The organism is Paenibacillus sp. FSL K6-1330, from assembly GCF_037976825.1.
In the GTDB taxonomy this organism is placed as follows: domain Bacteria; phylum Bacillota; class Bacilli; order Paenibacillales; family Paenibacillaceae; genus Paenibacillus_AQ.
Map to the genome: position 1 here is coordinate 2,228,187 of NZ_CP150269.1, position 57,671 is coordinate 2,285,857.

The 57,671-nt window shown below is 50.8% G+C and carries 55 protein-coding genes and 1 other annotated feature (1 of these 56 only partly in view); of the genes, 50 read left to right on the forward strand and 5 right to left on the reverse strand.

Going from position 1 to position 57,671, the window contains the following annotated elements; genetic code table 11:
* Positions 1–735 carry the 5' portion of a sugar phosphate isomerase/epimerase family protein gene (locus tag NYE54_RS09980; protein WP_339271883.1) on the reverse strand. The gene continues 102 nt to the left of window position 1, outside the view, so 735 of the gene's 837 nt are visible here — the first part of the coding sequence; it begins with the start codon at positions 733–735; its stop codon lies off the left edge, out of view.
* 300 nt (positions 736–1,035) lie between these two features.
* On the opposite strand from NYE54_RS09980, the gene NYE54_RS09985 reads away from it, so the two are divergent.
* From NYE54_RS09985 to NYE54_RS10000, 4 genes are all read left to right on the forward strand, one after another.
* On the forward strand, positions 1,036–2,001 hold the full coding sequence (locus tag NYE54_RS09985; protein ID WP_339271884.1) for an alpha/beta fold hydrolase: 966 nt from the start codon (positions 1,036–1,038) through the stop codon (positions 1,999–2,001).
* A gap of 291 nt (positions 2,002–2,292) precedes the next feature.
* Positions 2,293–2,736, forward strand: a complete 444-nt coding sequence (locus NYE54_RS09990) for a DUF2294 domain-containing protein (protein WP_339271885.1) — start codon at positions 2,293–2,295, stop codon at positions 2,734–2,736.
* A 403-nt stretch (positions 2,737–3,139) separates the two neighbouring features.
* Positions 3,140–3,391: an isochorismatase family protein gene (locus NYE54_RS09995; protein WP_339271886.1), complete on the forward strand. Its 252-nt coding sequence runs from the start codon at positions 3,140–3,142 to the stop codon at positions 3,389–3,391.
* Positions 3,392–3,489: 98 nt separating this feature from the next.
* Positions 3,490–4,893, forward strand: a complete 1,404-nt coding sequence (locus NYE54_RS10000; RefSeq protein ID WP_339271887.1) for an MFS transporter — start codon at positions 3,490–3,492, stop codon at positions 4,891–4,893.
* Between the two features lie 72 nt (positions 4,894–4,965).
* On the opposite strand, the gene NYE54_RS10005 is transcribed toward NYE54_RS10000, so the two are convergent.
* Entirely contained in the window at positions 4,966–6,039 is a 1,074-nt protein-coding gene (locus NYE54_RS10005) for a M42 family metallopeptidase (protein ID WP_339271888.1), read from the reverse strand.
* A gap of 151 nt (positions 6,040–6,190) precedes the next feature.
* On the opposite strand from NYE54_RS10005, the gene NYE54_RS10010 reads away from it, so the two are divergent.
* The 21 genes from NYE54_RS10010 (at position 6,191) to leuS (ending at position 26,841) form a co-directional block, all read left to right on the forward strand.
* On the forward strand, positions 6,191–6,352 hold the full coding sequence (locus tag NYE54_RS10010; protein WP_339271889.1) for a hypothetical protein: 162 nt from the start codon (positions 6,191–6,193) through the stop codon (positions 6,350–6,352).
* Between the two features lie 243 nt (positions 6,353–6,595).
* Positions 6,596–7,084, forward strand: a complete 489-nt coding sequence (spoVAC, locus tag NYE54_RS10015) for a stage V sporulation protein AC (RefSeq protein ID WP_076320540.1) — start codon at positions 6,596–6,598, stop codon at positions 7,082–7,084.
* Positions 7,085–7,090: 6 nt separating this feature from the next.
* The gene (spoVAD, locus tag NYE54_RS10020; RefSeq protein ID WP_339271890.1) at positions 7,091–8,104 is read left to right on the forward strand and encodes a stage V sporulation protein AD; all 1,014 of its coding nucleotides are present in this window, start codon (positions 7,091–7,093) and stop codon (positions 8,102–8,104) included.
* 4 nt (positions 8,105–8,108) lie between these two features.
* Positions 8,109–8,459: a stage V sporulation protein AE gene (gene spoVAE / locus NYE54_RS10025; protein ID WP_015734153.1), complete on the forward strand. Its 351-nt coding sequence runs from the start codon at positions 8,109–8,111 to the stop codon at positions 8,457–8,459.
* Positions 8,460–8,632: 173 nt separating this feature from the next.
* Positions 8,633–9,589, forward strand: coding sequence for a MoxR family ATPase (locus NYE54_RS10030; protein WP_076320542.1), 957 nt, complete (start codon positions 8,633–8,635; stop codon positions 9,587–9,589).
* Between the two features lie 2 nt (positions 9,590–9,591).
* Entirely contained in the window at positions 9,592–10,839 is a 1,248-nt protein-coding gene (locus tag NYE54_RS10035; RefSeq protein ID WP_339271891.1) for a DUF58 domain-containing protein, read from the forward strand.
* Positions 10,836–13,076, forward strand: a complete 2,241-nt coding sequence (locus tag NYE54_RS10040) for a transglutaminase domain-containing protein (RefSeq protein ID WP_339271892.1) — start codon at positions 10,836–10,838, stop codon at positions 13,074–13,076. Before NYE54_RS10035 ends, NYE54_RS10040 begins: the two co-directional genes overlap by 4 nt.
* 240 nt (positions 13,077–13,316) lie before the next feature.
* Positions 13,317–13,847: a YqeG family HAD IIIA-type phosphatase gene (locus tag NYE54_RS10045; RefSeq protein WP_098742677.1), complete on the forward strand. Its 531-nt coding sequence runs from the start codon at positions 13,317–13,319 to the stop codon at positions 13,845–13,847.
* Positions 13,844–14,971, forward strand: coding sequence for a ribosome biogenesis GTPase YqeH (gene yqeH / locus NYE54_RS10050; RefSeq protein ID WP_339271893.1), 1,128 nt, complete (start codon positions 13,844–13,846; stop codon positions 14,969–14,971). Before NYE54_RS10045 ends, yqeH begins: the two co-directional genes overlap by 4 nt.
* A 55-nt stretch (positions 14,972–15,026) precedes the next feature.
* Complete coding sequence (locus NYE54_RS10055) at positions 15,027–15,881, forward strand: shikimate dehydrogenase (RefSeq protein WP_076320547.1); 855 nt, start codon at positions 15,027–15,029, stop codon at positions 15,879–15,881.
* 111 nt (positions 15,882–15,992) lie between these two features.
* Positions 15,993–16,283 carry a ribosome assembly RNA-binding protein YhbY gene (gene yhbY / locus NYE54_RS10060; protein ID WP_076320548.1) on the forward strand — a complete coding sequence of 97 codons (291 nt, stop codon included), beginning with the start codon at positions 15,993–15,995 and terminating at the stop codon, positions 16,281–16,283.
* 67 nt (positions 16,284–16,350) lie between these two features.
* On the forward strand, positions 16,351–16,941 hold the full coding sequence (locus tag NYE54_RS10065) for a nicotinate-nucleotide adenylyltransferase (protein ID WP_339271894.1): 591 nt from the start codon (positions 16,351–16,353) through the stop codon (positions 16,939–16,941).
* A complete protein-coding gene (gene yqeK, locus NYE54_RS10070) occupies positions 16,925–17,503 on the forward strand; it encodes a bis(5'-nucleosyl)-tetraphosphatase (symmetrical) YqeK (protein ID WP_076320550.1) in 579 nt (192 codons plus the stop codon). Before NYE54_RS10065 ends, yqeK begins: the two co-directional genes overlap by 17 nt.
* Positions 17,500–17,847 (forward strand): ribosome silencing factor, encoded by a 348-nt coding sequence (rsfS, locus tag NYE54_RS10075; protein WP_071222884.1) that lies wholly within the window; start codon positions 17,500–17,502, stop codon positions 17,845–17,847. Before yqeK ends, rsfS begins: the two co-directional genes overlap by 4 nt.
* A complete protein-coding gene (locus tag NYE54_RS10080) occupies positions 17,844–18,746 on the forward strand; it encodes a S1-like domain-containing RNA-binding protein (RefSeq protein WP_339271895.1) in 903 nt (300 codons plus the stop codon). The genes rsfS and NYE54_RS10080 overlap by 4 nt, the downstream gene beginning before the upstream one ends.
* A gap of 42 nt (positions 18,747–18,788) precedes the next feature.
* Positions 18,789–19,559, forward strand: coding sequence for a class I SAM-dependent methyltransferase (locus NYE54_RS10085; protein ID WP_339271896.1), 771 nt, complete (start codon positions 18,789–18,791; stop codon positions 19,557–19,559).
* Between the two features lie 325 nt (positions 19,560–19,884).
* Positions 19,885–20,751: a sugar phosphate isomerase/epimerase gene (locus tag NYE54_RS10090; RefSeq protein WP_339271897.1), complete on the forward strand. Its 867-nt coding sequence runs from the start codon at positions 19,885–19,887 to the stop codon at positions 20,749–20,751.
* Between the two features lie 25 nt (positions 20,752–20,776).
* The gene (locus tag NYE54_RS10095) at positions 20,777–21,946 is read left to right on the forward strand and encodes a Gfo/Idh/MocA family oxidoreductase (protein WP_339271898.1); all 1,170 of its coding nucleotides are present in this window, start codon (positions 20,777–20,779) and stop codon (positions 21,944–21,946) included.
* A 23-nt stretch (positions 21,947–21,969) separates the two neighbouring features.
* Complete coding sequence (locus NYE54_RS10100; protein ID WP_339271899.1) at positions 21,970–23,043, forward strand: Gfo/Idh/MocA family oxidoreductase; 1,074 nt, start codon at positions 21,970–21,972, stop codon at positions 23,041–23,043.
* 84 nt (positions 23,044–23,127) lie between these two features.
* Entirely contained in the window at positions 23,128–24,009 is an 882-nt protein-coding gene (locus NYE54_RS10105) for an AraC family transcriptional regulator (RefSeq protein WP_339271900.1), read from the forward strand.
* Between the two features lie 40 nt (positions 24,010–24,049).
* Positions 24,050–24,310, forward strand: a binding site (T-box leader).
* An 89-nt stretch (positions 24,311–24,399) separates the two neighbouring features.
* Positions 24,400–26,841: a leucine--tRNA ligase gene (gene leuS / locus NYE54_RS10110; RefSeq protein ID WP_339271901.1), complete on the forward strand. Its 2,442-nt coding sequence runs from the start codon at positions 24,400–24,402 to the stop codon at positions 26,839–26,841.
* Here leuS and comER read toward each other — a convergent pair.
* Positions 26,822–27,664: a late competence protein ComER gene (gene comER / locus NYE54_RS10115; protein WP_339271902.1), complete on the reverse strand. Its 843-nt coding sequence runs from the start codon at positions 27,662–27,664 to the stop codon at positions 26,822–26,824. The two genes, leuS and comER, sit on opposite strands and share 20 nt — an antisense overlap.
* Positions 27,665–27,835: 171 nt before the next feature.
* On the opposite strand from comER, the gene NYE54_RS10120 reads away from it, so the two are divergent.
* From NYE54_RS10120 to holA, 6 genes are all read left to right on the forward strand, one after another.
* Complete coding sequence (locus tag NYE54_RS10120) at positions 27,836–28,504, forward strand: ComEA family DNA-binding protein (RefSeq protein WP_339271903.1); 669 nt, start codon at positions 27,836–27,838, stop codon at positions 28,502–28,504.
* Between the two features lie 48 nt (positions 28,505–28,552).
* Positions 28,553–29,071, forward strand: a complete 519-nt coding sequence (locus tag NYE54_RS10125; protein ID WP_076320559.1) for a dCMP deaminase family protein — start codon at positions 28,553–28,555, stop codon at positions 29,069–29,071.
* Between the two features lie 140 nt (positions 29,072–29,211).
* Positions 29,212–31,914: a ComEC/Rec2 family competence protein gene (locus tag NYE54_RS10130; protein WP_339271904.1), complete on the forward strand. Its 2,703-nt coding sequence runs from the start codon at positions 29,212–29,214 to the stop codon at positions 31,912–31,914.
* A gap of 187 nt (positions 31,915–32,101) precedes the next feature.
* Complete coding sequence (locus NYE54_RS10135) at positions 32,102–32,650, forward strand: sigma-70 family RNA polymerase sigma factor (RefSeq protein WP_036644490.1); 549 nt, start codon at positions 32,102–32,104, stop codon at positions 32,648–32,650.
* The gene (locus tag NYE54_RS10140; RefSeq protein WP_339271905.1) at positions 32,647–33,915 is read left to right on the forward strand and encodes a zf-HC2 domain-containing protein; all 1,269 of its coding nucleotides are present in this window, start codon (positions 32,647–32,649) and stop codon (positions 33,913–33,915) included. Before NYE54_RS10135 ends, NYE54_RS10140 begins: the two co-directional genes overlap by 4 nt.
* Before the next feature lie 286 nt (positions 33,916–34,201).
* Positions 34,202–35,221 (forward strand): DNA polymerase III subunit delta, encoded by a 1,020-nt coding sequence (gene holA, locus NYE54_RS10145; protein WP_076320562.1) that lies wholly within the window; start codon positions 34,202–34,204, stop codon positions 35,219–35,221.
* Between the two features lie 231 nt (positions 35,222–35,452).
* Here holA and rpsT read toward each other — a convergent pair whose 3' ends face one another.
* Positions 35,453–35,725, reverse strand: coding sequence for a 30S ribosomal protein S20 (gene rpsT, locus NYE54_RS10150; protein ID WP_009590780.1), 273 nt, complete (start codon positions 35,723–35,725; stop codon positions 35,453–35,455).
* 162 nt (positions 35,726–35,887) lie between these two features.
* Between rpsT and gpr the strand changes: the two genes are divergently transcribed.
* The 18 genes from gpr (at position 35,888) to NYE54_RS10240 (ending at position 54,766) form a co-directional block, all read left to right on the forward strand.
* Complete coding sequence (gene gpr, locus NYE54_RS10155; protein ID WP_339271906.1) at positions 35,888–36,889, forward strand: GPR endopeptidase; 1,002 nt, start codon at positions 35,888–35,890, stop codon at positions 36,887–36,889.
* A gap of 165 nt (positions 36,890–37,054) precedes the next feature.
* Positions 37,055–38,431, forward strand: coding sequence for a stage II sporulation protein P (locus tag NYE54_RS10160; RefSeq protein ID WP_339271907.1), 1,377 nt, complete (start codon positions 37,055–37,057; stop codon positions 38,429–38,431).
* A gap of 58 nt (positions 38,432–38,489) precedes the next feature.
* A complete protein-coding gene (locus NYE54_RS10165; protein WP_339271908.1) occupies positions 38,490–38,897 on the forward strand; it encodes a hypothetical protein in 408 nt (135 codons plus the stop codon).
* 88 nt (positions 38,898–38,985) lie between these two features.
* Complete coding sequence (lepA, locus tag NYE54_RS10170; RefSeq protein WP_076320566.1) at positions 38,986–40,803, forward strand: translation elongation factor 4; 1,818 nt, start codon at positions 38,986–38,988, stop codon at positions 40,801–40,803.
* Positions 40,804–41,004: 201 nt separating this feature from the next.
* Positions 41,005–42,171 carry a radical SAM family heme chaperone HemW gene (hemW, locus tag NYE54_RS10175; RefSeq protein WP_339271909.1) on the forward strand — a complete coding sequence of 389 codons (1,167 nt, stop codon included), beginning with the start codon at positions 41,005–41,007 and terminating at the stop codon, positions 42,169–42,171.
* A 76-nt stretch (positions 42,172–42,247) separates the two neighbouring features.
* Positions 42,248–42,709, forward strand: coding sequence for an N-acetyltransferase (locus NYE54_RS10180; protein WP_076320568.1), 462 nt, complete (start codon positions 42,248–42,250; stop codon positions 42,707–42,709).
* A gap of 108 nt (positions 42,710–42,817) precedes the next feature.
* Positions 42,818–43,852 (forward strand): heat-inducible transcriptional repressor HrcA, encoded by a 1,035-nt coding sequence (gene hrcA / locus NYE54_RS10185; protein WP_076320569.1) that lies wholly within the window; start codon positions 42,818–42,820, stop codon positions 43,850–43,852.
* Positions 43,853–43,865: 13 nt separating this feature from the next.
* Positions 43,866–45,407: a TCP-1/cpn60 chaperonin family protein gene (locus tag NYE54_RS10190; RefSeq protein WP_076320570.1), complete on the forward strand. Its 1,542-nt coding sequence runs from the start codon at positions 43,866–43,868 to the stop codon at positions 45,405–45,407.
* A gap of 62 nt (positions 45,408–45,469) precedes the next feature.
* Positions 45,470–46,081, forward strand: coding sequence for a nucleotide exchange factor GrpE (grpE, locus tag NYE54_RS10195; protein ID WP_076320571.1), 612 nt, complete (start codon positions 45,470–45,472; stop codon positions 46,079–46,081).
* A gap of 85 nt (positions 46,082–46,166) precedes the next feature.
* Positions 46,167–48,005 carry a molecular chaperone DnaK gene (dnaK, locus tag NYE54_RS10200; protein WP_076320572.1) on the forward strand — a complete coding sequence of 613 codons (1,839 nt, stop codon included), beginning with the start codon at positions 46,167–46,169 and terminating at the stop codon, positions 48,003–48,005.
* A gap of 93 nt (positions 48,006–48,098) precedes the next feature.
* Positions 48,099–49,217: a molecular chaperone DnaJ gene (gene dnaJ / locus NYE54_RS10205; RefSeq protein WP_076320573.1), complete on the forward strand. Its 1,119-nt coding sequence runs from the start codon at positions 48,099–48,101 to the stop codon at positions 49,215–49,217.
* A gap of 225 nt (positions 49,218–49,442) precedes the next feature.
* Entirely contained in the window at positions 49,443–49,814 is a 372-nt protein-coding gene (locus NYE54_RS10210) for a hypothetical protein (protein WP_098742701.1), read from the forward strand.
* Positions 49,815–49,863: 49 nt separating this feature from the next.
* Positions 49,864–50,064, forward strand: a complete 201-nt coding sequence (locus NYE54_RS10215) for a YfhD family protein (protein WP_009590798.1) — start codon at positions 49,864–49,866, stop codon at positions 50,062–50,064.
* 299 nt (positions 50,065–50,363) lie between these two features.
* Positions 50,364–51,341 (forward strand): 50S ribosomal protein L11 methyltransferase, encoded by a 978-nt coding sequence (gene prmA / locus NYE54_RS10220; protein WP_076320575.1) that lies wholly within the window; start codon positions 50,364–50,366, stop codon positions 51,339–51,341.
* Positions 51,342–51,343: 2 nt separating this feature from the next.
* Positions 51,344–52,027: a site-2 protease family protein gene (locus NYE54_RS10225; RefSeq protein WP_339271910.1), complete on the forward strand. Its 684-nt coding sequence runs from the start codon at positions 51,344–51,346 to the stop codon at positions 52,025–52,027.
* 80 nt (positions 52,028–52,107) lie between these two features.
* Positions 52,108–52,878: a 16S rRNA (uracil(1498)-N(3))-methyltransferase gene (locus NYE54_RS10230; RefSeq protein ID WP_076320577.1), complete on the forward strand. Its 771-nt coding sequence runs from the start codon at positions 52,108–52,110 to the stop codon at positions 52,876–52,878.
* 2 nt (positions 52,879–52,880) lie between these two features.
* A complete protein-coding gene (gene mtaB / locus NYE54_RS10235) occupies positions 52,881–54,224 on the forward strand; it encodes a tRNA (N(6)-L-threonylcarbamoyladenosine(37)-C(2))-methylthiotransferase MtaB (protein WP_076320578.1) in 1,344 nt (447 codons plus the stop codon).
* 86 nt (positions 54,225–54,310) lie between these two features.
* Positions 54,311–54,766 (forward strand): NUDIX domain-containing protein, encoded by a 456-nt coding sequence (locus NYE54_RS10240; protein ID WP_076320579.1) that lies wholly within the window; start codon positions 54,311–54,313, stop codon positions 54,764–54,766.
* On the opposite strand, the gene NYE54_RS10245 is transcribed toward NYE54_RS10240, so the two are convergent.
* On the reverse strand, positions 54,763–55,734 hold the full coding sequence (locus NYE54_RS10245) for a Na/Pi symporter (RefSeq protein ID WP_339271911.1): 972 nt from the start codon (positions 55,732–55,734) through the stop codon (positions 54,763–54,765). The genes NYE54_RS10240 and NYE54_RS10245 overlap by 4 nt on opposite strands.
* Positions 55,735–56,010: 276 nt before the next feature.
* Here NYE54_RS10245 and NYE54_RS10250 point away from each other — a divergent pair, with 276 nt between their 5' ends.
* On the forward strand, positions 56,011–57,384 hold the full coding sequence (locus tag NYE54_RS10250) for a class I SAM-dependent rRNA methyltransferase (protein ID WP_339271912.1): 1,374 nt from the start codon (positions 56,011–56,013) through the stop codon (positions 57,382–57,384).
* The last annotated feature ends 287 nt before the right edge of the window (positions 57,385–57,671 follow it).

Genomic DNA, 57,671 nt, shown 5'->3' on the forward strand with positions numbered 1-57,671 from the left:
TGTAACTGGGCCTGCATAGCCGATATCGTTCAGAGCCTGAAGGAACCCCGGAAGATTAATTACGCCTTCACCCGGATAAAGCCGATCATTATCGAGAACATCCCTCACGGGTATGTCCTTGGCATCGTTAATGTGGACATGAACGATTTGTTCAGCCCGCAGCTGCCGGATATCCGAAACCGTCATCTCATTGGTGTACCAGTGATAGGCATCATATAGCAGCCCGACATTCGGTTCCCCGATGGCATCGATCCAATCCAATGTTTCTTGTACTGTCCAGATAAACGGGTTCTTCCATTGGGTGCGCAGATGATGTGGTCCTACAAACTCCAGGGCCAATCGAATTCCATATGCCCCCAAAATGTTGGCGCAAGCCCGCAGCCTTGTGGTGGCCAGCGTCATGAAATGAGCTGCGGGTGCATCAGTGGAAGGAAGAATGTATGTACAGCAGCGAGTGCAGCCGAAGGCCTTGGCAGCTGCCGCTGCAGCAGGCAGTTTCTCGAGTCCGCTTAGGAACTGCTCGTCCGATCCTCTCCATTCCACGGGAAGACCGATTGCCCCAACTTCCAGTTGGCGGGATTGCAGCATATCGGCTGCCGCTCCCACGCCTAGGCGATCTACAAGACCTTTGGCATCGATATCGACGCATTGGAAATCATATTTGGCCGCGAGTTCGATAAACTGTAAATCGCTTTCAAGTTTTCCGAGTCCTGCGCTTGTTAAACCTTGCAGCATATTCATCGTCTCCATTCACTATAATGTCGTATTGCTAGAGGCGGGCGCTTCGTTTATATCAACCCTTTGGTTTTTCATAGTTTCTATTATGATATGTTCAACTCTATAAATCTATGATCGCTTATTATTTTTTTTAGAGAAAGATAACGATTGGAGCTGCGGCCAATCGTTAATATGAAAGGGATTTGTAATAAAGCGGCATGAATTCCTACTCTTTCGCAGGGGATTACGGACGTTATGCCGAAATTACCATGTTACACGAACGTTCATATTACTCGCGAAAAGGAGATATAACTCAGAATGAATACCATTGAGCTGCGCAAAAAAGAGCTTGGCAACTTGTATCCGGAACCCACAATCAACGAGGAGGTTTTGAATCAATTTTGGGAGGAAGTGTTGAAGGCGTATAACGAAAAGCCGCTTCACATTGTTAGTCTACTGGAAGCGACGCCATATCCTTATATGGAAGTATCCAAGGTCACCTATCATGGTTATGATGATACGCCCATCCATGCTTGGTATATAGCTCCAGCTAAACATTCTTCGGACGAAAAAAAACGACCGTGTATCGTAACCTTTCCGGGTTATTCCGGAGACCGTGGATTTCCAGAGCGGTATGCTCACTGGCTGATGCTGGGTTATACGGTGCTTGCCGTGGATGTCAGGGGACAGGGCGGAGAGACGGGGAATCTCCTTCCATTGGACAGCGGCGTGGTTAAGGGCTGGGTGACGCAGGGGATTACGGATATTCGTCGCTCCTATTACATGGCAGTCGTTATGGATGCTGTTCGAGCGGTGGATGCTGCATCGCAGCAGCCAGGAGTGGATCCGAAAAAAATTGCCGTGGTTGGCGGCAGTCAGGGTGGCGGACTGTCTCTGCTTGCAGGGGCCTTGAATCCGAAGGTTGCGGCCATTGTGGCCGACATTCCCAACATGTGCAGGATGGATTACGGGATTCTGCATTCGGTCAGCTCGCTGAACGAAATCGCCCAATATATCAAGCGCTACCCGGAGCAATTGGATCAAATCCTGGAGCATCTCTCGTATTTTGACATGCTGAATCTGGCGCCGCGAATCCAGGTGCCGGTCATGGTATCCGTCGGCTGGAAGGATACGGTCTGCATGCCTGAAACCATATATGCAGCATACAACCGAATGAAATCGGCAAAAGAAATAAGAGACTATCCGTTCTCCGGCCATGAGGTCAATGAGCACCAGAAGCGGGAGGGCGTCTTGTTCCTGGAACGGATTTTTAACGGGGAATAGAACAAGGTGATAGATTTAGGGCGTGGGCACGGGGCCCGACGCTCGATTAGGATTACTCTTTATTTAGGAAGAGGGCAGAAGTAAAGTAAACGGAATCACACTCAAAAAAATGTTATGTTAATGTTATATAAACTAACACAAATTAAGAGTTTGTTATCTTTTTTGACGTAAATGTATTGACAACTACCCAAAATCGCCTATAATTATACCCAAGGACAGAAAAAACTCGATAAACACCCTATACCTACCCCGGTCAATGTAATATTAATTTACATAAAGGGATGTTGAACCATGATGACAGCAGGCGAACTCAAACAGGATCTTTTGAGGGTTTACAACGCGATAAATAAGAAAATATTTAACGTGGGTGTAAAGCAGCAAAAAGTCGATTTCGTTGGCAACAAAATCATCATTGGATCGAGAAATAGTAGAGTCCCCGTCCTCAAACTGCTGGATGAGAATTACCCCCTCTCTACCCGGCAGTTGGACCACCTTTTATTCCAGGTGTTCAAGCAGGAGATTAAAGCTTCCCTGGAACAGCAGTTTCAATTTAAAATCATCTCCATTCTTAAAGACTATGATGCAGAGACCGAGTTTTCCGGTACCATCGTGTTTTTGGAGAAGGATGTAGAAGCATATCTGAACGACATGCCCTCTTGTAGTGCGGGTTCAAAAAGTCAGGTATTCAGCACCGAAGCTTATGCTTCCGATGTGCGTTTTTTCAAAACGCTTTAGTTGGATGAAGCTAGGGACGTCAGGAGCGGAGCGTAGGCAAAACCTACGTGAGCACCGGAAGGCCCGGCTGAATTCAATATTCGATGTCGATTAAGCTTCATGTGCTGCTACGTGATCAAAAGATGACTTTTTGAACAACCTCGAGTAGAGAGCGGGCCGATCGTCAGTTTGGTACCAAGGCACATACATGTGTGCGACTTGGGGCTGGACTGGCGATTTTTTGTTACATCCGCTTTTGAAAATACATGTTTGATGTATCATGAAATCAAAAAAGAGGAGGAAGGGGTATGAGTCACAAAATTGAAATTTCGGGCGTCAGCAAGTGGTTTCGCAGAAACGGGGTAGAGATTGCGGCCATGAGGGAGACAAGCTTGGCGATCGAGGAGGGATCGAGACCCTGATCATGACGGGAGTCAGCACCAATGTATGCGTGGAATCAACGGCCCGCGACGGGTTTATGCTGGATTATCATATCGTGCTTGTAGCGGATGCTTGCGCATCGTATTCGCAAGCAGCTCATGACAAGACGCTTGAGAATATTGAAGGCTATTTCGGGAAAGTTAGTGAAATGGCGCAGATTATCGATATTTGGATGGATCAAATGCCTGAGGAACGGCTGCGGTCGATGTCGACCGCTCAGCCGGCTATCGGCTAGCTTGTCAGAACGTGGTTCAACCAGGGGAAGCTCTCCGCATGCGGGGGCTTTTTCTATGAACGGCACAGAAATTAATGAATAAAGCGGGTGAGTCCTGCATGAATAACAAATCAAGGATGATCGTCCAATATACCATTTGTTTAGGGGCATTTCTGTCCAATCTGTCGGCCGGCATGTTCAACATTGCGCTTGTTGATATAGCCAGAACATTCGATTCCACCATCCCTACGGCACAGTGGATTGTCACCGCCTATTTGCTCGTCATCTCCATACTACTTCCGGTCATGGGAAAGCTGGGGGATATGTTGGGCAGGCGGAAAATCCACAATATCGGCTATTTTGTGTTTATGGGAGGGGCGCTCTGCTGCGCCTTGTCACCTTCATTAAACGGACTGATATCTTCGCGAATTCTGCAAGGCGTAGGAGCGGCCATGTATCAAGCCACCAATATGGCGCTGATCGTCTCGGTATTTCCGAAGGAGCAGCGAGGTAAAGCGCTTGGGCTCATCAGCACGTTTGTTGCTGCAGGCTCGATGGTCGGACCGAGTCTTGGCGGAATACTGATTCAGTGGTTTTCGTGGCGGAGCAATTTCTGGCTGCTGACGGCCATTTCTCTTATTGCATGGTTGTTCGCTCAGCGATTCATTCCGAAGGACGAACCGGAAAAAGGCGTAAGCCGATTGGATGTGCCGGGGGCTGCCTTGTTTGCGATATCCCTAACCGGACTGGTTACGGCCGTGAATATGGGGGCTCAGTGGGGTTGGGGTTCCTGGCAAGTTACGCTGTTGTTCATCGTATTCGGAGCGGGAGCTGCTGCATTCATCGGGTGGTGTCTATCTTCGCGGTGGGAACGAGGAGGGAAGGGGAAACTCCCGTTTATGAAGCTGGATCTGTTTCGGGATGCAGGCGTTAGCGTGGGAATCATCATCACCATCATTACCTATATGGCGGCTTTCTCCGCTCAGCTTGTGCTGCCCGTGTTTTTGCTGAGCGAGCTGGGCGTTGAACCTGCCACGGCAGGGCTGATCATGATGGGATATCCGTTGTCGCTGATCATATTCTCGCCACTGAGCGGGAGCCTGTCGGACAAGTTGGGGACATTTCCGTTATTGTCAGCCGGGCTGCTGCTCATGACAGCAGCGTTAATTGTGCTTGGTTTTGTATCGCCGGCATATCCGATCTTCTTCCTGATTCTGCTTATTGTCCTGCTCGGCGGTTCCATGGGCATCATTACGCCGCCGAACAATTCCCTCGTGATGGGCAGGACATCTACAACGGACCTCGGCCTGATCAGCAGCATTTTGGCACTGTCACGAAATCTGGGGATGATGTTTGGTACGGCGGCGGGTGGTGCCATGCTGGCGCTCCCGAGCCAATTGGCAGGGGGGCTTTTAGGATTTCGCATGATATTTGTGCTGAATACGGTTCTGGTTGTTATTGTCTATTTAACGATGATCCTATCCTTTCGGTTCGCACGACATAAGGAGACATTATCTTCATAGGAATTAGCCGAAAAAAAGGGTATCCTACGGTCTTATTGAGACCTGCAGGGTACCCTTTTCTTTCCTATTAGCTTACGCCCGGTCCAGAATCGTCTGGAGTGTCGTGCGATCCAAACCTTTTACGAGCTTGATCAGAAGTTCTTTAGCAGCTTCATAGTCGTCCGTGTGGATGATGGACGAAGATGTGTGAATATAGCGGGAGCAAATCCCGATGATGGTGGACGGAACGCCGATGCCGCTAAGATGCACTTGGCCTGCGTCCGTGCCGCCCGGTGAGACAAAGTATTGGTATTTGATTTTGTTGGTCTCCGCCGTATCTTGAACGTATTCTACCATTCCGCGGTGAGTCAGCATCGTCGGATCGAAGATGCGAAGCAGTGCGCCTTGACCCAATTGGCCGAACTGGCTCTTGTCCCCCATCATGTCGTTCGCCGCGCTGGCATCCAATCCGAAGAAAATATCCGGTTGAATCAGGTTGGCCGAAGTACGTGCTCCACGCAGTCCGAGCTCTTCCTGGACGGTTGCACCGGCGTAAACGGTGTTAGGCAGCTTCTCGCCATGGAGCGCCTGGACTAGCTCGATCGCCAGGCCGACGCCATAGCGGTTATCCCATGCTTTGGCCATGATTTTTTTCGGATTGGCGAGCGGCGTAAATTCACAGATCGGAACCACCTGCAATCCGGGACGAATGCCGAACGCTTCGGCTTCCGCCTTGTTGTCGGCACCGATATCGATATACATGGTCTTGATGTCGACCGGCTTGCTGCGCTGCGCTTCATCCAGCAGGTGTGTAGGAATGGAGCCGACAACCCCGACGACAGGACCGTTGTCTGTAATAATTTGCAGGCGCTGAGCAAGCACGGCCTGACTCCACCAGCCGCCGAGCGGCTGAAAACGGACCATACCCGCTTCGGTAATGCCGGTTACCATGAATCCGACTTCATCCATGTGACCGGCCACCATGACTTTTGGACCTTCATCGTTACCGCGAAGAACGGCGAACAGACTGCCCAGCCGATCCTGCACGAACTCATCTGTATATGGAGAGAGGGTATTCTTCAACCAGGAACGAAGTTCCCTCTCAAAGCCCGGTGCAGCCGGGAATTCCGTCAAAGTACGAAATAATTCCAGTGTTGATTCATTCATTACGAAATCGCTCCTTTAGAAAAGGTATGTAAGAGTTTTTCCTTTTCTAGTATGCCCCTATATATCTGAAAAGTCTACAAACCCGTGCCGCTAAGGCTACGTGATTTAAAAGCAAATGGAACAAGCACCCTGCATCCGGGAAAGGAATACGATGTTGAAACGAAGTGGAATTTTTGTTGTCCAGGGGAAGGAGCAGAGTATGAAGCACCATGGGATTGAGGTAAACGTCTATCATGCCGAAGTCAGAGAACTTCTGCTCATTATGGTTCTGTTCATCCTCCTCGTCATTTTGCTGAAATACATTCTTATATAATGACCAGCTCCAGCAATGATGGCAGGCGAATCTTATTTCAGCTTTCAGGGATACTCCTGGAGGCTGATTTTCGTGTGGGGAAATCTTGACGTTAGGACAAGCAGTGATTGCCAAGTAAGAAGGATGATTTTCCAAACATAAAGGGAGTTCAATCAAAGCATAATGATATCGAGTGATATCCATAGTGGCTCTTTAGCGTTTATAGAGGATTCCATACTTAAATAAAAGCGGAGGTGTATTGAAATGTCAGGCTCTAACCAAAAGCCTAAGTCTGATATCACCACAATGAGCTCAGGGGAATATCAGGCGATTGCCAAAAAGCATGAACCTCCCCGCCCCATACTTAAAAATTGCCTGCGTGCGTTTTTGGTGGGAGGTCTCATCTGTTTGATCGGCCAATGCATTCAGAAGTTTTTTATGTCCGTATTCGACATGAGCACCACCGAAGCGAGCAATCCGACGGTAGCCGTGCTGATTATACTCTCCGTCATTCTGACCAGCTTCGGCGTGTATGACAAAATCGCGCAATGGGCGGGAGCAGGCAGCGCCGTGCCGGTTACGGGGTTTGCGAATTCCATGTGCTCCGCAGCGCTCGAGCACCGCGCGGAGGGTTTGGTACTGGGGGTCGGGGCCAGCATGTTTAAGCTGGCAGGATCAGTCATTGTATTTGGTACCGTCGCTGCGTTTATCATCGGTATCATTTACGCTATTTTTGGCATCGAGGGGAGGTAACGAGAGATGAAGGTGATCGGCCAAACCTGGCAGTTCGAGAACAAACCCGTCATTATCGGCACGGGGACGATTGTAGGACCTGAGGAAGGCGAAGGGCCACTCGCCGATGATTTCGACTATGTCTACGACAATATTGAGATCAACGAAAAAACATGGGAAAAGGCGGAGCGAAAACTGCTGGAGGATGCTTCAAGTAAGGCGGTCGAAAAGGCTGGCATCAAGGAAGACCAGCTGCAGTTTTTTGTGGGCGGGGACTTGATGAACCAGATCATCAGCAGTTCCTTTGCTGCAAGACAGTTGGGTGTGCCTTACATCGGCGTATTCGGTGCCTGCTCTACTTCAATGGAGAGCCTCGCGGTGGCCTCCATGCTCGTGGATTCAGGAGGTGCCAAGTATGTCATGGCCGGTACTGCAAGCCATAACTGTACGGTCGAGAAGCAGTTTCGTTATCCTACGGAGTACGGATCGCAGAAACCGCCGTATGCACAGTATACGATAACGGGAGCAGGCTGCTCCGTCATTTCGGACAAGGGAGACGGTCCTGCTGTCACGTATGCCACTATTGGCAAGGTGGTCGATCTGGGCATCAAGGACCCGTTCAATATGGGGACGGCGATGGCTCCGGCAGCAGCCGATACAATAACCAAGCACTTTAAAGACACAGGCCGGCAAGCGAAGGATTATGACCTGATCGTGACCGGTGACCTGGCCTCGGTTGGACTTCCGATCGCTAAGGATCTCTTGAAACAGAATAATGTCATCATGGACGGCACGGTATTTGCCGATTGCGGCTTAATGATCTACGACATGGAAAAGCAGAAATACGTCAATGCAGGGGGCAGCGGCTGCGGCTGCTCGGCTGTTGTCACTTATGGCCATATTTTGAAACGGATGCTTAAAGGCGAATTGAAAAAGGTGCTGGTCGTTGCTACCGGAGCCTTGCTGTCGCCTCTTTCTTACCAGCAGGGTGAGAGCATTCCGTGCATCGCTCACGCTGTAGCTTTAGAGATGGGAGGATAACGCAATGCAGTTTTTATGGGCGTTTATTATTGGCGGTCTGATTTGCGTCATTGGGCAAATTATGATGGACGTTATTAAATTGACACCGGCACATACGATGAGTACGTTAGTGGTCGCCGGAGCCATCGCCGACGGGTTCGGATTGTATGAGCCGCTGGTCAAATTCGCGGGAGCGGGAGCCTCGGTGCCGATCACCAGCTTTGGTAATTCGCTTGTGCACGGCGCCTTGACGGAGCTGGGGAGGGACGGCTGGATCGGGGTCGTGACAGGGATATTCGAAGTCACCAGTGCAGGGATATCCTCGGCCATCATTTTCTCGTTCCTGGCCGCTCTGTTTGTTCGTCCGAAGGGATAAAACTAAAATCATCAAGAAGGAGAGACCCAGGCATCATGCCGGGGTCTTTTCCTGTTTATAGGGACGATAGAAGGTGAATAGGCAAAATATCTCTTCGAATGTACTCCGGGACCTCGATCATGTACAATAGTACTAAAATAAGTATTTATTCCCTTACAGGAGGTTAGTCATACATGCCCGTAAGCCAAGAATCCATGAAAATCATTACCTCGGTGCGAACCAATCTGGAGTCGTGCCTATTAGGCAAAGAATTTGAGATCCAATTGCTCCTTACGGCGCTGCTCGCTGGCGGACATGTACTGATCGAGGATGTGCCCGGCACAGGAAAGACCCAACTGATCAAAGCATTAGCGAAATCCATGCAGGGAGACTACCGCCGCATTCAGTGTAACCCGGATATTCTCCCGAGTGATATAACGGGTGTTTCGGTATTCCACCCGAGAGACGAAATGTTTTACTTCCGTCCTGGCCCAGTCATGACCAACATTTTGCTGGCGGATGAAATCAATCGAGCGACAACCAAGACGCAATCGGCCCTGCTTGAGGTAATGGAGGAGCGCAGCGTAACAGTGGATGGAGCTACCCACGAACTTCCGCATCCCTTCATGCTGTGCGCGACCCAGAACCCGATCGATTTTGAAGGCACCTATATGCTCCCGGAAGCACAGCTGGACCGGTTTATGCTGAAGCTGAGCCTGGGTTACCCTGATGCTGCCACGGAGAAGCAGTTGATGTACCGTTCGCGGGACGGACAACTGGCGGACAAGCTTCAGCCGGTGACGCATATGGATACCATTTCGGCTATTCAACGTGAGATTCGCGAGGTATTCATCGGTGACCCCGTCGCCGATTACTTGCTGAATATTACCCGGTCGACCCGCGAGCACCCTTCCGTTATGCTGGGCGCAAGTCCCCGGGCAACGCTGTCATTCATGAATGCTGTTAAAGCTTATGCCTTCTTGCAAGAGAGGGATTACGTTCTGCCAGATGATGTGAAGACGCTGGCTCCATACGTACTTTCGCACCGGATCATGCTGCGTCCGGAAGCCAGGCTCGACAATGCGAGTCCCGAATCGGTGCTCGAGTTTATACTGCGTCAGGTCAAAGTGCCTGTTCAGATGGGGAGATAGGCATGCGCCGCGCTGTTTCGTTATTTTTGAATGGCATGCAGCCGTCTAGACTGGCAGCGGTATTGGCGGTATGGTGCCTGTGTCTTTTGTATGTATTATTTCAGGGGGGCAAAACCTCGCTCATGCTTTTCTCCATGGTCAGCCTTCTGACGATCTATTTGATCGGTGCAGGCTTTGGTGGGGTCAATCGTGTGAAAGCCCAGCGAAGAGTGCTGGGACGATCGGAGCAAGAAGGAGAACTTCTTCACGCCGGTGAACAGGTTCGCGTGAAGCTGGAGGTCCATGTTCCGGGATTGCTTCCGATGCCCTATATGATCGTGCGTGAAGTATTGCAAAGGCACAACGGCGACTCCTGGTCTTTTGAAGATAGCGTCATTCCGAACCTCCGCGGAGCGGGCAAACTTGTATTTCAGACCCCTCCGCTTGAACGGGGGCGGTACGCTTTTTCAAAGACGGAATGTATTAGCGAGGATATTTTCGGATTAATGGAGCACAAGGGACGGATTGAAGTTCAGACCGATTTCCGCGTCCTGCCAAGAACTATATATATTCCTAAATGGCAGCGAAACATACGGAATTCAAGATTGGGCGGTACGCATACCACGGTTTCGGCTTCAAGACGGGAAACAACGCAGATCAACGGAGTTCGCGATTATGTATATGGCGACCGGATCTCCCGGATTCACTGGAATGCAACGGCGAAGACGGGCTCGTGGAAGTCGAAGGAATTTGAGCATGAATCGTTTCCCAGAACGATGATCGTGCTGGACTGCACTGCTGACGGATATGATCATGCCCAGCAATTCGAGCTCGCCGTATCGGCCGCCGCATCGCTGATCGAGTATGGGGCCAAGGAGCATGCGGGTACAGGCTTGTTCACGGCTACCCGAGAAGCTCAAATTTTCGCTCCCGCCGATCACGCCGGAGAGCGGATGCGCATGATTCAGCATTTGGTTGACGTGGATTATAACCGCAAAACCAAATTGATTGCTTCCCTGGAGAAATCCTATCGCCATTTTCCAAAAGGAGCCCTGTTCCTGCTGATCAGCCCGATGAGCGGCAAGGACGCTTCAGAGATCATGCGCTGGGTAGAAACCAGGGGAATGAACCCTTGCTTCTTGCAAATAAACAATTCCAATGAAACGAAAAAACGCGATGAATCCATATCGCTTCTGCAATCCCGGGGGATTTCAAGCTATTCGGTTTCTTCCCTTGATGAGCTTCCGGCTGCGCTGGGAGGTGGTGCATGATGAAGTTATGGCTGGACAAACTATCTACTACCTTCTTTAGTACCTTAACGATGCTATGGATCTGGGTCATCGGGATGCAGTGGGTCTCCTTTACGGAGACGATATGGCTCTCGGAAACGACAGCCATGGTTATCGCAGCATTAACCATTACGGCGGTTACCGAAGCGCTGCTGCCGATCAAGCAAGGTTACCGGGTGCTTATCCAGTTTGTTTTGATCTTGTATTGCGTGTACAGTTTGCTGAAAACTTACGGTAATCCGGTTCCCGCCTTCGGAGGTGAAGGCGTTCTGACCGAGGAAATCATGTATCTTTTTCCTTATTTGTGGTTTGCTATCGCCGCATGGGCCGCTTTCCTGTTCCTTACGCGGTGGGCCAAAACCAAGGGGCGCGTGCTTTTTGCAGTCGGGATCAACGTCATCGGTTTTGCCGTGCTGGATTCCTTTACGAAAATCGTGCTGTGGGATGAGATCGCCTGGGTGGTCGGAGCAGGGATGGGCTGGCTCGTATCCAGCCATTTTAACCGGTTCCGCAGGCGTTTTCCGCAGGGTTGGGTCAATTTATCGAAATATCCGTTTAAGATTATCGCCAACATTCTGGTCATCTTCTCTTTGATCATTGTGGCCGGCGTGAATATGCCACATGTGAAGCCGACATTAACCGATCCTTACACGGCGTGGAGAGAGTGGAACGGAGTGCCGTTATCCGGCAGCAGTACAACCGGGACCGGAACCCTTATCGAGTCACCGTCTGAAAGCATGTCCGGGTATGGACGAGAGGATAATGACCTTGGCGGAGGTTTTAATTTTGACTATTCACCGGTGATGTCGATTACCTCGGATGAACGCAGCTATTGGCGAGGGGAGACCAGAGCCGTATACTCGGGAACTGGTTGGGCGGACGGAGCCAGCAGCCGGCGTTCCGGTACGGGCGTGGGCATCGGTGAGGAATTGCCGGGAGAAGCCAGCGCATCCGTACCTACCAAAACGCTGGAGCAATCGGTAACGATGCTGAATGATACGGTGTATCCGGTATTGTTCGGTGCCTACACCGTTCGTCAGTTGGAGAATTTGGATGAGGATATCGATCCGGATCGGCTCAGCTGGGTGACCGAAGGCGCGGAGATGCATCTGGACGACGTTCGTAATGCGGACTACCCGAAGAGTTATACCTTAACGTCGCAAGTGCCGGTGATTCCAATCGATGAGCTGAGCACCAGGACTTATGATGAACTATATTCCAGCTCGATTGACGATGCTTATATCCAGATGCCGAGAAACTTTCCTGACCGCGTTTCCGATCTGGCCGAAGAAATTACCGCGGACGGAGATACGCCGTATGAGAAGGTCATGCTCTTGCAACAATATTTAACGAGCAACTTTACTTATACCAACACGCCGGATCTTACGCGCAAGAAGAGCGATGATTTTGTGGATGCGTTTCTGTTTGAAATCCAGGAAGGGTATTGTGATTATTTCTCTACATCCTTGGTGATGATGACACGGTCGCTGGATATCCCCGCGCGCTGGGTCAAAGGCTACGCGCCGGGAAGAATGACGGCTTCGGAGTACGTTCCGGCCGATGGTCAGACCACGATTGAGCCCGGAAACTATACCGTTACGAATGCTGACGCTCATTCCTGGGTTGAAGTATACTTCGGTGAGTACGGCTGGGTTCCGATTGAAGCGACACCGGGCTTCAGCATGCCGATTTTGACGGCCGACACAGACGCTAAGCCTGTCATTGAGGAAGAAGTTGAAGAAGAAGAGAAGGCAGAGGACAAGGCTACGCCAGCCGCAGCCTCTGATCATCAGCAACCTGTCTGGGTTAAAGTTGTTGTCACGGCAGCCGTGGTTGTTATCGTATTGTGGATTCTGTACATCGTGTGGAGAATGCGCATCAGCCTGCGTTTTGCCGGGGCACGCATTCGGGCGGGCAAGCCGCTGACGGCAGCGGATAAAGTCATTGCCGAAACCGAACGATGGATTCGTTCCGTGCAGCGCCGAGGCTTAGTGAGGCAGGAACATGAAACTCTCCGTGAATCGGTTGGCCGCTGGGTTAGTGCACACCCTGAGCTGGGAGCGGAGCTGAGACCGCTGCTGCAGCAATTTGAAGCGGCTCGGTACAGTCCGGCTGAAGTGAAGGAGGAGCAGTGGCGCTCAGTCCAACATGATGCTCAGAAGCTGAAGAAGTCCATCAAGAAGGTCCGCATTGTATCCGAGAAACGTCTATCAACCTAATCCAAGAAGACAGATTCGCGTGATGGGTGGTTGTGTTGCGTGTATCAGGATAACTCGATATGAATACGTTCTGATATCCGGTCATTTCAAGACCGCCCGGTCTGCTTCCAATTAGCCGCCGGGTGGTCTTTTGCTAGTAAAGTCAGCGGTGCGGTATAAGGGAAGAAAAAGGCTCGTGATTATTTTTACTAAGGAACCGGAATATGGTATAGTTTTTCGTATGAAATTGAGGTGACGAACTTGTTTGAAATGTTAATTCCAAAGCTCCGTGTCAATACGGTTTTTGATATTAACCTAGAGGAATTATATGAGCAGGGGTATCGGGGGATCATTACCGATTTGGATAATACTCTTGTAGGGGCGAAGGCACCGGTTGCCACGCCGGAACTGGTCGTTTGGTTCAAAAGGGTGAAGGAGATCGGTTTCCAGCTCATCATCGTCTCCAATAACCAGTTGGAACGCGTGTCTAAATTTGCGACGCCGCTGGATATCCAGTATGTGCATGAAGCCCGCAAACCAAGCAATACCCCGTTTCGCAAAGCGATGAAGATGATGGAGCTTACGCCGGAGAAAACGGTAGTTGTCGGCGACCAGATGCTGACCGACGTGTATGGCGGGAATCGGCTGGGTCTGTACACGGTACTGGTTATGCCCATCGCCATCAACGATGAGGGATGGTTTACGCGCCTGGTCAATCGCCGGGTGGAGCGCATCGCATTGACCCGTTTGCGCAAAAAAGGATTATGGATGGAGGAGGAACCGAAATCATGACGTTGCCTACTGGCGGAGAAGACATCAAGAAGTGCAGCGGCTGCGGCATACAGCTTCAGAGTGTAGCACAGGACAAGCCGGGCTATTTGCCGGAGAAGGCTTGGGACCGTGACCCGGTTATTTGCCAGCGCTGTTTCCGGATAAAGAATTATAATGAAGCGTCCTCGGTTGCCGTAGACCAGGATGAGTTTTTACGGTTGCTGGGACAGATCGGCGGCAAGAACGCGCTTGTCATTCATATCGTGGATCTCTTCGATTTTGAAGGCAGCCTTATTTCGGGGCTGCAGCGGTTTGTCGGCAACAACCCGGTTATTCTGGCCGTTAACAAGACGGATCTTCTGCCGAAGGTCACCAATTGGAACAAGGTTCTCAATTGGGTACAGAAGCAGTGCAAGGAGCATGGTCTGAGAACCGAAGACATCGTGCTCTGCAGCGCGAAGAAGAATCAAGGCTTTGAGCGGTTGCTGGAGACGGTAGCGCATTACCGAGGCGACCGGGACGTCTACGTGGTTGGCGCCACGAATGTGGGTAAATCCAGCTTGATCAATCGCCTGATCCGCGACTACAGCGATTTAGATCAGGAGCTGACCGTTTCCCGTTATCCGGGAACAACGCTGGATATGGTCAATATTCCACTGGACGACGGCCGGTATATTATTGATACGCCGGGCATCGTGTACCCTTGGCGCTACAGCGAGCTTGTGAGCCGTGAGGATTTGGGGACGGTTATGCCGGAAAATCCGCTGAAGCCGATGGTTTATCAGTTGAACGAAGGGCAGACGCTATTCTTCGGAGGTTTCGGCCGTTTTGATTTTCTCCAAGGAGAGCACCAATCCTTTACTTGCTTTATTAGCGGTAGATTAGGGATTCATCGGACCAAACTGGAGCGAGCGGATTCGTTATTTGCTGAGCATGCCGGAGAGCTGCTCTCACCGCCGACCAAAGAACGGATTGAAGAACTACCGGAATGGACAAGACATGAAATCCGTATTCCTAAGGGAACCCGCCAAGACGTGTTTATCTCAGGGCTCGGCTGGATCAAGATCAATGGTGAACAGGGAGCGCTCGTTGCGGTTCATGTCCCTAAAGGAATCAAAGTTCTGTCGCGTCCATCCTTGATATAATTGATGAATCGCTCTGGTATACCGTCCGGTTTATCATGGGGGAGATAGGGGAGAAATGAAAGTGAATCCAATGATCGAGCGTGATTATTTGCTCCTTGGCGTAATGGGGGACCCGATCGGTCACTCGAAATCACCGGCCATGCATCATGCGGCGATCACCGTCCTGGGATTGTCAGGGGCCTATGTGCCTCTTCATATACGTCCGGAAGGGCTTAGTGACGCCATCCAGGCTGTCAAAGCGCTGGGATTCCGGGGGGTGAACGTAACGATCCCGCACAAGGTGGAGGTTATGAAGTATCTGGATGTCGTCGATGAAGGGGCGCGGCGCATCGGTGCCGTGAATACCATCGTCAACGACAATGGCCAATTGACGGGTTATAATACGGATGGGATCGGATATGTTCGTTCATTAAAGGATGAAGCCTGTCCCGATCTTAAGGGGAAGCGCATCGTCGTCATCGGCGCTGGCGGAGCGGCCAGGGGGATCATCTATGCCCTTACCGGAGAAGGGCCTGAGAAGATATCCATTGTGAACCGGACATCCGCCAAAGCGCTTGCGTTGGCCGAGGAGTGGAGCTCGCTTGCCGACTTGAGGGGATACGGAGAGGATCATGCCAGAGAGGCGTTGTCGGATGCCGATGTTGTGATCAACACCACTTCGGTGGGCATGTTTCCCCGGGTTTCCGAGCTTCCCATTCCAATGGAGTATATACCGGAAGGGATCGTTGTCAGCGATCTGATCTATAATCCGTTGAAGACCGAGCTGTTACGGGTAAGTGAGCTTCGGCAATGCACGGTGCATGGCGGACTTGGGATGTTCATCAACCAAGGGGCGTATGCATTCGAGTATTGGACAGGTCTGACGGCGCCTGTACAGGCGATGAAGGAAGCCGTTCTGACCAGCTTCTAAGTCGAGGTTTAATATCTTGTTTATTGATTAATGCTTATGCAAAAGCTACAATATAGCTTTCGATAAGCAGCAAGCTTTAATAATTGAATATTTAAGGAGTAATGACCAAGCATGTTAACAGGAAAGCAAAAACGACATTTACGTTCGCTTGCGCATCATCTGGATCCGCTGTTCCAGGTAGGCAAGGGAGGCAGCAACGAGCATCTGATCCGGCATATTTCCGAGGCGATTGAGAAACGGGAACTCATGAAAGTATCCGTTCTCAACAATTGTCTTGAAGACCCGCGCGAAATCGCCGAGGAGCTTGCTGAAGGTGCCGGAGCCGAACTGGTACAGGTTATCGGCAAGACGATTGTGCTTTATAAAGAATCGAAAGACCACAAAACCATCGAATTGCCGTAAGGGAGCCCTAATAGCTCCAGTTTTATCGGATATAGAATAACTCTCTTATTAGGGGAGGTGAACCCGAATGAAGGTAGGGATAATGGGTGGAACCTTCGATCCCATTCATATCGGGCATATGCTAGCAGCCGAGTGCGCGCGGGACGCTTACGATCTGGAAGAAGTATGGTTTATGCCAAGCCATATCCCCCCACACAAGGAAGATGCTGGCGTAACCGGTCTGATGAGGCTGGAGATGACCGCTGAGGCAGTAGCCGACCATCCATCTTTTCGTACATTGGATTGGGAAGTGAAGCGCGGCGGCGTATCCTATACGGTAGACACGGTTAGAGAACTGCAGGATACGTATCCCGAGCATGATTTCTCGTTCATTATCGGAGCGGATATGGTAGCGTATCTTCCCAAGTGGAATCGGATCGGGGAGCTGGCGGACATGCTGACGTTTATTGGGCTTAACCGTCCCGGAACCAAGCTATCGGTGGATGATCTGCCTGATTTCCTGCAAAAGGTGGTAGTGACAGCGGAGATGCCGTTGATCGAAATATCCTCCACCATGATTCGGAGCAGAGCCGCATCAGGTTCGTCCATCCGTTATATGGTGCCGGACCGTGTATACGATTATATTGTTAGGAGCGGTATTTATGGAGTACAGCCGTGATGAACTCATTGAAGCGGTATCCTCCCAGATGCCGGCCAAGCGCTGGGATCACACAAAAGGCGTAATGGAAACCGCGGTCATCCTTGCAAAGAGGTTCGGGGCCGATCCGGTTAAGGCGGAATTGGCTGCCATCCTGCATGATGTGGCCAAATACTGGCCCGTGCAAAAGCTTCATCAAATGATGGTGGAGCATGCGCTCTCCGAAGAGCTGCTCCATTACGATAAGCAGCTTTGGCATGCTGAGGTAGGCGCATTCGTAGCGGAGCAAGAGTATGGCGTGACGGATGCTGAGGTGCTTGACGCCATCCGCTACCATACGTCGGGGCGCATAGGCATGACGCTGCTTGACAAGGTGGTCTGTCTTGCGGATTATATGGAGCCGGGACGGGATTTCCCCGGCGTGAATAATATTCGCGAACTGGCCAACCATAGCCTTGAAGAGGCGCTTGCAGCCGGTTTTGATTCGACGATCGGACATCTGCTTTCGCGCAGACAAATCATTTTTCCGTTGACGGTACTAGCCCGCAACGATCTAATTAAGCAATTGGAGGCGAATTCATGACGTTGAAACCGAATGAATTATTAAATGTGGCAGTGACTGCCGCAGAAGATAAAAAAGCGATGGATATCGTGGTTCTGGATCTTAGAGGAATCTCCCTGATCGCAGACTATTTTGTCATTTGCCATGGTAACTCGGATACACAAGTGCAAGCGATCGCAACCGAAATTCGTAAACAGGCTCATGATGCAGGAGTGGCTTTGCGTGGACTGGAGGGAATGGATGCAGCCCGCTGGGTGCTGATGGATCTCGGAGACGTGATCGTTCATATCTTCCATCGCGATGAGCGCGAATATTACAACATCGAACGACTGTGGTCAGATGCTAAAGTGGTGGAGAACGTATGAGTCTGATTGCCGGCACATTAACGAAACTCGTCGTTTCCAGAGAAGTGTCCCCTTATGGTTATTTTCTGGATGGCGGAGATCGGGATGTGCTTCTTCATTATTCAGAGCTCACGGGTAAGATTGAGCCGGGGGATACGGTAGAGGTCTTTATATTCTTTGATACGGAAGACCGCCTGGCCGCTACGATGAAGAAGCCTTACCTTATGTTGGGTGAAACCGCTAAGCTTGAGGTGGCGGACGTCCATCCGCGCCTCGGCTGTTTCCTCGAGATGGGGCTTGGCAGGCAGCTTCTGCTTCCAATCCGAGAATTGCCGGAGTTGCGGGAGCTTCACCCCCAAGTGGGAGACCATGTGTTTGTCATCATGGAGCATGATAAGCAAGGACGACTTCGCGCGAAACTTGCCGGAGAACAAGAGCTTGCTCCGCTTGCGTTCCATGCGCCTGAATCGTGGAAGGGCCAATGGTTCACTGCTCTGGTGTACAAGCCGCTCCAGATGGGCACGTTTGTCATCATCGATGGCGGTGTGATCGGTTTCGGCGCGATTGGTATGATCCATTCCTCGGAACGGACACGTATGCTGCGGCTTGGTGAAGAGGTGAAGGTCCGGGTCAGCCATATTCGGGAAGATGGCAGGGTCAACCTGTCCATGGTTCCGCAAAAAGAGATCGGCCGGACGGATGATGCAGACCGGCTGCTTGCTTTTCTGAAGGAGCGTCCGGGCCATGGGATGCCGTATTCGGATGAAACGCCGCCCGACATCATTAAGCAGCGGTTCGGTATTAGCAAATCCGCCTTTAAACGCGCGCTTGGCAAGCTGATGAAGGACGGTTTGGTTACGCAAAAGGACAGCTGGACGTATATGGTCAATCAAGAGGAGAACTCCGGATCAAACGAATAACCCGGCAAGGTAGGGGAAGCTTCTAAGGAAAGTGGTGTCATCATGTTGTCTTACCGCAAGTTTGCTTACGTATATGATCAACTCATGGAAGACATGCCGTACCCGGATTGGATTCGTTTTGCGAGAACCGCCTGGGATAAGCACGGAATGCCAAAAAGCGTCGTTGAGCTCGGGTGCGGGACAGGCAGCATTACCATTCCGCTCGTGAACTCCGGTTTCGAGGTAACAGGAATTGATCTGTCGGCAGATATGCTCTCAGTTGCTAGACGCAAGCTGGAGGGTACATCCCAGGGGCATCGATTGTTCCGGGAAGGCAGCGTCCGCTGGGTACAACAGGACATGCGTTCGTGGGAGCTGCCCGAGCAGGTGGATTCCGTCATTTCATTTTGTGATTGTGTGAACTATCTGCTGGAGGAAAAGGACATCCGCTCCGCATTTACAAGGACCTACAACGGTCTCAAGGAAGGCGGCACGTTCCTGTTTGATGTGCATCACCCGAACACACTGCTTCGATACGACGAAGAACAGCCCTTTGTGCTGGACGAACGGGAAGTGTCCTACATTTGGACATGCGACCTGGATGAACGACGGATGGAGATTGAGCATCATCTCTCCATCTTTGCACGTGACGGCCAAGACCCTACGGTCTACCGTCGCTTTGAGGAAACGCATGTGCAGCGGGGATATGACCCCGAATGGATGAAGGTCGAGCTGGTTAAGGCCGGATTCCGGGATGTGAAATGTTATGCCGATTTTGAGTGGATGGAAGCGGGGCAGGATGCATCCCGGCTGTTCTACGTTGCCGTAAAATAAACGAAAAAATCCTTTTATGAGAAGCACTTCTCTCGTCTGTAGCGACGAAAGAAAGTGCTTCTTTTTTCGTTACGCATGGATTCATTATATTCAAAGACATTTCTTTTCCGCTTTATTTGACTGTAGTTAAGGTTCGGTAGCAGGGATATGGGTTTGCTTCCGGGACTGTGCTACGATGAGGGGTAGATAGGATGAACAGAAATGAGAGCGCTATCTCAAGAGATGTTTCTATGCATCCGATGTGCTCTGAATGACCGTATTTGAGTTCAATGATGATCAAATGATGCATAAGCTAATCTATTGGGTCGAGAGAGGATGAATGAGCATGAAACTGTCCGTATTTACAGTCGCAACTCCTGACTTACAGCCTGAGGAGTTGGCAAAAGCCGCGGCGGATGCCGGTATTGAAGGAATCGAATGGCGTTTCAAGGAGATTCCGGAAGAAGCTGCAGGGGAGAAACCCTCCTTCTGGCGGCATAATCGCTGCTCCATGGATCCAAACGGCACGCAGGAGGATTGGCTCAGGTTTCAGCAAGCAGCCGACAAGCATGGCCGGCGGAGTCTTGCGGTCGTCCCTTATCTGACATGCGGCGACGTGGAAGCAACGGAGAAGGTCATGCAAGCGGCCAAGCTGATCGGAGCCTCCTTTATTCGCGTGGGTATTCCGGGATATGACCGAAAGCGAAATTACAATGAACTGTACGACCAGGCGGTCCGTTATCTGCATGAGGTACAGGATCTCGCTGCGGCATACGGGGTCAAGGGAGTAGTGGAAACACATCATCTTACGATCACTCCGAGCGCGGGTTTGACGCACCGGCTTGTATCTCACTTCAATCCGCAGCATATCGGCGTGCTGTATGATCCGGGCAACATGGTCCATGAAGGTTACGAGAACTACCGGATGGGCTTGGAGCTTCTTGGTCCCTTCCTGGCTCATGTCCATGTGAAAAACGGAGGCTACCGCAAAACGCCTTCCGAGGATGGCACCGCGGCGACGTGGTCCGGGGAATGGGTCCCGCTTGCCCAGGGGGCCGTGCCATGGAAGCAGGTTATACAGGATCTGCAGTCGGTTGGTTACGAAGGTTATTACGGGATCGAGGATTTTAGCGGAACGTTCCAGTCCAGGGAATTGCTTGTTCGTTTTGCCGAGCAGATGAAGTTGTGGTCAGATCAGAAACAAAACGCGTAGGTCACTTTTGAAGGAGGCTATAGATATGGAACAGGTAAGAGTAGGGGTAATCGGACTGGGGATGGGTTTTTCGCATGCCAGATCGCTGGCGTCCGGAAGGATCAAAGGCGCGCGGCTTAGCGCTATATGCGATCTGAATCCAGCCAAGCAGGAAGAAGCGAGGGCAACGCTGCCTTCGGACGTAAAAATTTGGAGTGATACGGACGCTATGATCTCATCGGGGGAGATAGATGCGGTAATTATTGCTACGCCCCATTATGCCCATCCTCAAGTGGCGATCGAGTGCCTGAATCATGGACTCCATGTCCTGATCGAGAAACCGGCAGGCGTTTACACGAAGCAGGTACGGGAAATGAATCGCGCGGCAGAAGCCAGTGACAAAGTGTTCTCAATTATGTACAACCAGCGCTGTAACCCGCTATATAAGAAGCTGAGAGAGCTTATTGCCGACGGCGAACTCGGCGAAGTCCGGAGGATGAACTGGATCGTAACGAATTGGTACCGGTCCCAGAGCTATTATGATTCAGGCGGATGGCGAGCTACCTGGGCTGGAGAAGGCGGAGGGGTGCTGATTAACCAGTCCCCGCATCAGCTGGACCTCTGGCAGTGGACGACCGGCATGATGCCAAAGAGAATTCGTGCATTTTGTGCTTTCGGTAAGTACCGGAACATCGAAGTCGAAGATGACGTGACGGCTTATGCGGAATACGAGAATGGTGCTACAGCCGTCTTTATTACGACAACGGGTGAAGCCCCGGGCACTAACCGATATGAAGTGACGGGAGACCGCGGAAAAATCGTTATCGAGGACGGCAAGCTCACCTTCTGGCGCCTCCGTGTGCCAGAGCCGGAATTCAATCGGGAGTATACCGGGGGCTTCGGCGAACCGGAATGCTGGAAATGCGAGGTGCCGATCTCGGGGGATAATCCGCAGCATAGCGGCATTATCCAGAACTTTGCGGATGCTATTTTGCATGGAACGCCATTGATTGCCCCGGGTGAAGAGGGAATTCATGGATTGACGCTGTCCAATGCCATGCATCTGTCCACCTGGACCGACAATTGGGTTGATCTGCCTCTTAACGAAGAGCTGTATTACGAAATGCTGCAGGAACGGATCACACATTCTTCCGCTCAGAAAACGGTCAAGGAGATCGGACCGGTGGATATGAGCAAGACGTTTGGAACCTATTAAATCACAATCAGGAGGCACGTGGTATGGACCGCAGTAATGGAATGCTCTACGCGCCGGTGGGCAAGGCCCAGCCGGTGTGCAAGCCCGGAGAGTTTATGTTTGCTGCCATGTCGCTGGAGCATGGGCATATATACGGCATGTGTAACGGATTGATCGAGGCCGGGGCTACGCTGAAGTGGGTATATGACTCAGACCCCGCGAAGGTTGCGGCTTTTTGCAAGGCTTACCCAAGTGTAACCGTCGCTTCATCCGAGGCACAGGTGCTAGAGGATGCGGAGGTTCATCTGGTAGCCGCTGCGGCTATTCCTTCGGAACGATGCGAACTTGGCCTGAAGGTCATGTCGCATGGGAAGGATTATTTTACGGATAAGACGCCTTTCACCACGCTGGAGCAGGTGAACGCTGCTCGCGCGAAGGCGGCGGAGACGGGCAAGAAGTACATGGTCTATTACAGTGAACGGCTGCATGTGGAGAGTGCCGTCCATGCAGGAAGGCTGATCCAGGACGGGGCGATAGGGCGAGTGGTGCAAGTGATGGGAACAGGTCCGCACCGTTTAAATGCGCCTTCCCGTCCGGACTGGTTTTTCCGTCATCAACAGTATGGTGGCATTCTGTGTGATATCGGCTCCCACCAGATTGAACAATTTTTGTTTTTTGCCGGTTGCCGCGATGCCAAGGTGCTCAGCAGCAAGGTGGGCAATTATGCGAATCCGGATTACCCGGAGCTGGAGGATTTTGGAGATGCGACGCTTGTAGGAGACAACGGGGCCACGAATTACTTCCGTGTCGACTGGCTGACACCTGGAGGCCTTGGCACCTGGGGCGACGGAAGAACCTTTATTCTGGGGACGGAAGGGTACATCGAGCTTCGCAAATATATCGATATTGCAAGGCATGCGCAAGGCGATCATCTGTACCTGGTTAATGGCGAGGGAGAGTTTCATATGGAGCTTCAAGGCAAGGTGGGCTATCCATTCTTCGGGGAGCTTATCCTGGATTGTCTGGAACGTACGGAGCATGCCATGTCCCAGGAGCACGCTTTCAAAGCCGGAGAATTGTGCGTCATCGCCCAAAATGAGGCCGTGCGCATTCCATAAAATCATTTATAATAGAGAAAACCCCGTTTTGTTGAGGGTTGAGGATTAGACAACTCCAAAATCGCTAAAGGGGCGATTCTCTAGATGACCTCATCTGCCGATATGATGCCAGGCTTTGACCGCATGCAGCTGCAGGCGCCGTTCGATCTGACCTATTACAATGAACAGCCGTTGTCCGGAGGACAGTTTCACTCGCATGCTTTTTATGAAATTTATTATTTCCATGAAGGACGCTGCACTTATTTGATCGGCGATTCCGTTTTCACGCTGAAGCCGGGGGATCTGCTCTTGATGAACGGGCTTACGCTTCACTGTCCGAATGTGGAGCCCGATTCCAGATATGTCAGAAGCATTTTGCATTTTGATCCGGCCTGGATCTGCAAGGGGCTTTCGGATACGGGCAAATCGATATTGCTGGATCCATTCGAAACGCTGCGAAATCATCGCATGACACTGACAGGGGCGAACCGGGATGAATTTGAAGGCATGCTGGCCGATATGCATCGCCTCTCGGCATCCACGGCCGGTTTTCGTCAGGAACGGATGACCTTGCGTATTCAAGAGATGATGTACGTCATCGCGGACTGGTGCCAGGGTGCTGTGCAGGATCAGGACTCCATCTCCGAGAAAGAACGGCATGTCCAACATGTCGTGTCGTTTGTCGAGGAAAATTATATGCAGGATCTGACGCTGGAGCAAATCGCCCGCGATATGCATATTACGAAGCACTATTTATCCTCCTTGTTTAAGGAGGTTACTGGAACGACGGTGTTTAAATATTTGTATCACCGGCGGATTAACCAAGCTAAAATTTTGCTCAGGCTCCATCCTCATCTCAGCATCACGGAGATCAGCCAGGCGGCAGGCTTCAAGCATTTGGCTCATTTCAGCAGGATGTTCAAGGCCATGGTCGGGACGACACCGGAATATTATCGCAGAAGCGGAGAAGAGCTTTCGTTGACTTGATCGGACTTTTTGGGTATAATAGCCACATTAAAACGGTAATATGAACGCGATGATGAGGATCAATCGTTCCACTTTCGATCATGCAGAGAGCCGGTGTCTGGTGAAAACCGGTTGACGATAGGAATGAACTCGCCTCGGAGCAATGGTGTTAACCCGGCCGTCGGAGGGCTGTATTCCGGCAGATTCGGCCGCTGAAGCATCGTCGTCTCATCCGCGATAAGGATGCAAAGGGAGTGAAAGGCAAAGCATGCCTTTGGCTAACTAGGGTGGTACCACGGGAATCAAACCTCTCGTCCCTAGCGATCAGCGCTATGGATGATGAGGTTTTTTTGTTTTTTTGGGCAATGGCATAGGCCTTGTCTCTCGACTGTGAAGGAGGAGCAATGAAGTATGACGGACAATCAACCAACGGGCCACGGCTATCAGCCGCAGGCCATCGAACCGAAGTGGCAGCAATACTGGGATGAGAACAAAACCTTTAAAACGGAAGATACCTCATCCAAACCGAAATTTTATGCGCTGGATATGTTTCCATATCCATCAGGCGCAGGCTTGCACGTAGGGCATCCGGAGGGATACACGGCGACTGACATCGTGTCCCGTTACAAGCGGATGCGCGGATACAATGTGCTTCATCCTATGGGATGGGATGCCTTCGGTCTGCCAGCGGAGCAGTATGCAATGGACACAGGCAAACATCCTCGCGAGTTTACCGTGCAAAATATTGATACATTCCGCCGCCAGATCAAATCTCTCGGCTTCTCGTATGACTGGGACCGCGAGATCAGCACCACCGATCCGGAATATTATAAATGGACCCAGTGGATCTTTATCCAGCTCTATAAGCGCGGCCTTGCCTATGTGGCTGAAGTACCGGTGAACTGGTGCGAAGCGCTCGGTACCGTGCTTGCGAACGAAGAGGTCATCGACGGCAAGAGTGAACGCGGAGGCCATCCGGTCGTACGTAAACCGATGCGCCAATGGATTCTGCGTATTACCGAATACGCGGATCGTCTGCTTGAGGATCTGGATGAATTGGACTGGAGCGAGAGCCTGAAGGATATGCAGCGCAACTGGATTGGCAAATCCACAGGCGCTGAGGTTCGTTTTGACATCGAAGGGTACGATGGTCATCTGGAGGTGTTCACAACCCGTCCAGATACGCTGTTCGGGGCAAGCTACTGTGTCCTGGCGCCGGAGCATGACCTCGTGGATAAGATTACGTCAGCCGATCAGCGTGAAGCCGTCAAGGCTTATCAAGATCAAGCAGCTCGTAAAAGCGACCTGGAGCGGACGGATCTGGCCAAGGATAAAACTGGTGTATTTACGGGTGCGTACGCTATCAATCCGGTAAACGGCGCTAAAGTGCCGATCTGGATCGCGGATTACGTGCTTGCTGGCTATGGAACGGGAGCCATTATGGCGGTTCCGGGTCATGACAGCCGCGACTGGGAGTTTGCGAAGCAATTCGGTCTTCCGATTATTGAAGTTGTTCAGGGTGGAAATGTCGAGGAGGAAGCATACAGCGGCAGTGGCGCGCATGTGAATTCCGGCTTCCTGAATGGGTTGGATAATGAAGAGGCTATCCAGGCGATGAATGAATGGCTGGAGCAAGAGGGCAAGGGCAAGAAGAAGGTAACTTACCGTCTGCGCGACTGGCTGTTTAGCCGTCAACGCTATTGGGGTGAGCCGATTCCGATTCTGCATCTGGAAGACGGAACGATGAAGACCGTGCCGGAGGATCAGCTTCCATTGCTGCTGCCGGATGTGGATCAGATTAAACCGTCCGGTACCGGCGAATCGCCGCTGGCTAACGTTACGGAGTGGGTGGAAACGGTAGATCCCGAAACGGGCATGAAAGCCCGCCGCGAGACCAATACGATGCCGCAATGGGCTGGCAGCTGCTGGTACTACCTGCGTTATATCGATCCGCGTAATAATGAGGAATTGTGCTCCAAGGAGAAGCAGAAGGAATGGCTGCCGGTTGACCTGTACATCGGTGGTGTGGAGCATGCGGTGCTTCATTTGCTGTATGCACGCTTCTGGCACAAAGTATTGTATGACCTGGGTGTTGTCGATACGAAGGAGCCTTTCCAGAAACTGGTCAATCAGGGTATGATCCTGGGCAACAATAATGAAAAAATGAGTAAATCCCGCGGCAATGTCATCAATCCGGATGATATTGTTAACGAATACGGTGCCGACACGCTGCGCGTGTACGAGATGTTCATGGGGCCGCTGGAAGCGACCAAGCCATGGAATACCAACGGGGTTGAAGGAACGCATCGTTTCCTCTCCCGCGTGTGGCGCCTGTTCATCGGAGACGACGGTCAATTGAACCCTAAAATCGCGGAAGGCGAGGGTGCGGACGAATTCAAACGTACGCTGCACAAAACGATTAAGAAAGTAACCGAAGACTTTGAACATATGCGCTTTAACACAGCGATCAGCCAGCTGATGGTATTCATCAACGAGGGATACAAGACGGAAAAGCTTCCGCGCAAAGCGATGGAGAACTTCGTTCAGCTGCTTTCCCCGCTGGCCCCTCACCTGGCTGAAGAGCTGTGGAGCCGTTTAGGCTACACGGAGAGCGTAACCTACGTGCCATGGCCGGAGTATGATGAGGCTTGGACTGTAGAGGCCGAAGTTGAGATTGTTGTTCAAGTTAACGGCAAAATCGTAGAACGTGCCAAAATCTCGAAAGACATGGACCAAGAAGCCATGCAACAACATAGCCTCTCCCTTCCGAATGTCAAGCAGGCGCTGGAAGGAAAGAGTATTCGCAAAATTATTGCCGTACCGGGTAAACTGGTCAATATCGTGGCCGGTTAATCGTAAAACCGAAGGCAGCATCCAGTTTGGCCAAATCCTCCTCATACTTGTCGTGTGTGGTTTTGATCAATTGGTAGAACAATCCGTTCAGGTTTGAATCAAGCAGTGCCAAAGCCTGAGCTGTGATGCCTCCGGGAACCGCAACCCGCTCTTGCAGCTGTTCGGGGGAGAAGCCCTCCTCCGTTAGCAGCTTGCCGGTGCCAAGCAGCATTTCACCGGCTAATGCATTAAGGGTCCTGCGGTCGATTCCGGTTATTTCAACGGCAGCGTCGATCCATTTTTCCATGAATAAACTTAAAAAAGCAGGTCCGCAGCTGGAGAAATCGGAAGTGATTCGTGTGTGCGATTCCAGTATCTCGAGCGGCCTGCTGATATAAGACAGGAGGCTTTCTATAAGCTGCCTGTCTTCTTCTTTTATTCGGGAACCATACATGCATAACGATGCTCCGCCTCCGGTTAAGTTGGTGATGCTCGGTATGATTTTCGCCACCTTGCAGGGCAGCGTTGATTCCAGATGGATCAATTGGACCGGACTCGTGATAGATATCGCGATTTGCCGGGCTTCAAGCCTGTCTTTGATTTCGCTGATGACCGATTTGAATTCAAGCGGCTTGATACATAGGAATATCAGGTCGCTCTGAGAAGCCGTCTCCATGTTACAGCTGCATACCGTCAGACCGGGATGACGTTTTGCCAGCTGCAGCGGCTTTTCAGGGCTTCGGTTGCTGACCCGAATCTGCTCAGGCAGGAGTGCGCCCGATTGAATGAAGGCATCGATCAACAGACTACCCATGCTGCCCGTACCGATAAAACCAACCTTCATGTGTATGTCCCCTCCTTTCGCGCTTTACGGCAGAAATGTACCGTCCTTACGTTTAATGTATGCGGGGAAGATGCCGATTCATGACGGTTTTTCATGCGATTTCGGTAGGGAAACTGAAGAATATTCATAGGTTTGTACCAAATGAACTTTGATGTTAAGGAGAGATCATAGATGAGACGAGTATCTTTAGGTTGGAGTCTTGCCGCAACGATTGCGGGCTGCGGGTTCATCTTGTTTGCTGGCGGTACGAATCAGGGGATCGAGGGCTGGCAGCCGCTAAACGATCAGCTGGAGCAGGTGGTTGCTGCCGAAGAGAATGCGGGTGTGAAGACATCTGGGGCTGATTCCCGGCATAAGGACGTGGAACCGGCTGGAGCATCTGCTGAGCCCGAAGCGGACGTGAAAAATGCTGCAAACACCACTCAGGCTGGGCAGATCGAGCCTGCACATAACGCGAAGGAGCCCATGCCAAACCAAGACCAAGGAGTGGCAGGGAGCAGTACAGCAGATCATATCGCCCCATCTTCAACCTCTGGCCAATCTACTTCGGCCTCGGTTCCACCTCAGGCTGAAGGTGTCGGTCAGCAGTTACAGCAGCAAACCCCTGTTAACAGTGTAGTACAGCAACCAGCAGCTCCGGATTCATCCGGGTTGATTAATGTCAACACGGCGGATGCCGCAACGCTCATGGAGCTGCCTGGCATTGGCGAGGCGAAGGCCAAGGCGATTATCGATTATCGAAATCAGTTTGGTCCATTTCGAAGTCAGGCGGACTTGATGAACGTAAAGGGCATCGGTCCCAAAATGCTGGAGAAGATGAAGCCTTACGTTGGACTTTAGCTATGTGCTACAATAAAGGGGACATTGATAAGGAACAGGTGACAGATGATGAGTGCAGATCAACGTAAAGATTGGGATACTTATTTCATGGATATTGCCTTTATGGTTTCTACCCGCTCTCAATGCCCGCGGCGTCATGTCGGAGCGGTGCTGGTGCAGGGGAAGAAGCTGCTCGGAACGGCATATAACGGCGCGCCGATGGGAGTGCCTGATTGCTCGGAAGCTGGCTGTATGATCGCTGAGGATTATGAATTGGTCGTACAGGACGGCAAGGAGAGCATGGTGAAGAAACAGCGCTGCATCCGGACGATTCATGCTGAGCAGAATCTGCTGTTATTCACGGACAGGATTGATCGTGAAGGCAGCACGGTGTACGTGACGGATGAGCCCTGCTGGACCTGTGCGAATATGCTTGCCAACAGCGGCATTGTCGAGGTTGTGTTCCACCGTCCTTATCCGAAGGATTCGGGCAAGGTGTCCCGCATGATGGAACAGAAGGGTATTTTGTTCCGGCAGCTTGAAGTGTATGAGCCGCCGCGCGAAACCTTGATGACGGTAGCGGAATGATTTATGAATATAAGGTTATAGAAGAAAATGAATAGAAAGTCACAGAGGAAGGACCTTTGACTGCGATCTGCAGGCAAGGGTTCTTTTTTTATTTAATGATGAAGGGATTTGTTCGAATTATGAGGCGAAGGCCGTTACTTATGTTTACCGTGTTATGGGTAATCGGCAGCGGTGCTGCATGCCTGTACGATGGATGGAGGCTGGCTTTGATTGCAGCCGGGCTGATTCTCATACTGCTTGCTGTATGTCATTGGGCGGGGGCAGGGCGTCTTTTTACACTCTGCATGTTGTTCTCCTTGTGCGTGTCGGGCACTTACTGGGAATGGCATGATGCGGCAAATATAAGTGATTTCGAGTCGCTCCTCCCCGGGGTGTCATCGACGGACATCGTTCCGGTTACTGCGTTTGGTGTAATCACATCCCCTATAGAAGTGGACGGTGACCGCGCGGATTTTAATGTTGTCCTACATGTGGCTGATCTCACGCTAGCAAAACCTCCAGCGCCTCAAAAACAAGCGAATCCGGATAACGGGACCATGCTGAAGACAGATGATATCGTTAGGGTTCAAGTAAAACTGCTGGATAAAAGGGAGCTGGAGAGGGTTAACCGATGGCAGCGCGGGGACCGCATACAACTGACGGGAGAGTTGCAAAAACCTGGAGAAGCCCGTAATTTTGACGGATTTGATTATGCTCAATATTTGCGAACCCAGAAAATTCATTGGATGATTAAAGTGAAAGGCTCTGAACAAGCGGGGGTCACTCCGCCTGACAGCTGGAATTTAAGTCATATTCTAAGATGGACGGATGCCGTTCGCCATAAGCTTGGGGGCAAGCTGGATGAATTGTACGGCGGAATCCACGCGGGTTATATGAAGGGACTTGTCATTGGCAATCGGGATGATCTGGATCCCGATACATTTATGGAGTTCTCGCGGCTGGGATTGACTCATATTCTTGCGATATCGGGCATGCATGTGGCTGTTGTCGTAGGATGTCTTTTATTCATATGTACCACCCTTCGAATGACGAGGGAGACCTCGCTGACGGTGGTCATGTGGCTGATTCCCGTCTACGTCCTGCTTACCGGGGCAAGCCCTTCTATCGTCCGTGCCGGCATCATGGGGATGATCGGTTTGTATGCCGCACGGCGTCGGCTTTTGAAGGATGGACTGCATATTCTGAGTGTTGCCGTGCTCGCCATGCTGCTGTGGAACCCGTATTTTCTCGTTAACGTCAGCTTTCAATTGTCATTCATCGTGACTGCGGGCTTGATGATATTCGTGCCGAAGCTGATGCCGCTGCTGACATTTTTGCCCCGCTGGCTTGCGGGAACTGTTGGAGTCACGGTCGTAGCGCAGCTGATCTCCTTTCCTCTTACCATTCATTATTTCAACCAGGTGTCGCTGATTTCTGTTTTCGCCAACATGCTCCTGGTTCCAGTCATTAGCCTTGTCGTTCTTCCGCTAGGAATGGTGTCTTTGCTGATGGGGTGGGTGTGGATGCGAGGAGCCGGCTGGCTGGCAGCTGTAACGGAATGGTTAAACCAAATGACGTTCCGAATCGTTGAATGGATGAATGGTTCATCCGTGTTTATGACATTGTGGCCATCCCCGTCGATAGCCTGGATTCTGTGTTATTTTGTTCTTCTGTATGCATTGCTGTCCATTTTGAAAAAGAGTTCCGAAAATCGCGAGGGAGAGCGAAGCGAGTCCGATGATACAGTTCCGTTGGAAGGACGGATACCCTTGGATCGTAGAGGAAGCTTGTCTAGAGCGACCGGCATGTTTCCGCTTGTGGATCGATGGGCCGGTGCGTTACGATGGAGAGGTTTTCTTCGCGCCAGTGATTATATCGAACGCTATGCAACGAGATCCGCGATCGTCCTGCTGTCCGGAGCTTTGGGTCTTTTACTGTACGGCGGTTATCAATCTCCGTCCATGCACGGAGCGGGACTGGTACAATTCCTGGATGTAGGACAAGGGGATTCGATACTGGTAACAACACCTGAGGGCAAGCATATTCTCATTGACGGTGGTGGCACGGTGAATTTTCGTAAGGAAAAGGATACTTGGAAACAACGAAAGTCTCCGTATGAGGTGGGAGCGAAAGTGGTGGTTCCCTTGTTGAAAAAACGGGGCGTACACCAGCTTGAGGCTGTCATCATGACCCATGGGGACCAGGATCATATCGGCGGCTTCCAGGCTGTTCTGCAGGAAATCCCCGTAAAATCGGTTGTATTCAATGGGACCTTGACCGACTCCGCTTCCTTCCGGAAACTGATGTTAACCGCCGTTCAGCAGCGCATTCCCATTTACGAGGCTGGATTTGATCGGGATGTTTGGAAGCTTGACAGACATACGGAAATCCAATTTTTAGCGCCTATTTTCCCAGAAAGTGGAGAAATCATAAAACCATTACCGTTGATTAAGGAGCAGAATCATGCTTCACTAGTATTTGTCCTTCAGATGAACGGCAGCCGGCTCTTATTTACGGGTGACACGGACCAAGCTGCCGAACATAATATATTGCTGCACCTGGAGGAACGTTCTTCACAGGATGATGTCGTTTCACGTCGTGCTGCTGCCGAAAACCGGATCGATGTCATGAAGGTTGCCCATCATGGAAGCAAAACCTCGACATCCGCGCTATGGCTGAATGCATGGAAGCCGAAGGCAGCGGTTATTTCCGCTGGCGTCAACAATATGTACGGCCACCCTCATCCGGATGTGGTCGGACGGTTGGAACGTTCCTCGACGCTCATCTATCAGACCAACCTTCACGGTGAAATCCAGATGAGGATCAAGGATGGACATATTGAAACGCGTACGAAGCTTCCATGAAAAAACAGCCCGCTGTCCTTTGGACATAGATTCGTAGTATGATCTTTTATAGGAAAATGCAGCGGTGACTATAATCTTTATATTTGGTATAGTTAGATGAAGTTTCCTAAAAAAATAATAGGTTACATACTGCAACATTTTTTTAATTCTATCCGTCTGTATGTATGCAGGGAGAGGGGGATCCACTGTGGTGGAGCAGGGACTCATAAGAGCCGCTCAATCGGGCGATCGCGACGCTCTAATCACCCTATTGCGAGAAATTGAGCAACATGTTTACCGAACTGCTTATTACATTTTAAACAATGAACAGGATGCTATGGATGCAGCCCAGGAAGCACTTATACGTGTATATACGAAGATTAACTCCTACGAGGAGAAGGCTCAGTTCAAAACTTGGGTCCAGCGGATTGTCACCAACATATGCATTGATAAATTCCGCAGGACCAAGCCGACGGTTTCCATCGATGAACATGATCTGGTGTTTCGGGATAATCTCGATGTAGAACGGGAAGTGATGTCGGGATATCTGGCTCAGGATATTCAGGAAGCCATTAATCAACTGCCGGATCATCATCGCACGGTCATTGTCTTAAGGTATTTGCAGGATCTATCCTACAACGAAATTGCTGATTGTCTGAACCTCCCGCTCAATACGGTGAAATCCTATTTGTTCAGGGCCAGGCAGCAGCTGCAGAATATGCTCCAAGAGCATCAGAAAGGTGGTGTATCAGGATGAATTGCCAAGAGGTGGTGGAACGTATGCACCGGTATTTGGACCGGGATCTCACTTCGGAGGAGACGGCCGAAATGTATCAGCATATTGCCGTGTGCCCCATGTGTGCGGAGACCTTTAATATATTGAAATCATTGAACAGAGAGCTTGAGGATCTCCCGGCCGTAACCCCGCCTGTCAGTCTGGTAGACGCTATCATGCCTAGACTGGATGCCATTGACCGTGAACGCCAGAACCTTGTCGTACCTCCAGCCGTGAAAAGCCAAGAGCCCGCCGAAATGATGCCGGAAATGCGGCGTCCGCGACGTGCGGGAAGCTGGTGGAGCACGGTTGGCGGAAGAACGGCTATCGGTGCCGCTGCCGCTGTACTTATTTTTAGCGTAGCTATTTTAAATAATGAACCGAAGATGCTATCCGATGCGGAGATTCCATACGAAGAGGCAAGCACGACCAGTGCCGGGGCGAATGACGACTCGGCTGCAACGCAGAGTCAGGAAATCGCTCAGCCGTTTGCCGCCGAAGGCGGCACGGAGTCGGGTGGCGCATCGGATGAGGGAAGCGATCCATCCGCAAATCTGCGGAGTTCGCCTTCAGAATCGTCATCGGAAGCCAATTCTAAGTCAGCTCCGAATGAAACGAAGGCAACGCCGGAACCATCGGATGGGGCTAACGGCACCAAGAAAGATGTTACAGCACCCGATACTTCGGTCCAGAAGAAAGATAATGGGGAACCTCAAGCGTCAGACCAACCTGCAACGAGCAACAATGAGGTACCAAAAAACAATACCACAAGTCCGTCTGACCCTCCCGCTAGTGAACCTGAGCAGGACTCTGAGACCATGGATGCCCAGACTTCGCCTACGGAATCGGCGGATACCTCGTCAGAGATGCTGCCTCCAATTAGCGATCCTTCCGGCGATGCAGGCACGGGAAGCACGGAATCATCCGACAGGTCAACCGGATCGTACCAAGGACTGGCGATGGTACCGGAACAGTGGTCGTCCCCGGACGGCCTCTACCGAGCTTCGCTGGAGGCCGATCATCTGATTATCTATCGCCTGCCATCGGGAAGCCAAACCTCGCCTGAGGCGGTTGAAACGGTTGAGACGATTCCGCTCGGCGGAAGCTGGGTATCCGGTCAATGGTCAGAGGACGGCTTAACGTTTAAGTACAAGGTGCAGACGAATAACGAATTGGTTGAATCCGTCTATTCCATTGAGAAGTCTCAGCCTCCGGCGACTACGGGGCAGAAGCAGCCTAAACAATAGAAATATTCAGAGATATATACAATCGGTGCACCAATGCCGGGAGATATGAATACACTATATATTAGAGAGAGCATTATACCAACTACCGTCGTATGACCGACGGCGAGGTGTTTCTAGAGCATACTTGCCGGCGTTTATATAGATGTGTTGGGACGAAGGGACCTTGCCGCTGCCAAGCCGAGGTCTCTTTGTTTTCGTGTGGATGATTTCATTTTTATGCTTGTTGTCTATCGCATTCAGGCACTCTTTTTTGGTATAGTGTACAGAGTAGAAAGGGGGGACGCCGATGGATGCCAAAGCGGCGGCCAAGGCGGTTAAGCAGGGAGATGTGTCTGCCGTCTATTTGTTGTATGGCAGCGAGAAATTTCAAATGAAGGAATTCGCTGAATTTCTGGAAGCCCAGCTGATCCCAAAAGAAGACCGTGATTTTGCGCTTGTTCATATGGATTTAGGGGAGGTTCCGATTCAAACCGTCATTGAAGAAGCGGAGACGGTTCCATTTATGGTTCAGAAAAAATTGATCATGGTCAGGGACACGGCTTTTTTTACCGCAGCAAAAGATAACGGGAAAGTGGATCACCGTCCAGAGGCTTTGCTGGATTATTTGACCAATCCCGCTGATTATAGTGTGATTGTCTTTATGGTTGGACAAGAAAAGCTGGATGAACGCAAAAAGGTAGTCAAGGCAGTTAAGAAATCAGGGGTTGCCTTGTCCTTTATGCCTTTGGGCGGGGAGGATCTGCTTCGCTGGGTGGACAAGCAGGTGAAGAACGGAAACTGCACGCTGCGAGAAGGTGCGGCGGAGGCGATCGTGCGAAATGCGGGAACCAGTCTTCAGGCATTATCAGGTGAGATCGAAAAGCTGTGTTTATATGCTGGTGCCGGTGGAGTGATTGATGTCGCAACCGTGGATATGCTGGTGGCGCGCAGCACGGAACAGAATGTGTTTGCGCTTGTAGAGGATATTGCGAATCTCCGATTGGACAAGGCGCTCGGAATCTATTATGAGCTGCTGAAGCAGCGCGAGGAGCCGATCAAGATTGCGGCGCTCATCACCAGACAGTTCCGGATTATTCTGCAGGTGAAGACTCTATCTACCCAGAGCTACTCGCAGCAGCAAATTGCTTCCCAGATCGGATTGCATCCCTATGCGGTGAAGATTGCGGGCGAGCAAGCCCGCAAGTTTGAGACAGCACGCCTTGAAGGCATTCTGAACCATCTGGCGAATCTGGATTACCAGATGAAGACCGGGGCCGTGGATAAGGTGCTCGGCATCGAATTGTTTTTGCTGCGGCTTGGGGCTTAACACACCCGCAACAAGTTAAGAGCGTACGGCCGCGGGAGCAGTCGTACGCTCTTTTTGTTTAGAGATCAGAAAGCATGAACTTCAGAGGCTTACCCACCTGATCTTGCAAGAAAAAAATCCGCTATATGTGGTTGTCTGCCGAGAAGAGCACGTTGATCAACGTACCACAAAAAGCCCTGAGCAGTGTGAACTGTTCAGGGCTTTTTCCATGTCGTATTCAACAAACGTTACTTACGCTTGCGACGTAAGAGCGTTCAGTCTTTTCGCCAGACGGGACTTCTTGCGGGCAGCTGCGTTCTTATGGATCAGGCCCTTTGTTACAGCTTTATCAAGCTTCTTGGAAGCAGCCTGGAAAGCAACTTTAGCAGCTTCGATTTCTGTACCGTTCAACGCTACGTCAGCAGTTTTAACAGCTGTGCGAAGCGCGGATTTTTGAGAAATGTTAAGCGCGTGGCGTTTGTCATTTGTCTTTACACGTTTAATCGCGGATTTAATGTTTGGCATTACATTCACCTCCTGTAAGGCATTTCAATAGAGCGAAATGATTCACAACTTAAAATATTTTAGCATGGGGGTGGACAAAAAGCAATACTCATTCGGACTTCTGCATAATCTCTCCCATACTCTCGCACACTACTAGCAATATGAGGAGGAGTGTGAATTTCTATGGATCTGGATCTGCAAAAATACTCGGTCCGAACGGACCTGGCGGTGGAATCAAGAGAACTGGCGGGAGGCAAAGGGGGCACGCCCATTCCTGGTGTGATGGAGGATGTGGTGCAGGAGGACGGAATCAAGATTACAAGGCTGGACGTGGAGAACGATGCAGCCTCTAAGCAAATTGGAAGAGTAAAGGGCCATTACGTCACGTTGGAGGTGCCCGATCTTCGCAAGGGGGATACGGGGCTTCAGGATCAAGTATCTGTTGTCTTCGCTCGTGAGTTTGAGGCATTCATGTCCCGGATCGGGATCGGACCCAAGGCAAGCGTGCTCATTGTCGGGCTCGGCAACTGGAACGTGACGCCGGATTCCCTGGGACCGCTGGTGGTGGAGAACGTGATGGTAACCCGACAGTTTTTCGAGCTTATGCCGGATCGGGTGGCGCCAGGCTATCGACAGGTTAGTGCCGTAGCGCCAGGCGTTCTCGGTCTGACAGGGATTGAATCGAGCGAAACGGTTCAGGGCATCGTGGAGCAAACCCGTCCCGAACTGATCATCGCTATTGACGCTCTGGCTTCGCGTTCGCTGGAACGGGTGAATACGACTATCCAGATTGCGGATATCGGAATCCACCCCGGTTCTGGCGTCGGCAATAAGCGGAAGGGATTGACACAGGAGATTCTCGGGGTCCCCTGCATTGCGATCGGAGTTCCGACCGTCTGCTATGCTTCCACCATCGTTAATAACGCCATTGAGCTTATGAAATCCCATTTTGGCGAAGGTGCGCCGGAGACGGGCAAAATTATGGGCATGCTCCATGATATACCCGAAGGTGATCGCCTCGCACTGGTGAAGGAGGTTCTGGAGCCGCTGGGTCATGACCTTATCGTAACGCCCAAGGAAATCGACGAATTTATAGAGGATATCGCCAATATCGTGGCAACCGGTTTGAACGCAGCGCTGCATGAGGCTGTGGATCCCGGCAATGTAGGTGCGTACACGCACTAACCAGTATAAAAGCTCCGAATCTATCGGAGCTTTTATATTTTTCATGGATCTAGTTCTATCGATTCTCCCCGGTTCATAGATTTGAAATATAAGAGATTACACAAGTCGCGGGAACGGCGGAATGATGGCCGAAATAGCTCCCGGCGAACCGAGGAGGGCATCGTTATGAACAATCGCAAGTTTCGCATCTGGAATATTGCCAGACTGAAACGGAAGGTTATGGAAGGTCTGAGCATGGGTCGAACGCTCATTATACTAATGCTAGGTTCTCTTATATTTTTTATTTTACTAGGGCTCGGAGGGATGGCGGAACAGCGGATGAATTCCTCGCCCGTATCATCAATGAAAGGATTGGCCGCTTCGTTATCCAGTCATTTTTTCATTGATATGATCGGCATGGAGATGCCGCATATGACGGCTTCCAAAGAGACCTCAAGCTTCTCCGGCGAGAAAATGTCGACCTTCGTCTTTGAACTGCTGACGAGTGTGAATCCGAGGGATCCAAAAAGCCTTCTTGCAGGAGAACTGCCTGGCATGAAAGCAAATCAACCGGTACAGCTGTCTCATGGGTCCGGTAACGAGGATGGGGAGGCACCGGCGGATTACCGGCCGGATCCCGCGGAGGGGCAGGCAGAGGGCGATCCTGCTGATGGCGGGGAAGAGCCTCCACAAGGCGGTCGGGGAGATATCGGCAATGAGGATAATGGTGAGGATGTCCCGGATCAGGGGGCGGAGGACGAGCCTGGCAGTAAGAACGATCCTGGAAGCATCTCCAAGGATGGAAAGTCTACGAATGGAAAGAAAGCCGTTCTCATCTATCATTCTCACCCGCAGGAAGCATATAACCCGCTGCTGACACATCCTTCCGATAATCCGGGGGCGGTATCTCCGAGCAAGAATGTCATGCTGGTGGGCAGTTTGCTGAGCAAAAGACTTGAAGCCAACGGGATTGGCACCCTGCATGATCAAAGTGACTATCAATCTACCATTGAAGGGTATAATTACAATTTTTCTTATAAATACTCGCGTCAGATGGTCATGGAGGCCATGTCCCAGAACGACGGTATTAACTATCTGATCGATATCCATCGGGATTCGCAGCGGTATAACAAAACGACAGCAACCGTAAACGGCGTCAATTATGCCAAGGTTTACTTCATCATCGGACATGCGAACGAGAACTGGAGACAGAACGAGGCGTTTGCAAGCAAAATCAATGCCAAGCTGGAACAGTCCTATCCCGGGGTGTCTCGGGGGGTGTGGGGTAAATCAGCGGATCAAGGGAACGGGGAATATAATCAATCCCTGTCGCCGAACAGCATCCTGATCGAAATCGGCGGCATCGATAATACGAAGGAAGAATTGCAGCGGACAGCTGAAGCGTTGGCGGACATCATTGCAGATGTGTACTGGCAGGAGCAAGAGGCGGAGAAAGCCAGTGTGAAAAAAGACAATGATCAAACGAAGAAGCAGTCCGTTTCCGCGGAAACCAAGGGCGGAAGCAAAAAAGGCACAGAGGGTGAAGCAGCCAAAGCAGGCTAACAGCTTGGCGGCAACGATAGAGCAAGAGTGAGCAGGTAAATCAGGGAGGGACTCTGTGATGTCAAGAATGGGAAAACGGTTTGTGGCTCTTATCATATGGACAGGCATCGGCATATTGGTCGGCATGCAGCTTGGCGGGGCAAAGGCGCCCGTATCGACAGACGGTTCAGGCGCCGTGCAAACTGTGCAGCAAGACCATGCTCAGAATCCGCAAGGCGGAGCTGCCCAAGGGCATGGATGGGGAGGGACACGCAAGACCCCTCCCTTATCAGAGTCCGTTGTTCTAGAACAAGATGCTCGTAAGACACTACCTGAATATGAGCCTACGCCTAGCGACATCCTGCTTCCCGAACGCTCGCAACCGCCTGCCGATGTCCTTGCCGACAAGACGGCAGGACTGCTCCAACAGCTGTCTGACAAAAGCATACGCTGGGTCGTGTCGATGTTCGGATCGATCGCGGAATAAATTCACCTTTATTCTCAGCATTGCTGTGCATCCCCTCAACTGGTATAATAAGTTGATTCAAACATCTGGTGGTTGTTGGGGGTTAGGCATGACAGACGTACAAGCAAGACAACAAAAAATTCGTAATTTCTGTATCATTGCACATATAGACCATGGGAAATCGACGCTTGCTGACCGTATATTGGAATTTACGGGTGCATTAACTTCGCGTGAAATGCAAGAGCAGGTACTGGATCAGATGGATCTGGAGAGAGAGCGCGGGATTACCATCAAGCTGCAGGCGGTTCGCCTAAATTACAAAGCCGATGACGGTGAGGAGTATATATTGAACCTGATTGATACTCCAGGGCACGTCGACTTTACGTATGAGGTATCTCGAAGCCTGGCTGCTTGTGAAGGCGCGTTGCTCGTCGTTGATGCTGCACAGGGAATTGAAGCGCAGACGTTGGCCAACGTATATTTGGCACTGGATAACAATCTTGAAATTCTGCCTGTCATTAACAAAATTGACCTGCCAAGCGCCGATCCCGAGCGGGTGAAGCAGGAAGTTGAGGATGTCATCGGCCTGGATGCCAGCGATGCCGTATTAGCTTCCGCCAAGGCGGGTATCGGAATCAAGGAAATTCTGGAGCAGGTGGTTCAGAAAGTCCCTGCGCCAACAGGCGATTCGGAAGCACCCCTGAAAGCGCTGATTTTCGACTCCCATTATGATCCTTACAAAGGTGTCATCGTATATGTGCGCGTTCTTGACGGAAGTATCAAAGCCGGTTCCAAGATCAAGATGATGGCTACCGGCAAAACCTTCGAGGTTATTGAGGTGGGGGCGTTTAAGCCGCGCATGTCCATCGTGGACGAGCTTAATGTTGGCGATGTCGGTTTCATCGTGGCTGGCATGAAGAGTGTCGGCGATACGCAGGTCGGTGATACGGTAACGGATGCCAAGCGTCCGACGGCCGAGCCGCTTCCGGGTTACCGCAAAATCAACCCGATGGTATTCTGTGGTCTGTATCCAATCGAGACGTCAGACTACAATGATCTGCGCGAAGCGCTCGAGAAGCTGCAGCTTAATGATGCATCGCTCAGTTTTGAGCCAGAGACATCCAGCGCGCTCGGATTCGGTTTCCGTTGCGGATTCCTAGGCCTGCTGCACATGGATGTCATCCAGGAGCGGATTGAACGCGAGTTTAATATACCGCTGATTACAACAGCGCCGAGCGTTATTTACCGCATTACGCTGACAAACGGGGAGCAGATCCAGATCGATAACCCGTCTCATTATCCTGAGGTCGGCAAGGTCGATTATGTTGAAGAGCCTTATGTTAAAGCAGGTATTATCGTTCCGAACGATTATGTTGGAGCGATCATGGAACTCTGTCAAAATAAACGCGGCGAATTCGTGAATATGGAATACCTGGACACAACGCGCGTCACCATTACCTATGAAATTCCGTTGTCGGAAATCGTGTATGATTTCTTCGACCAGTTGAAATCGAGCACCAAAGGATATGCTTCATTTGATTACGAGCTATCCGGGTACCGTCGATCCAACCTGGTCAAAATGGATATTTTGCTTAATGCCGAGCAAGTGGATGCCTTGTCCTTTATCGTGCACAAGGACCGTGCCTATCACCGCGGACGGTTGATTTGCGAGAAGCTGCGCGAGCTGATTCCTCGTCAAATGTTCGAAGTGCCGATTCAAGCTTCCGTTGGTACCAAGGTTGTGGCCCGTGAAACGGTTAAAGCGATGCGTAAAAACGTTCTTGCCAAGTGTTACGGCGGTGACATCTCCCGTAAACGGAAACTCCTTGAGAAGCAGAAGGAAGGTAAGAAACGGATGAAACAAGTCGGCAGCGTTGAAGTGCCGCAGGAAGCTTTCATGGCGGTATTGAAAATTGACGACAAGTAATTTTGTATAGGAATGGCAGGCCCACGAGTTAATGGGCTGGACTGGTCCTACGTGTATAGCCTTAGTAAATGATGGGAAAGCCGATTCTCGGCTTTCCTTTCTTTCATTCCAAGAGGCATAGCGTTATAGTAGAGAAGGAACTTCCATGAAGTTACTTTAAGTAAGTCATGCTAGAGGTGTACATGAGGGGGCAAGAAAAGAATGACGGCAAACGATCAACGGACGGAAGCAGTGTACATTCACATTCCGTTTTGTACCAATAAATGTTTTTACTGCGACTTCAATTCCTATGTGTTGAAGGATCAGCCGGTGATGGATTATCTGCGCGCGCTGGATAAAGAGATGGAGCTAACCGTTCAGGCCAACTCGCCGGGACGAATCAAAAGCATTTTTGTAGGCGGCGGGACCCCTACGGTGCTGAAGCCAAATGAAATGGAATACTTCTTGCAAAGCGTGAAGCGCCATTTTCCGGAATGGTGGGATGACATTGAATTTTCGATGGAAGCGAATCCCGGCACCACGGATTTGGAGAAACTGTCCGTGATGCGCGAAGGCGGCGTGAACCGGATCAGCTTCGGGGTGCAGGCGTTCCAGAACAGCTTGTTGACCGGCATCGGCCGGATTCACGATACGGATGATGTGTATCGAAGTCTCGAGAATGCCAGAAGAGCAGGCTTTGAAAACATGTCCATCGATTTGATGTTCGGGCTCCCGAATCAAACCTTGGACATGCTTGCGGAAAGCGTGGATAAGGCGCTAGAGCTTGGACTTCCGCATTATTCAATCTACAGCTTAAAGGTTGAAGAAAATACGCTGTTCCATACGATGTACCAGCGAAACCAGCTGCCGCTTCCGGATGAGGAGGATGAGCTGAATATGTATCTTCTATTAATGGAGCGGATGCAGGCAGCCGGATATAAACAGTATGAGATCAGTAATTTTGCCAAACCCGGCTTTGAGAGCCGGCATAATATGACGTATTGGCGCAACGAGGATTATTATGGCTTGGGCGCGGGAGCGCACGGATACGTCGGTCGTCAGCGCCATGTGAACATCAAAGGCGTCAACCCATATAATGAAGCAGCGAATCAAGGACTTCCGCGATTGGAGAGCTTTGAGGTATCAAGGGAAGAAGCGATGGAGGATTTCCTCATGGTCGGGCTCCGCGTGCTGGATGGCGTTTCGCGCAGCCGGTTCCGGCAGCAATTCGGAACTTCCATGGAAGAAGTATTCGCCGGGCCGCTGAATAAAATGGTGAGTGCGGGACTTCTTGATTCTACGGAGGACGGATATAAACTGAGCAGTAAAGGCATTCTGTTCGGCAACGATGTGTTCGCTGAATTTATAGGCAGTTTGACGGCAAATTAATCTATTGAACTTATATGCGCTCTGTTGTATATTTATTCATAACATGACGGAGCGTGTAAAGGGGAGACGGACAACCATGTCGGCGGTATGCAGAAAGGCGAAGTTAGAAGATGTCGAGCCGCTGTATCAGATGATTCAGGGATATGCGGAACAGGGGATTATGCTGCCCCGGTCCAAAAAAGTGTTGGAGAAACAAATCGGGGAATTCGTTGTGGCCGAATCCGAAGGGAACGTGATCGGCTGCGGTTCCTTGTGTCAGCTGGGAAATGATTTGGTGGAGATTCGTTCACTCGGCATCTCTGATGGTTATAAAGGGCAAGGGATCGGCTCCATGCTCGTGGATTCCCTTCTAGAGGAAGCGAAACGCCGTGAGCTTCCGAAAGTGATGGCCTTGACGTATGAAGTATCCTTTTTCATCAAAAACGGTTTTGCCGTCGTGGAGAAGGAGATTTTTCCGGAGAAGGTGTGGACCGACTGCGTTCACTGCAAGAAGCAGCATGCTTGTGACGAAATAGCTGTTCTTAAAGTACTGAACTGACTTGACAATCCTCAGGTCGGTTTGGTATTTTTGTTATATCGGTTAGCACTCGATGACGATGAGTGCTAACGAAAGAGAAAATAAGCAGTCAGCAAGGAGGGGAGCGACATGTTAACAGATCGTCAACGCATGATTTTGAATGCCATTGTGGATGACTATATCCGTTCTGCCGAACCGGTTGGTTCAAGAAGCATTTCCAAACGCGGGGATGTCGGATACAGTCCGGCAACCATTCGAAACGAGATGGCTGATCTGGAGGAACTCGGATTTCTGGAGCAGCCTCATACATCAGCTGGACGAATTCCGTCACATAAAGGATATCGTTATTATGTTGATCATCTCACGTCGTCGTTTTCCTTGAACCCTGCGGAACTGCATATGATGAAATCCTTTTTTGCAGAAAAGCTGAACGTGATGGAGCAGATGATACAGCATACAGCGAGCATTCTGTCTCAGATGACTAATTACACTTCCATCCTGCTGGGACCGGAAGTTTTTCATACGTCTTTGCGTCATTTCCAGCTTCTTCCTCTCCATGAGGATCAAGCGGTAGCCATCATCGTCACCAGCACAGGGCAAGTCGAGAACAAAATTGTTTCGATTCCGCAGGGTGTGTCTGTTTCGGATCTGGAGCAAGTGGTAAATCTTCTGAACAAGAAGCTGGTCAATGTGCCTCTATATAAACTCAAGACCCGTTTGTATACGGAGATTGGCGAGGAAATGCAGCGGCATATTTCACATTATGAAGATCTCATGAGTATGCTGGATATCGCCCTTAACAATGAACCGGACCATCGCGGCATATATCTCAGCGGCACGACCCACATGCTGAATCAGCCGGAGTTCAAGGATGTTGATAAGGTAAGGGAAATCTTCGAGCTTCTGGAGCAGACACCCGCACTGTTGAAGCTCATGGCCCCCGCTCCCGGTGAGCATGGTGTCCAAGTGAAGATCGGTACGGAAAATACGCATGAGGCGATTTCCAATTGCAGTTTGATCACAGCGACTTATTCAATAGACGGAAAAGCGCTCGGTTCGATTGGTATTCTCGGTCCTACAAGAATGGAATATGCACGGGTGATCGGCATCTTGAATGTGTTATCCCATGACCTGACGAAGCTGCTGTCACACTGGTACAAGTAAAGGAGTGAGACAGATGAGCCAAGGACAACATAGCCAAGTGGACGGAGATGAACGTTATTCTACGCTATTGAACAACAGTAATGCCGTCCGGGCCGTCACGTCCGCTGTTGAAGGCACGCTTGGTCCCAAGGGGCTCGACGTGATGCTGGTGGGTCCCCGTGGCGAGGTGGTCATTACCAATGATGGGGTGACGATTCTGGATAAAATGGATGTCACCCACCCGGCAGCGCGCCTTCTCATTCAGGTGGCAAGAGCGCAGCAGGAGAAAATCGGCGACGGAACCACAACGGCTACCGTGCTTGCAGGCGCACTCGTGCAGGAAGGGGTCTCCCGCATAACCCGCGGGGTCCCTGCTTCCAAGGTGGTGGAGGGGCTGCGTCAGGGGATCGAGAAGTCGATGCAGCTCTTAACAAAGCGGGTTCGGCTGATTGACGGATTGGATGATCCGCTTCTGGAACGGACGGTGTACGTAGCTGGGCGTGAACGGAAGGACATCGTGGAGCTAATTATGCAAGCCGCGCGGAAAGCCGGAATCACCCGTCTTCAGGATCCTTCCTACTCGCTCGCAGACAGTATAATTGCTCTGGAGAATGCCGAGAATGAAGTGTTCGAGGGGGTTCTGCTCCGGCAGCGGCCGATCTTCGCCCGGGAGTCCAAGTCGTATGACGATGCAAAAGTGTTGGTGCTCTTTGATTCCCTGGAACCAGATGAGATCGATGAAGAGGCGCTCACAACCGAAGCCGGATTTGCCCAATATATGGACCTCCGAAAAGTGTTCGCTTCCGATTTAGAGAGATTGTCCGAACTGTCCGTAAAACTCATCCTGCTTGAAAAAGGCATCCATCCGGATGCAGAGCAGTTTTGCCTGGATCACGGCATGATGGTTGTGCCGCGCGTGTCACGTGCGGATCTTCGCCGGGTAAGCGACATGACGGGAGCTACTCCCATACGCCGGAAGGCGTTACATAAAGACTCGAAGGAGCTTGCAGCCCTTCTGGGTGATACCCCGCGTGTCGCTTACGATGAAGGCATTGAGAAAATCCGGCTGGCCTGCGGCAGCCAGGACCGGGAACGTATTGTGACGGTCATTGTTGGGGCAAGCACTTCGGAAGTCGTAGGCGAGGCGGCCAGAATTGCGGGAGATGCGGCCTCGGCACTGCAGGCTGCCGTTTCCGGTGGGGTACTTCCAGGCGGCGGGACAAGCGAACTCGCGGTGTCCTACGAATTGGAACGGATCCGGGAGGCTCAGAAAGGCATGGAAGCCTTCGGTATGGAAGCCGTTTCGGCCGCGCTGCGCAAGCCGATGTCGCAGATACTTCTCAATGCCGGTTACAATCCGCTCGAGAAGATGGAAGAAGTGCGTGCTGCGCAAATCCGTGCAGACTCTGATTGCATGGGCATTGATTGCGACAGCGGCCGGGTTGTTGATTACGAGGAGCTGGGCGTGCTGGATCCGGCTCCGGTTAAACTTCATGGCCTGCGAGCAGCCGGTGAAGTCGCTGCAGCCGTGCTGCGGATTCATCACGTCATCAAGATGAAAGAAATAGGCGAGTAACCCTTACGGGATAAATGAATCACTGACAGTCTGTTTTAGAATATGAAGGAGGTGAAGGCGTCTTGAATAATGAGCATAAGGATGCCGTTCAAGATACAGTTACAGAAGAAACGATGGAAGAAACTTTGGAGAACACGCCAAACTCGGGTGAGAGTGGGTCTGCGGAGGAAGCCGTAAATCCCGAACAGGAGATTCCTGTAACGGATTCGGCGGATGATGCAGGTTCAGCTGAGCTTGAGAAACTTCAGGCCGAGGTGCTGGAGCACCAGCAGCGTACCCTGCGAGTACAAGCGGATTTCGATAACTTCCGTCGTCGTACACAGAAGGAGAAAGAAGATCTGGGCAAATACGCTTCTTCCAAACTGATTACAGAGCTTCTGCCTGTCATCGATAACTTTGAGCGTGCGCTTCAGGCATCCGAGGAAAACCCGGAGTTTGAATCCTTCTCCAAGGGCGTTAATATGATCTTCCGCCAGTTGGAATCTGTTCTCGCTACCGAAGGTTTAACGGCGATGAAGAGCGTAGGCGAGCCGTTTAATCCGGAGTATCACCAAGCGATCATGCAGGTGGAGAGCGATGAATACGAGGAAGGCATCGTGGTTGAGGAAGTGCAGAAGGGGTATATGCTAAAAGACAAAGTATTGAGACCTGCGATGGTTAAAGTGAGCATGTAAGCGACTTTCGATAGTCGTTTATCATATAAAAATTGATGAAGATCATGCGAGGATTCGTGTGAATGAATAAGGAGGAAAATTTTACATGAGCAAAGTTATTGGTATCGACTTAGGAACAACCAACTCCTGCGTAGCCGTAATGGAGGGTGGGGAAGCAGTAGTTATCCCGAATCCGGAGGGCGCCCGTACGACCCCATCCGTTGTCGGATTTAAGAAAGACGGCGAGCGTGTCGTTGGGGATACAGCAAAACGTCAAGCGATCACAAACCCGGATCGTACCATTATCTCCATCAAGCGTCATATGGGTACGAATCATAAAGAATCCATCGACGGCAAAGATTATACGCCGCAAGAAATCTCCGCCATCATTCTGCAAAAGCTGAAATCCGATGCGGAAGCTTACCTGGGCCAACCTGTAACCCAGGCGGTTATTACGGTTCCTGCATACTTTAATGACAGCCAGCGTCAAGCGACCAAGGATGCCGGTAAAATCGCGGGTCTTGAGGTTCTGCGTATCGTAAACGAGCCGACAGCAGCAGCTTTGGCATACGGTATGGAGAAATCCGAAGACCAGACCATTCTGGTATATGACCTGGGCGGCGGTACATTCGACGTTTCCATTCTGGAACTCGGCGATGGCTTCTTCGAAGTAAAAGCAACCAGCGGTGACAACAAACTCGGCGGTGACGATTTTGACCAGGTCATCATTGACTATATGGTAGCCGAATTCAAAAAAGAGCAAGGCATTGATTTGAGCAAAGACAAAGCAGCGGTTCAACGTCTGAAAGATGCTGCGGAAAAAGCGAAAAAGGAATTGTCCGGCGTACTGACTACCACGATTTCTTTGCCGTTCATCACCGTTGCTGACGGCGTGCCTCAGCATCTTGAGCTCAACCTGACTCGTGCTAAATTCGAAGAATTGTCTGCTTCTCTTGTAGAGCGTACGCTTGGACCGACTCGTCAAGCGCTTAGCGATGCAGGTTTGACAGCTAACGATATTCATAAAATCGTTCTTGTCGGTGGTTCCACTCGTATTCCTGCCGTACAGGAAGCGATTAAGAAATTGACAGGTAAAGAGCCTCATAAAGGCGTAAATCCTGACGAAGTGGTTGCGCTTGGTGCAGCTGTTCAAGCCGGCGTATTGACAGGTGACGTTAAAGACGTCGTATTGCTCGACGTAACTCCGTTGTCCCTCGGTATCGAGACAGCAGGCGGGGTATTCACCAAAATGATCGACCGTAACACCACGATTCCAACAAGCAAATCCCAAGTATTCTCCACGTATGCCGATAACCAGCCGAGCGTTGAAATTCACGTGCTGCAAGGTGAGCGCGAAATGGCTGCCGGCAACAAAACGCTGGGACGCTTCATGCTTGGAGATATTCCTCCAGCACCACGTGGCGTACCGCAAATCGAAGTTACCTTCGATATCGATGCGAACGGGATCGTAAACGTTTCGGCGACAGATAAAGGTACAGGCAAGAGCCAGAAGATCACAATCACGTCCTCCAGCGGCTTGAGCGACGCTGAAGTTGAACAAATGATGAAGGACGCCGAGCTTCATGCCGAAGAAGACCGTAAACGCAAAGAGCTGGTAGAGGCTCGCAACAATGCGGACCAACTCGTATACACAACCGAGAAAACACTCAAGGATCTGGGCGACAAAGTTGATGCTTCCGAAGTGGAAAAAGCGAATGAAGCAAAAGACAAAGTGAAGAAGGCCCTTGAATCCGATAACCTCGAAGAGATTAACGCTTCGGTAGAGGAGCTGACTCAAATCGTACAGCAGCTGTCCGTGAAGCTGTATGAGCAAGCAGCACAAGAGCAGCAGGGTGCTGAAGGTGCCGACTCCGGTGCGGCTAATAAAGACAATGTCGTAGATGCAGATTACGAGGTTGTTGACGAAGATAAAAACAAAGGTTAATCTGAATAGATTGTATGGGAAGGTCAAAGCTGCGCATCTTCGCACTTTGGCTTTCCTTATGTAAAAGAGTAATAAAGAGATTGGGGTGAAACCGTGGCTGATAAGCGTGATTATTATGAGGTGCTCGGTGTCGGCAAGGATGCATCGGAAGATGAGATCAAGAAGGCGTACCGTAAAATGGCTCGCCAATATCATCCGGACGTGAACAAAGCGGCTGACGCGGAAGCCAAATTCAAGGAAGTGAAAGAGGCTTACGACGTATTGAGCGATGGTCAGAAACGTTCGACTTATGACCAGTACGGACATATCGATCCGAACCAAGGCATGGGCGGAGGCGGTTTCTCCGGTGATTTCGGCGGTTTTGGAGATATATTTGATATGTTCTTTGGCGGTAATGGACGCCGTGATCCGAATGCGCCTCAGCGGGGGAACGATCTGCAATACACGATGACAGTTGAATTTAAGGAAGCGGTATTCGGTAAGGAAACGGATATTACCATTCCGAGAACGGAGACATGTGATACCTGTCACGGTTCCGGGGCGAAGCCGGGCACGCAGCCGCACACATGTTCGGTATGTAACGGCAGCGGGCAGCAAGAAGTCGTGCAGAATACGCCGTTTGGACGGATGGTAAACCGTCGCGCTTGTTCGAACTGTAACGGAACAGGGAAGATCATCAAAGACCGCTGCTCGACCTGTAACGGCAACGGTAAAGTGAAGAAGCAGCGCAAGATTCATGTTCGCGTGCCTGCGGGTGTGGACGACGGAGCTCAACTTCGTATGACAGGTGAAGGCGAAGGCGGCTTCCGCGGCGGCCCGGCCGGTGACTTGTATATCGTAATCCGAGTGAAGCCGCATGACTTCTTCGAACGCGAAGGGGACGACATTTATTGCGAAGTGCCGCTTACCTTTGCTCAGGCTGCGCTTGGCGACGAGATTGAAATCCCGACGTTGACGGAGAGAGTGAAGCTGAAGATCCCGGCCGGCACGCAGACGGGTACCTTCTTCCGCCTGAAAGGCAAAGGAGTGCCTCGACTCCGCGGCATGGGACAGGGTGACCAGCACGTCAAGGTTGTGGTCGTTACGCCAAGCAAGCTGAGTGATGAACAGAAAGAGCTGCTTCGACAGTTTGCTTCACTTGATGGCGAACAGACCCATGAACAGGAACAGTCTTTTTTTGACCGTGTAAAAAAAGCATTCCGCGGTGACTAATACAAACTTATGGGGCTAAACTCCCCTCATAGCATAAAGAACAGCAGCAGGCTAAAGGTGATCAACCTTTGGCCTGCTGCTTTTTTTGTTTCTGGGAGCTGCTGGAGTGTCTGCCAGCTTAAACAGGCCCGTTTCTCAAGAATAAAACACTTAATGATGAAGCAACCTAGGGAAGCTCCATCTTTGGAAGATGCAATCTTGAATAGGAAATGCAGGTGAAATGAAGTGGCAGAGAAAAATATTTTGGCGTATTTCAAAAGTCCGGAAGAAGCCCAGCATGCAGCCCGTAAATTGCAGTCGCTGCGCGTTGCCGATATGTCCATCGACCGGTTTAGCGCGGATCCCGGCGGGGAGCTTAACAATCCGATGAATCCGTTGACAGGCAATATTACAAGCTTAACAACGCTGACCTTAAATGCGGATATTTCGGGGCCGGGGGCCGGAATCCTGGGGGCGGCGGATCCATCAGCCAGCGGGATGAGTAGCGGCGGACAGGACGGAACCGAGGGCCGGGATATTTTGCTGACGGTGGTATTGGACGAAGGCGTATTCCCGCAAGCTATGCGGTTAATCGAAGAATCCGGCGGCATGATTTGAGGTTATAGGCACAGCTCTGATCGTTTATACGGAAAGGAGAATAGCACCCATGATGAGACGCGTAAAAAAAGGGAAAATCTCGAGCAAAACCGAAAAGATGATTGCGCTTCAATCCGCTAAGGCGGAGGATGTCGAGTTTTCGGCTATGGAAGCCGACCACGATGATGTGGAGGCGCTGCGCAGAAGCGAGGCAGCGGATGAACGCCAATTGAAGAAAATTCTCGATGAAACCAGTAAAAATGTAGATTGATCATTATGATTATCAAGTGATGAAGGAGTCCTCTTACCTTTCTTGTTACGGAGGTGGTAAGCAGGGCTTTTTTTGAAGACATAAGAAAGTATAAACTTTGGAGGCTTATCGTTCTTATTTCGCAACAAAAATTTCTGCCATATGTGGTCAGTCATCTGGAGAGAGTACGTTGATAACGTTTTTCGTATTCGATCGACTTGTAAGAAAAGTCATCATGGTATTTTAGTACAAACTTTGTATCCGGGGTCCTCTATATAGTACAATAATATTTATGTATGAATGAGGAGGAACAGTAGCACATGTTATGGCATGAATTAACGATACATACCACGGAGGAAGCCGTGGAGATGATTACGAATTTCCTGCATGAAGCGGGAGCCGGAGGCGTTTCGATTGAAGAATCCGGTACGACGAACAAGAAGCGGGACACATCCCTTGGACAGTGGTTTGATGAGATCGTTCCTTTTAATGATATTCCTGAAGGTCAAGCCGTTATTAAAGGTTATTTTGATGAGACGGTCACCTTAGAAGCGATCCGTGATGAGATAGCGCCACGCGTGAATGAACTGAAGGAATTTGGGATTGATACAGGCGAAGTCAGGTATGAGATGAAGACGGTTGATGAGAATGAATGGGCAACGGCCTGGAAGCAGTATTTCAAACCGATCCGCGTGTCCGAGCGGTTAACGATCAAGCCGACATGGGAAGAGTACACGCCGGAATCCGATCAAGAATCGATTATTGAGCTGGACCCGGGCATGGCATTCGGCACAGGAACGCATCCGACAACTTCTTTATGCTTGCGCACACTGGAGATGGTGATCAAGGGCGGAGAGGAAGTCATAGATGTTGGGACAGGCTCAGGTATTCTTTCCATCGGCGCAGCGCATCTGGGAGCTTCACGGATACTGGCTCTCGATCTGGATCCGGTTGCTGTATCCAGTGCAATAGAGAATACCCGTCTTAACGGCTTGGAAGATCGGATTACGGTGAAGGAAAGCGATCTGCTCTCGGTACTCACCCATTCGTCCGATCAATCGGATCTGGGCGTGACGCTGCCGGTACAAGTTGTAGTGGCTAACATTTTGGCTGAGGTCATCCTGTTGTTTGTCGACGATGTATACCAGGCTCTCAAGCCGGGAGGCGCTTATATCGCCTCGGGCATTTACAAGAACAAAGAAGAGATCGTGGAGAAGGCGCTGATTGCCTCCGGTTTCGAAATTGCCGACATCTGCCGCGAGGATGATTGGGTTGCCTTCGTGGCGAGGAAGAACTGATTATGGATTTTTTGGATCGACTGTTATTCTATCCGCTGGAACAACTTCCATTTTATTTGATTGCTTTAATCATTGCCTTTACCGTGCATGAGTTCTCGCATGCCTATTTTGCGAATAAATTCGGAGACCCAACGGCCAAGCTGCTGGGAAGGGTCACGCTGAATCCGGCGGTGCATTTTGATTTTCTGGGGATTATTCTCTTGCTGATAGCGGGTTTCGGCTGGGCACGGCCGGTACCGATCAATCGCGAGAACTTTAGCAACCCCCGCCGAATGAGTATCATTGTGGCGGCGGTTGGTCCGCTGAGTAATCTTATGTTAGGTATACTTGGAACGCTGATCTATGCGGGACTCTATCAGTTCGGTGTGATCGAGCCGATTGGCGTCACCAAAACAGATCAAGCGATACATTTGTTTTTCAATACCTTCATACTTCTCAATTTCTTTCTGTTCCTCTTTAATCTGATTCCGTTACCACCGCTTGACGGCTACCGGATTCTTGAGAATGTGCTTCCTCCGCGCGTCAGTGCGTGGATTCAGAAGTTCGAGCAGTGGTCGATACTTATTTTTCTGTTGATCATATTGCTGCCAACCTTTCAGAGATATACGATTAAGCCATTATATGATGCAGCACATGCATTATCCATCGACTTTTTGAATCTGTTCATTAAGATGTTCGGGGGATAATGGCGCGGATTTCTCTGGTCAGTTTGCACGAAAAGTTGTATGATGGGGTTTGGCGATTTTGGAGTTAGGTGAGGATAAAGATGCAGCGATATTTTGTCACTCCCGCACAATTCGAGGGAGACCGTGTTGAGATTACGGGCGATGACGCCCGTCATATTACCAAGGTCATGCGAGGCAGACTTGGTGATAAATTGATTGTAAGCGATGGGGAATCCCGCGAAGCCATGGTGGAGATTGAGAGCATCGAAGCGGCCAGTGTCATCGCCGTTGTGATCGAACCCATGGAGATGACGCAGGAACCGCGTCTGCAAGTGAGCATCGCTCAGAGTTTGCCGAAAGGCGATAAGATGGAGACCGTCATCCAAAAGTGCACCGAGATTGGCGCGGTGTCCTTTGTGCCCTTCCTATCGGACAGAACGATTGTTCAGTACGATGCCAAGAAGGAAGGAAAACGGCTGGAACGCTGGCGCAAGATTGCGAAGGAGGCGGCTGAACAGGCGCATCGTAACCGGATACCGTCTGTTGAACAGCCTCTGTCGTGGAAAAATCTGCTTGCAGCATTTTCCGGCTACGATGCCGTATATTTTTGTTATGAAAAAGAGCATGGCTCCCAGCTGAGGGACGTGCTGAAGCCTTTTGTAGAGCAGGCGCTGCCGAATTCGGCCGAGAAGGCCAGCTTGCTGCTGGTCGTTGGACCCGAGGGCGGTTTTACGGAAGAGGAATGCCAAGCGGCTGAAGATGCAGGAGCCGTATCCGTTGGGCTTGGAAAGAGGATCCTTCGCTGCGAGACTGCCGGCATGACGGCGCTTGCCTGCACACTATATGAATCTGGAGAAATGGGGGGCGTTTGAACATGCCATCCGTAGCGTTTTATACGTTGGGTTGCAAAGTCAATTTTTACGATACCGAGGCCATCTGGCAATACTTCAAAAATGAAGGCTACGACCAGGTGGACTTCGAACAAACCGCAGATGTTTATTTGATTAACACCTGTCACGTTACCAATACAGGGGACAAGAAGAGCCGTCAGATGATCAGACGTGCGGTTCGCCGCAATCCCGAGGCCATCGTGGCTGTAACGGGCTGTTACGCTCAAACCTCGCCTGCAGAAATTCTGGATATCCCGGGTGTGGATCTTGTGATCGGGAACCAGGATCGCGATAAAATCATGGATTTCATCCATGATATTGAAAAGACGCGTCAGCCGATTAATGCAGTTCGCAATATTATGAAGACTCGGGTATTTGAGGAAATGGATGTTCCGGATTTTGCGGAACGTACTCGCGCATTTCTAAAAATCCAGGACGGATGCAACAACTTCTGTACGTTCTGCATTATCCCTTGGTCCCGCGGTTTGTCACGCAGCCGTGATCCGAAGAGCATCATCAAGCAGGCGCATCAGCTGGTTGGAGCGGGTTATAAGGAAATCGTGCTGACCGGTATTCACACAGGCGGATACGGAGATGATCTTGAAGATTACAGATTGTCCGATTTGCTGTGGGATCTTGACCGGGTAGACGGTTTGGAACGGATCCGCATCAGCTCCATCGAAGCAAGCCAGATCGATGAGAAGATGCTGGATGTGTTGAATCGCTCCAGTAAAATGTGCCGCCATCTTCATATACCGCTGCAAGCGGGGGATGATACGGTACTGAAACGGATGCGCCGTAAATATACAACCGAAGAGTTCTATAACAAGATGGGCTTGATTCGTCAAGCCATGCCCGATGTGGGCATTACGACGGACGTTATCGTTGGCTTCCCTGGCGAAACCGATGAGATGTTCCGTAACGGCTATGACTTGATGAAGGCAATTCAGTTCTCCGAGATGCATGTATTCCCGTATTCGAAGCGTACCGGTACGCCGGCAGCTCGGATGGAGGATCAGGTGGACGAGGAAGTGAAGAATGCACGTGTGCATGATTTGATTGACTTGTCGGAGCAGCTGCAGCTTTCTTATGCTGAACGTTTTGTGGGTCAGATTCTGGAAGTGATACCGGAGCGCGAGTACAAGGGTGCTCCTAATGGCGGAAAGATGCAGGGTTATAGCGATAATTATCTGCAGCTTGTTTTCAACGGATCGCCTGATCTCGAAGGCAAACTGTGCCGCGTAAAAGTAACCAAAGCTGGTGTAAATGAATGCGAGGGCGAACTCCTCAGCGTCATAGATCATGGACTAAAGGCAGCTGCCCAGTAATTCCAATAGCGGCCATACCAGACAAGGATTTCATTTCCTGGCTACCGGAAGTGGAATCCTTGTTGTACATGAAGGAGGAATAGGACATGACATATACACAGATTTCCGCAGGCGGCGTGGTATACCGTCATCATGAAGGGGCGCTTCAGATCCAGCTTATTTTGGACCGTTATGGAAAAACCTCGCTTCCCAAGGGCAAGATGGAAGCCGGTGAAACCGTCGAGCAGACTGCACTTCGAGAAATTTGCGAGGAGACAGGTATAGTCGGATCCATCACCTCTCCAGTGGACATTATTGCATATAAATACCATCATCCCGAATTCGGCCAGGTGGACAAGGAAGTCCATTACTATCTGGTTAAAGCAGAAAAAGGTAGCTTAAAACCCCAAATCGAGGAAATCAACGGCGTGGACTGGTTTGAGCCTTTGGCCGCATGGAGGAAGCAGCGCAGCAACGGATATAACAACAATGATATCATCCTGCGTAAAGCGCTAATGCTGCTTGAGGTTAGCATTCCTGCGGATGAAGATATGAAACTTTAGGTCTTTGCCCGCTTGTTCCAGAAGGGCAGATAGCATAGTGGAAGCGCAATAAGCGAGCATACGATATTAAATAAGGTTTGCGCATGGGCGATTTGTCCGGCAGGATCCGCCGCTAACCATCCGGATACGGTGGTTAAGCCTGATATGAACGGAGTAAAGAGCAGAACACCGCCGATATTCAGCCCCATATGGGACCAGGCCACGAATCGCCCTGCTCGGGTACTGCCAATCGCTGCTATAAGTGCTGTTGCGCAGGTGCCGACATTGGAGCCCAGAACGATGGCAACGCCGATCTCCGGAGGCAGCGCACCGCTGGCTGCAAGCCCCATAGCCATAGCGATGACAGCTGCGCTGCTGTGCATCAGAGCAGTCAATATCGTTCCGGCTGCTATACCCCAGAGGACGCTCCGCGAAGCGTGGTCCAGGAACCACTGGAATAAATCGAGGCTTTGCAGAGTCGGACCAATAGACTGCATGAATTGTATAGCAAGCAGCACCAGTGAGAATCCGGCCACAGCGAGGCATAAAAACTGACTGCGGATCAAATTGTTTTTTACCTTGTCGTAGCTCGGAGGCACGCGCTCGCTGACGATTACGGCCCCGACCCATAGCATGAGCGAGAGGACAAGCAGAGGCATGGCGGCTTGTCCAATCTGCAGGCTGATGAGCTCGGTGGTTACCGTTGTGCCGATGTTCGTGCCGAGAATAATGCCCAAAGTACCGGCGAGGCTCAACAATCCGGCATTGGCGAAACCTATTGCCAGCACGGTAACGGCGGTACTGCTTTGCAGCAGGGCCGTGACCGCTGTGCTGGCGATCATGCCTTTCAGGGGCGTGGATGTCGCTTTATGGAGCCACTTATGCAACAGCGGACCGGCCCAGCGTTGGAGCGCAACCTCCATGACCTTCATGCCGAACAGGAACAGGACAAGACCATAACAGATGGGAAACCAGAGTGAGGATAGCATGATGTTCTCCTTTTAGAGGTTGTTCAAAAAGCTCTCTTTTGATAAGAAAACCAATCGAGGCCAATCAAGGATGAGCGACCGCGATTAGGTTTTCTTGCGATATAGAATTTCATCAGCTCTGCTGATAACGAATAAATTCTATATCTAACACGAAGTGAATCAGGAAAGTCACTCAGCATCGAATCGATAGACTTTTATCTTAATTACGTATATGACCCTTGGTGGACATGCATGCCTATTGAAATGGCCAGGGGATAACTTAAGGAGTGAAATAACGTGCCATCGGTAATTTTGGAGCGCAGTCGAAAAAAGAGACTGGAGCAGGGGCATCCCTGGGTTTATAAAAGCGAGATTGCCTCTGTCGAGGGTGAACCCAAGCCGGGTGATATCGTATCGGTATTAAACCATCAAGGCCGTTTTCTCGCTTCCGGTTATTACAACCCGCAATCTCAAATCACCGTACGCACCGTTTCGTATGAGCCGGTTGAGACGATGGACAAGACCTTTTTTGCCGCCAGGTTTCAGGAATGCCTGAAACACAGGGAACGGTTTATCGGAGATGAGAACGCCTACCGGCTGGTATATGGCGAGGCGGATTTTCTGCCAGGGCTGATTGTGGACCGGTTTGATGACGTACTGGTCATCCAGCTGCTGACGCTGGGCATGGATCGCTGCCGTGAGGATATCGTGAACGCGCTTGTCGAGGTGGTCCAGCCAAAAGGAATCTATGAACGAAGCGATGTATCCATCCGGGAATTGGAAGGTCTGGAACAGCGCACGGGTATTCTCTACGGGAAGTGTCCTCGCCACGTGACGGTGACGGAGAACGGCTTGAAGATCAAAGTGGATATTGAAGAAGGTCAGAAGACGGGATATTTCTTTGATCAGCGCGAGAACCGGGCATCCATAAAACCGTTAATGAAGGGTTGGGGAGACCGCAGCGGGATCGCGCTTCAGACTGTGGAACGGGACGGTGAGATGAAGTCCTTGCCGGTGAACAAAAGCGGAAAAGAAGTCACGTTTCCCTATTGGGACGGTGCTACGGTGCTGGAGTGCTTTTCGCATACGGGCAGTTTCACGCTGCACGCATGCCTTTATGGGGCCAAGAAAGTAACCTGTCTTGACATATCGGAGCATGCTATCGAAAGCGCCAAAGAGAATGTGGAATTGAACGGATTCCAGGATCGCGTGGAGTTTGTAGTGGACGATGCTTTCCAATATTTGCGCAACCAGGTAAAAGGCTTGGAAGAACGTGAGCAGCGTGCGCAAGGGGATCAGAAAGTGGATACCTCCAAACCGCTGACCGCGGGAGGTGGACGTTCCTGGGATGTGGTCATTCTGGACCCGCCGGCGTTTGCCAAAACCAGGTCTGCTGTCAAGGGAGCTTGCCGGGGATATAAGGACATCAACCTTCATGGAATGAAACTGGTGAATGAGGGCGGTTATTTGGTTACGGCAAGCTGCTCGTACCATATGCGGCCGGATTTGTTCCTGGAGACGATTCAGGATGCTGCAAAAGATGCCGGCAAAATTCTAAGACTCGTGGAATGGCGTGCGGCTGGCAAGGATCACCCGCAAATTCTCGGGGTCGATGAGGGGCATTATTTGAAATTTGCCGTGTTTGAAGTGCGCAGCAAATCAAAGCTGTAAACTGCCACAGCTATAGCGGTTGATGCGAAGGATTTTGCCATGGTGGGTAAACCACGATGGCAGGATCCTTTTTTGTATGTCCGCAATATTTTGGAATGGGAATGAAATCCAAACGTATGTTCCATCAAACGATACTTATGCTATACTAGTAATCAACATCTTTTTTGATAGACAACGAACCAAAACGTGGATTTCATATGAATTTTGATACATTTGACTTATAGATTCAAGGGCATGATTTCACCGGAAGTGCAGCTTGTTTTGAAGGGTGAAGGAGTCCCTTTCGA

Bases quoted from the DNA above. Each gene is read 5' to 3' on its own strand.
- yqeH (WP_339271893.1), top strand. From the start codon at position 13,844: ATGACGTTGCCTACTGGCGGAGAAGACATCAAGAAGTGCAGCGGCTGC.
- NYE54_RS10035 (WP_339271891.1), top strand. From the start codon at position 9,592: ATGCGCCGCGCTGTTTCGTTATTTTTGAATGGCATGCAGCCGTCTAGA.
- NYE54_RS10055 (WP_076320547.1), top strand. From the start codon at position 15,027: ATGAAAGTGAATCCAATGATCGAGCGTGATTATTTGCTCCTTGGCGTA.
- holA (WP_076320562.1), top strand. From the start codon at position 34,202: ATGGATGCCAAAGCGGCGGCCAAGGCGGTTAAGCAGGGAGATGTGTCT.
- NYE54_RS10065 (WP_339271894.1), top strand. From the start codon at position 16,351: ATGAAGGTAGGGATAATGGGTGGAACCTTCGATCCCATTCATATCGGG.
- hrcA (WP_076320569.1), top strand. From the start codon at position 42,818: ATGTTAACAGATCGTCAACGCATGATTTTGAATGCCATTGTGGATGAC.
- NYE54_RS10225 (WP_339271910.1), top strand. From the start codon at position 51,344: ATGGATTTTTTGGATCGACTGTTATTCTATCCGCTGGAACAACTTCCA.
- yqeK (WP_076320550.1), top strand. From the start codon at position 16,925: ATGGAGTACAGCCGTGATGAACTCATTGAAGCGGTATCCTCCCAGATG.
- NYE54_RS10080 (WP_339271895.1), top strand. From the start codon at position 17,844: ATGAGTCTGATTGCCGGCACATTAACGAAACTCGTCGTTTCCAGAGAA.
- NYE54_RS10000 (WP_339271887.1), top strand. From the start codon at position 3,490: ATGAATAACAAATCAAGGATGATCGTCCAATATACCATTTGTTTAGGG.
- NYE54_RS10245 (WP_339271911.1), bottom strand. From the start codon at position 55,734: ATGCTATCCTCACTCTGGTTTCCCATCTGTTATGGTCTTGTCCTGTTC.
- NYE54_RS10230 (WP_076320577.1), top strand. From the start codon at position 52,108: ATGCAGCGATATTTTGTCACTCCCGCACAATTCGAGGGAGACCGTGTT.
- NYE54_RS09990 (WP_339271885.1), top strand. From the start codon at position 2,293: ATGATGACAGCAGGCGAACTCAAACAGGATCTTTTGAGGGTTTACAAC.
- NYE54_RS09985 (WP_339271884.1), top strand. From the start codon at position 1,036: ATGAATACCATTGAGCTGCGCAAAAAAGAGCTTGGCAACTTGTATCCG.
- prmA (WP_076320575.1), top strand. From the start codon at position 50,364: ATGTTATGGCATGAATTAACGATACATACCACGGAGGAAGCCGTGGAG.
- spoVAC (WP_076320540.1), top strand. From the start codon at position 6,596: ATGTCAGGCTCTAACCAAAAGCCTAAGTCTGATATCACCACAATGAGC.
- dnaK (WP_076320572.1), top strand. From the start codon at position 46,167: ATGAGCAAAGTTATTGGTATCGACTTAGGAACAACCAACTCCTGCGTA.
- NYE54_RS10140 (WP_339271905.1), top strand. From the start codon at position 32,647: ATGAATTGCCAAGAGGTGGTGGAACGTATGCACCGGTATTTGGACCGG.
- NYE54_RS10030 (WP_076320542.1), top strand. From the start codon at position 8,633: ATGCCCGTAAGCCAAGAATCCATGAAAATCATTACCTCGGTGCGAACC.
- comER (WP_339271902.1), bottom strand. From the start codon at position 27,664: ATGAAGGTTGGTTTTATCGGTACGGGCAGCATGGGTAGTCTGTTGATC.
- NYE54_RS10160 (WP_339271907.1), top strand. From the start codon at position 37,055: ATGAACAATCGCAAGTTTCGCATCTGGAATATTGCCAGACTGAAACGG.
- NYE54_RS10130 (WP_339271904.1), top strand. From the start codon at position 29,212: ATGTTTACCGTGTTATGGGTAATCGGCAGCGGTGCTGCATGCCTGTAC.
- hemW (WP_339271909.1), top strand. From the start codon at position 41,005: ATGACGGCAAACGATCAACGGACGGAAGCAGTGTACATTCACATTCCG.
- NYE54_RS10190 (WP_076320570.1), top strand. From the start codon at position 43,866: ATGAGCCAAGGACAACATAGCCAAGTGGACGGAGATGAACGTTATTCT.
- NYE54_RS10095 (WP_339271898.1), top strand. From the start codon at position 20,777: ATGGAACAGGTAAGAGTAGGGGTAATCGGACTGGGGATGGGTTTTTCG.
- NYE54_RS10085 (WP_339271896.1), top strand. From the start codon at position 18,789: ATGTTGTCTTACCGCAAGTTTGCTTACGTATATGATCAACTCATGGAA.
- yhbY (WP_076320548.1), top strand. From the start codon at position 15,993: ATGTTAACAGGAAAGCAAAAACGACATTTACGTTCGCTTGCGCATCAT.
- rsfS (WP_071222884.1), top strand. From the start codon at position 17,500: ATGACGTTGAAACCGAATGAATTATTAAATGTGGCAGTGACTGCCGCA.
- NYE54_RS10005 (WP_339271888.1), bottom strand. From the start codon at position 6,039: ATGAATGAATCAACACTGGAATTATTTCGTACTTTGACGGAATTCCCG.
- NYE54_RS10100 (WP_339271899.1), top strand. From the start codon at position 21,970: ATGGACCGCAGTAATGGAATGCTCTACGCGCCGGTGGGCAAGGCCCAG.
- NYE54_RS10125 (WP_076320559.1), top strand. From the start codon at position 28,553: ATGAGTGCAGATCAACGTAAAGATTGGGATACTTATTTCATGGATATT.
- spoVAE (WP_015734153.1), top strand. From the start codon at position 8,109: ATGCAGTTTTTATGGGCGTTTATTATTGGCGGTCTGATTTGCGTCATT.
- NYE54_RS10090 (WP_339271897.1), top strand. From the start codon at position 19,885: ATGAAACTGTCCGTATTTACAGTCGCAACTCCTGACTTACAGCCTGAG.
- NYE54_RS10010 (WP_339271889.1), top strand. From the start codon at position 6,191: ATGTTGAAACGAAGTGGAATTTTTGTTGTCCAGGGGAAGGAGCAGAGT.
- NYE54_RS10120 (WP_339271903.1), top strand. From the start codon at position 27,836: ATGAGACGAGTATCTTTAGGTTGGAGTCTTGCCGCAACGATTGCGGGC.
- NYE54_RS10240 (WP_076320579.1), top strand. From the start codon at position 54,311: ATGACATATACACAGATTTCCGCAGGCGGCGTGGTATACCGTCATCAT.
- rpsT (WP_009590780.1), bottom strand. From the start codon at position 35,725: ATGCCAAACATTAAATCCGCGATTAAACGTGTAAAGACAAATGACAAA.
- NYE54_RS10180 (WP_076320568.1), top strand. From the start codon at position 42,248: ATGTCGGCGGTATGCAGAAAGGCGAAGTTAGAAGATGTCGAGCCGCTG.
- lepA (WP_076320566.1), top strand. From the start codon at position 38,986: ATGACAGACGTACAAGCAAGACAACAAAAAATTCGTAATTTCTGTATC.
- NYE54_RS10040 (WP_339271892.1), top strand. From the start codon at position 10,836: ATGATGAAGTTATGGCTGGACAAACTATCTACTACCTTCTTTAGTACC.
- gpr (WP_339271906.1), top strand. From the start codon at position 35,888: ATGGATCTGGATCTGCAAAAATACTCGGTCCGAACGGACCTGGCGGTG.
- NYE54_RS10165 (WP_339271908.1), top strand. From the start codon at position 38,490: ATGTCAAGAATGGGAAAACGGTTTGTGGCTCTTATCATATGGACAGGC.
- NYE54_RS09995 (WP_339271886.1), top strand. From the start codon at position 3,140: ATGACGGGAGTCAGCACCAATGTATGCGTGGAATCAACGGCCCGCGAC.
- leuS (WP_339271901.1), top strand. From the start codon at position 24,400: ATGACGGACAATCAACCAACGGGCCACGGCTATCAGCCGCAGGCCATC.
- spoVAD (WP_339271890.1), top strand. From the start codon at position 7,091: ATGAAGGTGATCGGCCAAACCTGGCAGTTCGAGAACAAACCCGTCATT.
- NYE54_RS10105 (WP_339271900.1), top strand. From the start codon at position 23,128: ATGACCTCATCTGCCGATATGATGCCAGGCTTTGACCGCATGCAGCTG.
- mtaB (WP_076320578.1), top strand. From the start codon at position 52,881: ATGCCATCCGTAGCGTTTTATACGTTGGGTTGCAAAGTCAATTTTTAC.
- NYE54_RS10215 (WP_009590798.1), top strand. From the start codon at position 49,864: ATGATGAGACGCGTAAAAAAAGGGAAAATCTCGAGCAAAACCGAAAAG.